Raw genomic sequence first — 57671 nt, 5'->3', positions numbered from 1 at the left:
GGGCAAATTCCAATAATATCTTTGCTATTATTGATACTGAATTTTTTTAAGCAATTGATTTTATTGTCTTCATCGATAAGAAGAGACGGCTTTGGGATATCCTTCAATTGCACTTGTTCGACCATGTCTTGATGTGTGTATGCAAGCGCAACGTAGCGTTCGACCATATACTGAAAAATGTTACGGCTAGGCCTAAGATCATTTAGGAGGCCATATCGCATCTCTCCTTTCCAGCCAGTTCTAACAGGGATATCAGCGAACAATGGTATCAGCGCAGATTTTGCTGAGTTAGGTAAAACAATAGAATGGGTGTAGCTTTCCCGTTTTAGTGATCGACCAAGTCTCCAACGTCCAGCAAGGTTAAACTCGCCATGACCTATGGGCATTTCTATCGCTCTATCCACCTCCGGCATTCGCTCGAGAATAGGTCTGCACCAAGCTGGAGCCAATACATGAATTCGCGCATTGGAGAACTTTGCTTTGATTGTTTTGTACAAGCTTTGTGACATCACCATGTCACCGACCCATGAAGGGCCTATGATTAACCATCTTGAAGCGTGTTGTGATGAATGCATAACGGCGATTAAACCCGTACCTTTAGGTCTCTTAAGAGGTTATTGTACTTATAATGAGCTGAGCTTCATAGTGACAAAATAGGGCTTGTGAGGCTTTAAAGAATTGAGATGCAATGTCGGGATCCTTATAATCGGTATAAGAGTAGGACAACCAATCCAGGTAGTGTAGATACTCCTCAGAAGGCGAATTTATGAGTGTTACCTCGAAGACCGCAGTTTTGTGTTTATCTCATTTTCGAGGAGGCATGGAGCTAGACGCACTTAAGCAAACTAATCTGTTTTTAAGCTATGGCGTAGATGCTGTACTGATCTGTAGGAAAAATACATTTCTCGAACAAATAGCAAAAGAGCAAGATATTCCGCTAATAAGCATTGACTTCAAGGCAAAGTTGAGTATTCCTTTAATCTTTGGTTTAAGAAAAGCGATTAAAGAAATAGATATTAATACGTTGATATTCTTCGGAGCTTCAGAAATAAAATCTATCTATTTTTCCGTGATGGGGACTAATTGTCGAGTTATTGTACGGCATGGTACAACTAAATCTTCATCTAAGAAAGATCCGATCCATCGTATATTCTATAGCTGTGTCTCTGACTATGTGGGAATAAGTGAGCATTTGTCGAGAAATATTCTAGATATTTTACCTGCAAGCGAAGGTCAGGTTCATACTATATATAATTCTTTGGATACTAATGATATTGGTTTTAATAGAAATTCATCACTTACTTTTCTTCATATTGGTAGAGTGGAAAATGGGAAAGGTGTGATAGATGCTATCAAGGCTTTGTCGAAAGCTAAAATACCTATTCAGAGTAAAGTTATTACATATGTCGGATCGATTGAAGAGAAATCTGTCCAGAAAGAAATTGAGAGACTAGCTTTGGAGGGCGGTGTTAATGTTGTATTTGAAGGTTTCTGCAAGAATGTATCCTCTTTCTACAGTGACAACAGTTTTTTTCTTTTCCCAAGTTATGGCGAAGGATTACCAAATGTTATGCTTGAAGCCATCTCAAAAGGCTTAAGTTGTATAACTTATGACAACACCGTATTTTCGGAGTTTATTAAGCTAGGTTTTGATGGTGTCTACTTAGCTGAAGATAGAAATATTGATGACTTGTCCAAAATGATTGAAATTGCATATCAAGAAAGAAAAGGGGTCAACTTAGAAGCTAATATGACTCGTTTTAACGATGTCTTTTCCATTAATGGTAATATTAAGAAATGGTTGGAACTGATTGATGGCTAGTTCTACTAATTTAAATAGGTTGGATTTTTTTGGTGGCAAGTCATTATTATATAGAATAGCACTAAGCTTTTTCTTTTTGTTTGTTATGTCTATCTCAACTTCAAAGGCTGGGATGAATGTCTCGGCATCGATGCTTGCCATTATTTCTGTTTTTGTTTTTCTTTTTAATATAAAGAAAATCCATAAAAGTCGTCATATTAAAAATATTTTTAATTTGTCACTTTTTATATACTTTGCATTTGCATTTTCTAGTTTTTTTCATCCTAATTCTATAGACTTAAAAGAGTACCTATATAAAAATCTCTATTTGCTCGTAATTCCCATAGCTACTTTTTTTCTTGCTTTTTCAGATATAAGGAAAAAGGCCATAATATTATTTGTCATTTCTAGCTTTGCATCTGCTTTATATAGTATATATAATTTTGTTACTGTTGCAGAGTTTAATGTTATGGTTAGGACAAGTGGTTTTCTCTCCTCGGATAGGCATTTAAATGCAGTTATTTTTTCTTCCTGTATCTGTCTGCACTATTTGTTTAAAGATAGTTTGAGCAACAGACTAAAGATTCTGGCTGTTTTTATGCTTCTTACTTTTTTAATAAGCTTGATAGTATCGAGTACAAGGGGCGGGTGGCTCGCTGGGGCAGTATCAATTTCTTTCTTAATCTTAAGGTTCCATCGAAGGTTCGTTCCTCATGTTACTATTATCTTCTTCTTCTTAACTATATTATTTAGTTTTTTCGGTGGAGGGGTTTATAAAGAGGTGTCTAACCGTTTTTCATCAATTACTAATATAAGTACAGATTACTCTAATACGTCAAGAATCAATATGTGGAAAGGCGGTATGAACTATTTGCTTTATCTTACCGAGACCCAACCAACGACTATGATTTTTGGAGGAGGAATGAATAGCTCCGCCTCAAACTATTTTCAATACTTGGAACAATTACCGGAACAACAACGGCTTTCTTACGGTGTTGATGGTGAGAGACTTGGAGGAACTGATTTCCATATGACATTTATTGATATGTCAGTCAAATCAGGAGTTTTATTTACACTAATAATTCTAAGTCTTTTTACTATTATATCGATCCGTGCAGTATTTAGTAAGGGAGGTGATGATTTTGTCATTTTTACTTCGGCTTACCTATTGGGTGTGTTCCTTTGGCTTCCATTTTACAGTATTATGCAAGGCTATTCGGCATATATTTTTACGTTTGCTATCGCAATAGTTTTGTCTGAAAGCGTAAAGATTGACTTTAATAGCGGGAGAGCAAATGAAATACAGCTGGTTTGAAAAAGGAGCCTACGCAGCTCCGGTAGCTAAAAAATTCTTAGCATCTAATTTCCAACCTGAAAAAATAACAAAAATAGCTGTTATCCGACAAGCGGCTCTTGGTGATCTAGTACTTGTACGGCCTTTTCTAATAGAGGCTAGGAAGTTTTTCCCAAATGCAGAAATAGTTTTAGTCGGTGCTACTAACTACAAATATGGCTTACCCAGCGATTTGGCCGACTGTACATATATCATGTATGGAAAAGACGTTAAAAATAATTATTCTTTCTCTGAAAAGTTAAGCAACATAAAAGGTTTAGGAGAGCAAGACATTATTTTCGACTTGTCCTGTACAAACCGTTCTCTATGGTTGACTGTGCTGAATAAAGCGAAATTAAAGTTTGGGTTCCCTTACAAAGCAGTACTGAATGGTACTGTTTATAATGTGTCTGTACCTCGCTCTGATTTCCAACATGAGCTCGATTCTATGCTCGACATGTTAAGATTCCTCGGGCATGTACCGCCACACATACCTGATTTCGGCTATCCAGACAATCGATGTTTTAGTGCTCTAGAGAATCAAAGATTTGTATACTTCAATGGAGCATCTACTGAATCAAAAATTCTACCAAAACAGCAGATGTATAGTTTAATGAGTGATACTGCAGTGGCCTTTCCAAATACTAAACACTGCTATTTAGAAGGTGTTCATGACCGTGAGAAAGGAGATTTCTTAACTCCTCTTCTGACTGAACATGACAATATAGAGATCATTGAAAACAAAAGCCTAGAGCAACTGACAGAGTACTTAGCTCGTTCTGCTATGGTTATTGCTCCTGATACCGGGATACGAAATTTGGCTATTGCCACTCATACACCGACGGTAGGTATTTTTTACTCAACAGTACCATTTAGATACACTCCGAAATATGAATCTGGACACGTAATGGTGATGAATGCAGACAGCTCAATTCCAACAAATGGTCAAATAATTGAGGCTATTCGTAACAATCTCAACTCTCTGTCTTTGTGATTAAGAGCAGTAGCATTGCTATACATGCTACTGCTCTTGTTTGTTGTTTAGGTTAGTAATTCTGACTACCATCTGGCTTTGAGCGGAGTAAATTCATAATCCACATATACTGGCCAGGGTCGTTTTCCAAAAACTGTTCAATGCGTTCGTTCATCATGCGCGCATCCGTTTCTTCGCTGCCTGATGGGAATGGAGCCAGTGGCGGCTGCACAATCACCTCAAAGTTTCCGGTTTCACGGTTATAAACAGGCATTAGCGGAACGATTTTCGCGCGGCTCAATGTCGCAAGCTTACCTAAACCAGACAGTGTTGCTTTCTGCGCAGCGAAGAAAGGCACAAACACACTGTAATCCGGGCCATGATCTTCATCCGGCAGATAGTAGCCAAGGTAGCCCTCACGCACGGACTTAATAAAAGGCTTAATGCCATCTGCACGCTCGTGAGTTCTGCCACCATATTTCAGGCGCTGCACGTTCATTAGCCAGTCTGCCACTTTGTTCTTTTGCTTTTTCACCATGGCAGCGACAGGTAAGCCTCGCGAAGCTAATTGAACTGCGGGATAATCAATCGCCCAGCTATGAGGTACTAACAGAATGACTTTTTCGCCATTCTCGACAAGCTCTGTCAGAATTTCCTCATTGCGGAATAAGGTGCGCTTTTCCAAATAGCGTTTGCTGCGCATCATGATGGTGGCGAAACCCAGCAGAACACACCCCGCATTAATATAGCTTTGCTCTAAAATGGCGGAACGTTCCTCGTCGGTTTTTTCTGGAAAACATTGCTGAAGATTGATCACCGCACGTTTTTTGGCGCGGTTATTCATTTTTACCAGGCGTTTGGCGAGAAACTCAGCGAATTTGTCGCGAAGTCTGAACGGCACAAAAGCCATAATTGCGGCGAAGAGAATACCCAGCCAGGTACCCCAGTAACGCGGGTGCAAAAAGGCCCATTCAAACGTTGGTAGATAAGAGCTATTTTTAGGGTCTTGGCTCATAGAGTCGGAACTACAAAAATCGAACTTAGGAAGAAAAACGGGTGACGTTGTTATTCCACCCGTTTTCAGTCAATTACTTATTAAGAATTGCCATGTACTCGGCAACGCCTTCCGCGACGGTTTTGAATTCGTCAGGATAACCGGCTGCGCGAACTTTGGTGAGATCTGCCTGAGTGTAAGCTTGGTATCGGCCCTTCAGGTGGTCTGGGAATGGGATTTCTTCCACTTCGCCTTGACCATGGTGCTTGATGACGGCTTCAGCGACAGCACGGAAAGGTTCTGCGCGACCGGTACCACAGTTGAAGATGCCTGATTGACTGTTTTGCCAGAACCAGATGTTCATCTTGCACACGTCACCAACATATACGAAATCACGCTTGAAGGTGTCGCTGCCTTCGAACAGTTTCGGGTTTTGGCCGTCTTTAATTTGGTTGTTCAGGTGAAAAGCCACAGACGCCATGCTGCCTTTGTGGTTCTCGCGTGGACCGTATACGTTGAAGTAACGGAAACCGGTGATTTGAGACAGTGTCTCACCGTGTGCTTCAGCGTCTGCCCAAATGCGGCGAACGTAGTTGTCAAACAGCTGCTTGGAGTAACCGTAAACGTTCAGTGCGCCTTCATATTGTGGCTCTTCGATGAAGTCGTGGTCACGGCCGCCGTAAGTTGCAGCCGATGATGCATACAGGAATGGAATTTCGCGCTCGAGACAGTAATGCAGCAACTCTTTTGAATACTCATAATTGTTGAGCATCATGTACTTGCCGTCCCACTCAGTGGTCGCTGAGCACGCACCTTCGTGGAATACCGCTTCGATAGGACCGAAATCGTCACCCGCCATGATTTGCGCGATGAAGTCTTCTTTGTCCATGTAATCAGCGATATCCAGGTCAACCAGATTCACGAACTTGGTGCCGTCTTTCAGGTTATCAACTACCAGAATATCGTTGTAACCTTGCTCGTTCAGCGCTTTAACCAAATTGCTGCCGATCATGCCGGCGCCGCCAGTCACTATAATCATATCTTTACCTAAATTCTGTTGACCTGAATTATGAGAAGACCCCACCAGTAATTCAGTGAGGCTATGGTAATATTTCCCTTTCTGGGCTTGAGGATAGCAGTTTAACCATGAAAACCCGTGATCGCATTATTCATTCAGCGCTGGCGCTCTTCAACGAGCAGGGTGAGCCAAACGTCACCACTAACCATATTGCTGCCGATCTGGGGATAAGCCCGGGAAACCTGTATTACCACTTCCGTAATAAGGAAGAGATTATACACAGTATTTTCGATCAATACGCGCTCGATCTTTCGACAGGTTTCCAGCCGGAAGTCCCAGCGGAATCTGACGAACAGCGGCTGCTTGCATACCTTGATGCCACCTTCCAACTGATGTGGAGATACCGTTTCTTCTACGCCAATCTGCCCGATATCCTAAGCCGCGATGCTGAGCTTCAGAATAAATATCTGGAGGCGCAGCAGGCATTGAAAGCCAATCTCTTTGCGATGCTGAGCCGCTTTCGTGAAACGGGATGGCTGGATATGGACGATGAAGCGCTGCAGTCACTGTGCAGCACGCTGAAACTCGTCGCGTCGAGTTGGATATTCTATCAAAGTGCGCAGTCACCACAGGCGAAAGTGACGCCAGTGGTGATTTATCAGGGCGTGCTGCAAATCCTCAACATGGTGTCACCGATGACGACCGATAAAGGCAGAGCAGTAGTATTAGGTTTGATAGGGCACTATCGCGAACAGATGGAAAGCACCAAGGCGGCTTCCGACTCAGCGTGATCGAGCACAATAAGATGTACTAATTCAATAGACGCGACCTTCCTCAGAACTCTATCATCTACACTCTTTCTAATATGTCATACTGTAAGCTGGGTGTTATTTAGACACTTTAGCTTTCAGTGATGCAATAATCATATTGATATCAACCTGTTCCTGTTTCCATCGATGGAGTAAGCGATGACTGCCGCTTTTTACCAGCAAATTCGCCAGCAGCTTGAAGAAGTAAAAGCTGAAGGCCTGTACAAAGATGAACGTGTGATCACGTCGGCCCAAAAGGCGAACATCTCAGTAACGTCAGGTGACGAAGTATTGAACTTCTGTGCCAATAACTACTTGGGGCTGGCTAACCACCCTGCGCTGATTGAAGCGGCAAAAGCAGGAATGGATGAGCATGGCTTCGGCATGGCGTCGGTGCGCTTTATCTGCGGCACCCAAGATTCGCATAAGGTATTGGAAGAAAAGCTTTCTGCCTTTCTCGGTATGGAAGACACCATCCTTTACTCTTCTTGCTTCGATGCCAACGCTGGCCTGTTTGAAACTATTTTGGGTGCAGAAGATGCGATCATTTCCGATGCGTTGAACCACGCCTCTATCATCGACGGTGTGCGTTTGTGTAAAGCGATGCGCTTCCGCTATGCCAACAACAATATGGAAGAGCTGGAGCAGCAACTGATTGCGGCGAAAGAAAAAGGTGCTCGCAACACATTGATCGTGACAGACGGTGTGTTCTCGATGGACGGTGTTGTCGCAAACCTGCCTGCTATCTGCGATCTGGCAGAAAAATACGGCGCATTGGTGATGGTGGATGACTCTCATGCCGTGGGCTTTATGGGCGCAAACGGTCGTGGTACCCACGAATACCATGACGTGATTGATCGTATCGACATCATCACCGGCACCTTGGGTAAAGCCATGGGCGGCGCGTCAGGCGGTTACACGTCAGGTAAGAAAGAAGTGATTGATTGGCTGCGTCAGCGTTCACGTCCTTACCTGTTCTCGAACTCACTGGCACCAGCGATTGTTTCAGCGTCTATCCGTGTGATTGATCTGCTGGCAGAAAGCGGCGATCTGCGTGACAAACTGTGGGACAACGCCAACCACTTCCGTGCCCGTATGAGCGAAGCGGGCTTTACGCTGGCAGGCGCGGACCACGCCATCATTCCTGTGATGCTGGGTGATGCAAAAGTAGCGGGCGAATTTGCAGAACGCATGATGAAAGAAGGTATCTACGTAGTCGGTTTCTCCTTCCCTGTAGTACCGAAAGGTCAGGCACGTATTCGCACGCAAATGTCAGCGGCACACAGCCGTGAGCAACTGGACAAGGCAATCGACGCCTTTATCAAAGTCGGCAAAGACATGGGTCTGATTGGATAAGCAACGATGACGAACAAAATGAAAGCGCTGGCAAAACTGAAAGCAGAACCGGGCATTTGGATGACCGAGGTTGAGCAGCCGGAGCTGGGCCATAACGATCTGCTGATCAAAATCCGCAAAACCGCGATTTGTGGTACCGACGTGCATATCTACAACTGGGATGAATGGTCACAAAAGACCATTCCTGTGCCTATGGTTGTTGGACATGAGTACGTGGGTGAAGTGGTTGGTATCGGCCAGGAAGTGCGTGGTTTCGCCATTGGCGACCGCGTATCAGGTGAAGGTCATATTACCTGTGGGCATTGCCGTAACTGCCGTGCTGGTCGTACGCACCTTTGCCGCAACACTATTGGTGTAGGTGTAAACCGTGAAGGTGCGTTTGCCGAGTATCTGGTGATCCCAGCATTCAACGCATTCAAAATCCCAGAAGACATTTCAGACGAGCTGGCTTCTATCTTCGACCCATTCGGTAACGCGGTTCACACTGCGCTGTCTTTTGATCTTGTCGGTGAAGATGTCCTGATCACAGGTGCTGGTCCTATCGGCATCATGGCGGCAGCAGTCGCGAAGCACGTGGGCGCGCGCCATGTGGTGATCACCGACGTGAACGAATACCGTTTGGAGCTTGCCCGCAAGATGGGTGTGACCCGCGCGGTGAATGTGGCAGAAGAAAAACTGGAAGACGTGATGTCAGAACTGGGCATGCGCGAAGGCTTCGACGTGGGCCTTGAGATGTCCGGTAATCCGTCTGCGTTCAACGGCATGCTCCAAACCATGAACCACGGTGGTCGTATTGCGCTGCTGGGTATTCCGCCGTCAGACATGGGTATCGACTGGAACCAGGTGATTTTCAAAGGTCTGGTGATTAAAGGCATCTATGGCCGCGAAATGTTTGAAACCTGGTACAAGATGGCAAGCCTGATCCAATCTGGTCTGGATTTAAGCCCAATCATCACGCACCATTACAGTGTGGATGACTTCCAGAAAGGCTTCGATGTGATGTGCTCTGGACAGTCAGGTAAAGTTATCCTCGATTGGACCAAGTAATCATCGTCTGTTGCTTGAATTTCAAAACCCGCTTCGGCGGGTTTTTTACTGCCTGAGCGCCAGTGAGATGGGCACCAGCTCCACTTCTTTTTGAAGTTCAGGAAGCTGTGCTTGTAAGGTTTCCAGCGTTACAGGAAAGGGGTGGGCGATCACCACAGCAACACCGCGGCGTTTGGCTTGTTGTACGGCAAGTTTGAGCTGGTTTTCGATGAAGGCTTCATTGGGGAAATGGTCGAGAAACACATGACGGCGATTGGTGGCTAGACCATGCTCGCGGGCAATCCGCTGGGCGACGGTTTTGGGCGTGGTGCGGCTGTCGATAAAGCCAATTTCTCGTTCTTCAAGGAGCTCCATGATCCAATGCATCGGTGCCTTGTGTTGGGTCAGCAGGCTACCCATATGGTTATTCACTGCCACTACCTGCGGGACACGATACAGCGCCTCTTTCACTGAGCCCTGCATTTCCTTTTTACTCATGGCAAGCGTCAGTGAGTTAGGCTCTTGCGGCGTGCCATCAGGGCTTTGCATCGGAAGGTGAAGCAAGACTTCGCGCTGTTGGCTCAAGGCAGTCAGCGCAACCGCCGTGTCGAATTCGGTGAAGGGGATGATGGAGACACTGATTTGCGGCGGCAAAGCGGCAATCTCTCTTGGCATCATTTCGTAGCCAAGGTCATCGATAATAAAGGCGATTTTAGGTTTGGCTGCGATGGGCGTAGCCAGAAAGAGAAGGAGTAGGGTGGTAACAGCAACAATCCTTTGCATCTGAAACCTGCAGTGCCTTTACCGTGTCAGCCAGGGGCTGGGGTTGGTGGCGTTACCCTTGCGCCGGATTTCGAAATAGAGCGCCGAGGCATCCTGACCGCCACTGTTTCCGACAAGGGCAATCGGGTCACCCGCTTTGACCGTATCGCCGACATTGCGCAGCAAAGCCTGATTGTAGCCGTAGAAGCTCATGTCTCCTTTGCCGTGGTCGACCACCACCATCAAGCCATAACCGCGTAGCCAGTTTGAAAGCACCACAGTGCCATCGTGAGCGGCTTTGACTTCACTGCCTTCTTTAGCCGCGATAACCATGCCATTCCAGCGCAGTTGTCCGGTTTGTTCAGTGCCATATCGGTGCAGGATTTTCCCTTTTACTGGCCACTGCATCTTGCCTTTGTACTTACCGAGACCATCCATTTTGACTTTAGCTTGCTCTGCGGCAATGCGGGCTTGTTCAGCAGCGCGTTCAAGTTCTACTTTCAGACGCTTTTCGTTATTTCGAAGCTCAGCAAGGTAGCCCTTGTCACTGTTGATTTCGCGTCGGATAGCGCCTGCTGTTTTCTTCTGAGCCTGCTGCTCTTTCTCCAGCTTCGCTTTATCAGCAGCAAGCGAAGCAATCAGTGTCTTTTGCTTTTCGGTTTGCTGCTGCAGGGTACGGCGTTTTAGCTGCAGCTCGGTATCGGTAGCAGCGAGTTCGTTGATGGCATCCGTTCGCGCCTTGGAAAGTTTTTCTGCATACACCGTCATACGATCCATGTCAGAGGAATCTTCACCGCTCAACAAGGCATTGAGCTGACTGTGCTGGCCTTGTCGGTACTGGCTGTTTAAGAGCTCTTTCAAAAGCTCCATCTGGCCCAGCTTGAGCTGTTCAAGACGCTGGCTTTCACGGTTTAGTGTGGCGATATCTTTTTCGATAACGCTTAAATCAGCATTGGCATTACGCATCTGTGTTGCGATAGCGGCGATGGATTGCTCTTGGGATTTGAGATTGGATTGCAGCGCGTTGAGTTTTTTCGATTTGGAATTGAGCTGCTGCTCCTGACGGGAGATTTCACTTTTCATACCAGAAAGCTGCTCGTCACTGGCGCGAGAAGCTGGGCTGGTAAGCAGACACAACAAAACGCCAGCGCTTATGGCACTGGCGCGCAACAATTTTAAATGGCGCAACGTTCTTCCCTTCATGGCAGGCAGTATATCAAGCCGATCTGGAGTTGGCATTACTCTGCCTGTCTCAGCATCGCAAGTTCGAGAATAAAATCGGTGAAGTTTACTTCCTCTATTTTAAGAGAAAATCAGGAAGTGAGTTGTCAGATCTGCATAAAAAAACGCGCTCCGAGGAGCGCGCTTTTCATCACTGAAAATGGTGGCTAATTATTTAGCAACGAACAGTGGTTTACCGGTCATGTCAGCTGGCGCTTCAACACCGGTCAGTGCCAGCATCGTTGGCGCCAGATCAGACAGCTTACCGCCGTCAACCAGGTCGATGTCTTTGCTGCCCGCGTAAATCAGTGGTACTGGCAGGTTAGTGTGCGCAGTGTGGATACCACCGGTTGTCGGGTCAACCATCATTTCCGCGTTACCGTGGTCAGCAGTGATCAGAAGCTGACCATCAACTTCTTTGATCGCTTCAACAACACGGCCAATGCAGTGGTCGATAGCTTCAACGGCTTTAACTGCTGCATCGTAAACGCCAGTGTGGCCAACCATGTCACAGTTCGGGTAGTTACAGATGATTTGGTCGAACTTGCCGCTCTTGATCGCGTCAACCAGCTTGTCAGTCAGCTCTTCAGAGCTCATTTCTGGTTGCAGGTCGTAAGTTGCGACTTTCGGGGAGGCAACCAGAGCACGCTCTTCGCCTTCGAATACGGATTCAACACCGCCGTTGAAGAAGAAAGTAACGTGCGCGTATTTTTCGGTTTCAGAAATACGCAGCTGGGTTTTGCCTTGCTTAGACAGCCACTCACCCAGGGTGTTAACCAGGTTTTCTGAAGGATAAGCACATGCGGTGTCGATGTCTGCCGCGTATTCCGTCAGCATCACGAAATCTGCAAGCGCTGCAACTTTGTTACGGGCGAAGCCATCAAAACCAGGCATGAATGCGCGGGTGATTTGACGCGCGCGGTCAGCACGGAAGTTCATGAAGATCACTGCGTCGCCGTCGTTGAAAGAGGCAACAGGCTGGCCTTCAGTGCGGATTTCAGACGCTTGAACGAATTCATCGTTTTCGTCACGTGCGTAAGCAGCTTCCAGCGCTTCTACTGCAGAGCCGTAAGTGAACGCGCCTTTTGCTTCAACCATCAGGTCATAAGCTTTTTCTACGCGATCCCAGTTGTTGTCACGGTCCATGGCGTAGTAACGACCTACGATAGATGCCGTACGGCCTTTACCCAGTTTTGCAAACAGGGCGTCGAAACGCTCCAGTGATGCTTTCGCGCTGCGAGGTGGGGTGTCACGACCGTCCAGGAAGCAGTGCAGGTACACTTCCTCAGCACCACGTTGAACTGCCATTTCAACAGCTGCTGCAATGTGGTCTTCGTGGCTGTGAACGCCGCCTGGGGACATCAGACCCATGATGTGAACCGCTTTGCCTGCTTTCGCTGCTTTGTCGATAGCACCGGTCAGTACAGGGTTATCGAAAAACTCACCATCTTGGATAGCTTTGGTGATTTTAGTCAGGTCCTGGTAAACGATGCGGCCTGCACCAATGTTGGTGTGGCCCACTTCTGAGTTACCCATTTGACCGTCTGGCAAACCAACATCCATACCTGATGCAGAGATCAGGGTGCTGGTGCCCGCCATCAAGCCATCAAGAACAGGTGTATTCGCGTTCGCAACTGCGTTGTCGCTGTTGTCTTCGCGGTAACCCCATCCGTCCAGAATAACGAGTGCCAAAGGCTTCTTAGCAGACATACGGTGTCCTCTTTATGTCGATTTCAATATTCGTGAATTAGCGTAACTTTACTACATTTTATTGGTTAAGCAGTAGGCAAACTTTTTCGCTAAATTTTCAACAAAAACTGTAATGGAGGGTGCCGAGCCTTGCATTTACTGGTCTGCGCAAGAGTCTTACCTTTTCGAAAGGGTCTCGTTATTGAAGAGCACCAAAGAAAATTTTGTAGTAAGTAAACAGATCAGTCGCTTATCTTTCGCTTCAACTGGGTGAGCTGAGCAGAATACGCCCGGAAATAACATTCCCCGTGTAGGACAGATATTGAGGCGAATGTGACCGATTTCAAGCTTTTTGATCCTGTTGTCAGTGAGCGGGGGCATGGAAATCCAAGCCCATGCTGTATTTGCACAGTTTGAAGGTTATACTCGGGTTCGATTTTTTGTGCCGACACTTAGTAGAAGCGAGCCATGCAGCAGTTTATTGAATTTGTACAAGCTAACTTGATCTTGTCCCTGGTGTGGGTGGGTCTGGTTGTTGCGCTGATCCTGTCAGTCATCAAACAGAAAACCGCACTTTATAAAATCATTACGCCAAGCGATGCGACTATCTTGGTTAACCGCGAAAAGGGTGTGTTTGTTGATATCCGTAGCCGCGATGATTACCGCGCGGGTCATATTGCGGGCGCACTTCACGTTTTGGCGAAAGACATCAAAGCGAATAACGCCGCTGAGATTGAAAAACATAAGTCTGACCCAATCATCTTGGTGTGTAAGACTGGTCAAACGGCGATTGAAAGCGCCAACGTGCTGGCAAAAGCCGGTTATGAGAACGTGAATGTTCTGAAAGATGGCCTGATCTCGTGGAATGAGGCGAACCTGCCACTGATCCGCAGCAAGAAGAAAAAGTAACCAAAGACGGTTTCACTATTCTGAAGGCAGCTCAGTGAGCTGCCTGAATCGTTTTAAAATGCGTGAAAGCATTTGTCTAAATAACAAGGATTTATCACTATGGCTGAAGCAGCAACTAACCCACAAGCGCAACAGAACTTCGCGATTCAACGTATCTTCCTGAAAGATGTTTCTTTCGAAGCGCCTAACTCTCCAGAAGTGTTTCAGCAAGAGTGGAACCCAGATGTAAACCTGGATCTGGATACCCAAAGCCGTGAACTGGGCGAAGGTGTTTATGAAGTGGTTCTGCGTCTGACTGTGACCGTGAAAAACGGCGACGAGAACGCATTCCTTTGTGAAGTTCAGCAAGGTGGTATCTTCTCTGTAGACGGTATGGAAGCGCCACAACTGGCACACTGCCTGGGTGCATTCTGCCCGAACATCCTGTTCCCATACGCGCGTGAAACGATTTCTAGCCTGGTAGTGAAAGGTACCTTCCCACAACTGAACCTGGCACCAGTTAACTTTGATGCGCTATTCATGAACTACCTGCAAAGCCAACAAGCGCAAGAAAAAGACGGCGCTGACGCGTAATCAGTAATTTTAAGGTCGACACATGACAGATATCGCCAACGCCAATGTGGCAATGACCGTTCTGGGCGCAGGCTCTTACGGTACGTCTCTCGCAATCTCACTGGCCCGGAATGGCGCCAATGTGGTGCTGTGGGGTCACGAGCCAGCGCATATGGCACAGCTCGAAATTGATCGCTCAAATGAAGCGTTTCTGCCGGGTGTCGCATTTCCCGACTCACTGATCCTGAGTGCTGATCTTGAAGCATCTATTCAAGCCAGCAGGGATATTCTGGTGGTGGTGCCAAGCCATGTGTTTGGTCTGGTGCTGGCACAGGTGAAACCTTTCCTTCGTGATGACCAGCGTATCTGCTGGGCGACCAAAGGCCTTGAGCCAGAAACCGGCCGCCTGTTGCAGGACGTCGCGCGCGAGCAACTGGGTGAGGACGTGCCAATGGCAGTATTGTCTGGCCCAACGTTTGCCAAAGAGTTGGCGGCAGGTTTGCCTACAGCTATCTCGGTTGCTTCACCAAACGCTGAGTTTCTGGCTGAGCTGCAGGAAAAAGTGCACTGTGCGCGCTCTTTCCGCGTTTATGCCAATAGCGACTTTATCGGTATGCAGCTTGGTGGCGCGGTGAAAAACGTGATTGCGATTGGCGCGGGGATGTCTGACGGCATTGGCTTTGGTGCCAATGCCCGTACCGCACTTATCACCCGTGGCCTTGCTGAGTTGACACGTCTTGGCGTGGCGCTGGGTGCAGAGCGTGAGACCTTTATGGGTATGGCGGGTTTGGGTGATTTGGTACTGACCTGTACCGACAACCAATCCCGCAACCGCCGTTTTGGTCTGGCACTGGGTCAAGGTAAAGGCGTTGATGAAGCGCAGGATGAAATTGGTCAGGTGGTCGAAGGCTACCGTAATACCAAAGAAGTTCGCGCACTGGCAAAACGCACTGGCGTTGAAATGCCTATCGTCGAGCAGATTTTCCAGGTGTTGTATGAGGGCAAAGATGCCCGTCAGGCGGCGCAGGATCTGTTGGCGCGCCAACGCACCTCTGAATAGTTTCTCCGTTCAGTCGGGTCTAACAAAACGCGGGACTAAGGTCTCGCGTTTTTTGTTTTTGCGACAAACAGCAAGGAGAAGGTCAACCAAGCTGACAGACCAATCGGTAGTGTTGGGTTGTTTGGCGTTCTATGTCACACTTAGGTCAATGCTTCGCCGAAATGCCGCGGAAAGAGCATGGAATGATCGAAGCATAAAGCAATGTACTGACAGCAGGTATGGGTAAAAAGATGCAAAGGATGTGCGGTGAAGGCCGCGATAAAAAATGCCAGCAGGAAAAAGTCTGGAAGGCCATCAAGCGTGAGGCGAAGGAGCAATCAGAGCGTGAGCCTATGCTCGCGAGTTTCTTTCATGCCACTATCATCAAACATGACTCCTTGGGTGGTGCGCTGAGCTATATTCTGGCTAACAAGCTTGCTACGCCGAGCATGCCTGCTATGGCGGTGCGTGAAGTGATTGAAGAAGCGTATGCCGGTGACAGCAGTATTGCCGAGTCGGCGGCTTGTGATATCTGCGCCACGGTGGAGCGCGATCCTGCCGTTGAGCTTTACTCCACGCCATTGCTTTATCTAAAAGGTTTTCATGCCCTGCAAGGGTTCCGTGTGGCTAACTGGCTCTGGCATCAAGGCCGCCGTGAATTGGCAGTCTATTTGCAGAATCAGATTTCCGTGGCCTGCCAGGTCGATGTTCACCCGGCGGCGCGCATTGGCCGCGGCATCATGTTTGACCATGCAACCGGCATTGTCGTGGGTGAAACCGCGGTGATTGAAGATGATGTTTCCATTCTTCAGGATGTGACTTTAGGTGGTACCGGTAAAGAGTCCGGCGACCGTCACCCAAAAATCCGCTCCGGCGTAATGATTGGTGCCGGGGCAAAAGTCCTTGGCAATATCGAAGTGGGTGAAGGGGCGAAAGTCGCGGCATGTTCAGTGGTGCTTATCCATGTGCCACCGCACACCACAGCGGCGGGTGTGCCTGCCAAGATTGTCGGTGCGCCAAGCAGTGACAAACCTTCGTTCGATATGGACCAGAAGTTTAAGTGCGGGCAGAGCTTTAGCGAAGGTGATGGTATCTGAGTGCCACCTGCCTGAAACGAGACGAACAGCAGAAACAAAAAACGGAGCCATTAGGCTCCGTTTTTTTCGACCAATGCTGAATTAGAACAGCTTGGTTGCTACGTCGTACAGATCCTTGCGGAATGGACGGCGCATGTTGTCGATAGCATCGATGATGTCGTGATGAACCAGTTGTTCGTTCTGAACGCCCACACAACGACCACCTTCACCTTGCATCAGCAGTTCAACCGCGTAAGCACCCATACGTGATGCCAGAATACGGTCAAACGCACGTGGCTGACCACCGCGCTGAATGTGACCCAGGATAGTTGCACGGGTCTCACGGCCAGTTTCCGCTTCAATGTACTTCGCCAGTTCATTGGTGTCAGTCATTAGCTCGGTGATAGCGATAATGGCGTGCTTCTTACCCTTGTAGATACCTTCTTTGATCTTTGAAATCAGGTTCTCTTTGTCCAAACCGATTTCTGGGGTAATGAAGTATTCACAGCCACCTGCGATAGATGCCATCAGAGTCAGGTCACCACAGTGGCGGCCCATGACTTCAACGATAGAAATACGCTGGTGAGAAGAAGACGTATCACGCAGACGGTCAATCGCTTCAACAACGGTGTTCAGTGCAGTCAGGTAGCCAATGGTGTAGTCAGTACCTGGAATATCGTTGTCGATAGTGCCTGGCAGACCGATACATGGGAAGCCCATTTCAGTCAGCTTCTTCGCACCCATGTAAGAACCGTCACCGCCGATCACAACCAGAGCGTCGATGCCGTGCATCTTCATGTTCTGGATGGCTTGCTCACGCACTTTCTCTTCTTTGAACTCAGGGAAGCGCGCAGAACCCAGGAAGGTGCCGCCTTTGTTGATAATGTCTGACACGCTGGTGCGGTTCAGTTTCTCGATACGATTTTGATGCAGACCCTGATAGCCGTCGTAAATACCGTAAACTTCCAGACCTTCGCTCAATGCGGCGCGAACAACGCCACGAATCGCTGCATTCATACCCGGGGCGTCACCGCCACTGGTCAAAACACCAATTTTACTAACCATGGTTACCCTCTGACTTTGGGAATTGAAATTTCAAATCCATTGACTCTATGTTGGCGCTACCATCCCACCCCTGCTTTCCGTTGAAAGTCTTAGCGGGTAACGCGGGTTTGCCTCAACATCCGAGACGTGCCAGTTTAGCCTGCTGGCACTTCGTTTGAAACTGTAACTTTCCTACTTATGAAAGACTATTACAATTTTGCTAACGTTTTTCGTTGATAAATATCAGTAACCGTTGCAAATATTCGTGCGCCAATGTGTATTAAATTTGTTCGCGCGGTGATTTTCCTACGATTGAGACCGGATCTTGGTGAATGAGGATATCTGCGCCGGGGTAGGCGACCTCTAGGCGGTCTTCTACCGCATCTGCGATCCGGTGCGCATCGACCAGCTTGAGGTTGTCGTCCAGTTCAAGGTGAAGCTGAATAAAGCGGGTTGCACCTGCCTGACGGGTACGCAGATCATGCACGCCCTCCACGCCTGGTACCGTCGATGCCAGGGTGTATATCTTCTCCTGATCTTCTACCGGAAGCTGGTGGTCAAGCAGCGACTGCACTGCCTCATTCGCCATCCTAAAGGCACTGACAAGAATAAAGACGCCGATACCGATAGCGAAAATCGCGTCCGCCATTGGGAAGCCGTACCATGCCAGTCCGAGTGCCACGATAATCGCAATGTTCATCAGAAGATCAGATTGGTAATGCAGGGAATCTGCGGCAATTGCCTGACTACCTGTTTTGCGAACCACCCATTTCTGGAACAGTACCAAACCACCGGTGATCAGCGTCGCGATACCACTGATGAGCACACCCGCCTCGGGGTGGTTCAACTCAGTCGGTTTGAACAATCGCTCGACGCCATTGAGCAGCAGGAAACAGGCAGAGCCGACAATAAATGCCGCCTGTGCGAGGGCGGCGAGAGATTCCGCTTTACCGTGTCCGAACTTGTGCTCTTCGTCGGCGGGTTGAAGCGCATATCTGACAACGACGAGGTTGGTGACCGACGCGAGAAGGTCAATCAGAGAGTCGACAAGAGATGCCAGTAGGCTGACCGAGCCTGTGTACCACCAGGTAAAAAGCTTCATTAAAAGCAAGAAGGTAGCAGTAATGGTCGCTGCCCACGCAGCGGTCTGAACGAGTCGGGCGTATCTTTCAGTCATGAGCACTATCAGCGTGATTTAAGTGTTCGCAGTATAACGTTTTTTTACGACAAATTAATGCACCGCATCAGACTGGCGTTCAGAGGCAGAAAGACAAATGCCGGCAAGGGCCGGCATTTTGGGGAACTTATTGAGGGGAAAGGGCGGTTAGCCGCGATCTTCCATGCGTTTTTGCATGCGCTCGGCCATCTTATCCATGTTTTCTTTAACCTGAACTTTTTGCTCAGGTGTCAGAATGCTCATCATTTCGTGTTGGCTTTTTACCATGGCTATACGGCGCTCGACCTGCTGGTCAACCATCTTTTCTGCCAGTGCGCGAACAGCTGCTTCATCGAAGTTATCTGCCAGCATCAGCTCTTGCATCTGTTGGCGTTCTGCCATCATCTGGGTACGGAATTCGCCTTTGTTGGCTTTCATAGCTTCGCGTTTTTGCTCGCGAAGGGTTTTCAGTTCTGCCTTTTGCTCGTCGGTCAGGTCAACGCCACGCAACAGGTGTTTACCCATCATGCCTTTACCGCCGTGCATACCTTCACCACCGTGATGTTTGCCGCCAAATGCCATGGCAGACATTGAGCCCATCATCAGAGGCAGGGCGATAACAGTTGCAGCAATACGTTTTGAAAATTTCATGGTGTTCTCTCCGGTTTTTGTTGTGTCGCTTGATGGGAGTAACTTTACCCACTGGGATGTAAACCGGTGTTCTGCCTACGTAAAGCAATGTAAAGGCGGGTAAAGCTAAGACTTACACATGGAATCAGCTCGATGAATGGCAGATACTAGCCATAACAACACAGTATTAGGCGCACCCCATGGCAAACATTCTTCTTATTGATGACGACACAGAACTGACCAGCCTACTTCATGACTTATTGGAGCTGGAAGGCTACCAGGTGGATACCGCCAATAATGGTCAGGAAGGTCTGGATAAGATCAGTGAAAGCACCGATTTGGTGCTGCTGGATGTGATGATGCCGGTACTGAATGGCATGGAAACCTTGCGCCGTCTTCGCGATAGCTGGGAAACCCCGGTATTGATGCTGACCGCTAAGGGTGAAGAGATTGACCGCGTGATGGGGTTGGAACTCGGTGCGGACGATTACCTGCCAAAACCTTTCTCTGATCGTGAGTTGCTCGCCCGTATGCGCGCTATTTTGCGCCGCACCGCGAAGGCTGGCGAAGACAAGCGATCAGACGATAACCAAGACAAGCTCGAATATCAGGATATCGTGATCTATCCCGGCAAAATGGAAGTGTATTGCCAGTCTCAGCTGATTGAGATGACCGGCACGGAAACCGCTTTGCTAGCGTATCTGGTGAAACAGCCGGGAAGCGTGGTAGCAAAGGCAGATATCAGCCTGAATGTGCTCGGAAAACGTCTTGCCCCGTTTGATCGCGCCATCGACATGCATATCTCCAACATCCGGAAAAAACTGCCTGAACGTGAAGATGGCAAGCCGCGAATTAAAACCCTGCGCGGCCGTGGCTATTTGCTGGTGGAGGCATAATGAAACTGCCGACCATCAAGAGTCTTTATGGCCGTATTTTTGCCATCTTCTGGCTGACTTTGCTATTGGTGTTGATTGCTGTATTAGCGGCGCAACACAGTGACCCTCGTCAGCAACATACTGTGCCCACTGGGATGCAAACTGAGTTTAAAGAGCTGGCTCAGAGAATTTCGGAAGAAGTGTCAGAGATGAGAGGGTCGCTCAAACAAAAACTGCTGCGTTTACAAAGACAACAACCTGAACGTAAACCGATGAAAATCTATTTCACGACGCTTGATGGTGAACTGCTGGATAGAGGTCATCATGGTGGCAGCAGAATGCTGAAAAACTTCACCACGCTTGCTGATGACCCAGAAGACCCGATGCAGCGCCTTTATGGAAAATGGATGCTGGCTGGACCGTTTTTGATTGATGATGGCAGCGCTCAGGCATTGATGTACGTCGGCAAGCTGTGGCGCGATAAACCGCCGTTTTACGTACAAATTCTTGATAGACCTTTTCAACTGCTGTTGGTCACCATGGTGGTCAGCACGCCGCTATTGCTTTGGCTCGCGTGGGTAGTCACCCGCCCTGCACGCCGCCTTCAGGCGGCAGCTGAACGCGTCGGCGAAGGGCGCTTTGAAACTGACCCTTCTTTGGAAAAAGGGCCGCGAGAGTTTGCACAAGCGGGGGCCAGCTTCAACCAGATGGTGACGGCATTAAATCAGATGATCAGTGGGCAGCAACGTTTGCTGTCCGATATCTCCCATGAGCTTCGCTCTCCACTGACCCGGCTTCGTATGGCGAATGCACTGGCGATTCGCAAACAGGGTGAAAGCACAGATTTGGCGCGCATTGATACCGAAGCTGAGCGCATGGAACAGATGATTGCTGATTTGCTTTCTCTTTCCCGTATGCAGCTTAACAGCCATGCCGAACGTGACGTGCTGACACTGGCAGAACTTTGGGAAACCTTATTGGAAGATGCAGAGTTCGAAGCGGGGGAGTGCGGAAAAACGCTGGTGTACAACACGATTCCCGACGCCAGCGTTGAAGGAAATGGCAACCTGCTTTGCAGTGCGTTGGAAAACGTTGTGCGCAATGCCATTAAGTATGCGGACACTAAAGTCGAAGTGTCTTTCACACAGCGTGATAGAGAGTTAACGGTCAGCGTCAGTGACGATGGGGGAGGCGTACCTAAAGAAATGCTGGATGATATTTTCCGGCCTTTTTACCGCGTGTCGACAGCACGTGACAGGCAAAGCGGTGGCACAGGATTGGGGCTCGCGATTACTGATAGTGCCATGCGCCAACATAATGGCAGCGCCAAAGCGAGCCTGAACAGCCTAGGCGGTTTGACCGTTCACCTGACACTGAAAACGTTGAGCTGATAATAGCGTCAGCAAAATTTACGATAAACCTCTCATTTTAGAAACGCTTTGCTAACCTTATTGATAAGTTTGATGGAGAGAGGCTGCCTCTCTCCCTACCTATGCAGTTGAAGGCTTAGCGGAGAGGCTACTCATGTCAGCAAACAAAATGACGATTAAACAGCGTCTGACCATGTTCGTCGCTTTAGTATGTGGAATACAAATTCTTGTCGGAGCGTTTGTCTTCTATAAGTTGGCTTACATTGAAAGCCATGTTCAAGGTGTCGCTCACCGTGATATTCCTGTTCTTGAATCCATCAGTAAAGCAACCGAGCATCAAGTCGAGCAACGTGTTCACTACAACAAAGCCTTCCGCTATGCGCTTGAGATCGGCAAGGAACCCAATGCGCAGGAAAACTACGACAAAGAAAAAGCCTATTTTTATGATTTAGGAACGAAAGTCGGAGAGGATTGGATAAAAATCAAAACGCTATTGGCCGATGGTGCCACCAACGGTACTGCTGAAGAGCAAGTTGCATTCGCGGCTGCTAGCGTCAAACTCGCCGATTTAGAAGCTTTACATGCCAAGTGGATGATTCACGTCGAAGACGTATTTAAAGAGCTTGACGGGCGCCATTACCACGAAGCGGAAGTCCTTGATGTGGTGGTGGGTAAGGAAGCAGAGACAACCACAAAAATGGTCGACAGCTTGTTGACTGACGTGGGGAAGTTCACTGAAGCAGCGGTTATCGATATTGAAGAAAAGGCTGTCGTCTTAGAGCTCGTCGTCATCGCTTCTGTGATTGTTGCGCTAATTGTCGCCATTATCATGTCTAAGATGATTCTCAACCGGATCTATGAAGGCTTGAATAAGGTATCTGCGGCGCTTTCAGTGCAAGCTGATGGTGATTTCAGCAAACCCACCGTGGTGGATGAGCCCGGCATTATCGGTGAGTTACAGAAAAACCTCGAAGGCACCCGTCAAAGCACCAACGGCATGATTGCCAAAGTCGCGCAGGAAGTTTCTGATGCAGTAAATCTGCTGGATGAGGCGGCGCAGGCTGTGAAGCGAAATTCGGATGCGCAAAGCGGAGAGATCTTGCAAGTCGCCACAGCAGTCAACGAGATGTCAGCGACGGCGCAGGAAATTGCTAACAATGCCACTCAAACTCAGCAAGCGACCGAAGAAGCCTCGGGTAAATCATCTGAATGTATGCGCATCAATGATGAGGCGGTTAGCCAAACCCAGCAACTGATTGAAAGTCTGACCCAAAGCAGTGCGGCGCTGACAGAGCTGGAGAAAAACAGTGCCAATATCACCTCTGTTTTGGACGTGATTAAAGGAATTGCCGAGCAAACCAACCTATTGGCGCTGAACGCAGCCATTGAGGCGGCGCGCGCAGGCGAACAGGGGCGTGGTTTTGCTGTTGTGGCAGACGAAGTACGAAGCCTTGCGCAGCGCACTCATGATTCGACTTCAGAGATTGAAACCATGATTGCCCAGCTCACCAGCGTGACGAAAGAAGCCGTCGACACCATGCAGCAAAGCTGTGAAATGGGTGATAAGACCATCGAGCTTTCTCATCAATCAGCTGATCTTCTAAACCAGTCGAGCGAGGCGACGTCCCGCGTTACTGACATGAATCTTCAGGTCGCGAGTGCCGCGGATGAACAAAATGGCGTGGTGGAAGAAGTGAACGTGAACGTCAGCAAGATAAGTGATATGGCCAATGAAAGTGCTCATCAAGTGGCCGGATTGGTGAATGCGACAGATAAGCTGAATGTGATTGCGAAAAACCTTCGTGTCTCGGTAGGGATGGCTTCCTGATAACCACGTAGATGAAACCAAAAAAGCAGGCGAAGGCCTGCTTTTCTTTTTTAGAGTCCACCTTCAAAGCCAAGCTGTCGCCAGGCTTCATAGCAAATGACTGCCACCGAGTTTGCCAGATTCAGACTTCGGCTGTCCGGCACCATAGGAACGCGGATGCGGTGATCCGGTGTGAAGGCGTTGCGAACCTCATCTGGCAGGCCGCTGGTTTCCGAGCCGAACAGAAACACATCGCCCGCTTGATAGCTGACATCAGAATGCGGGCGGCTGCCTTTCGTCGTGCAGGCAAAAATACGGCGCTCACCCATGGCTTCGAGAAACGTCGCATAGTCAGGATAAAGGGTGACATTGGTCAGGTCGTGATAATCGAGCCCAGCACGGCGCAGTTTCTTCTCTTCGAAGTCAAAACCCAGTGGTTCAATCAAATGGAGTTTGCAGCCTGTATTAGCCGCGAGACGAATGATATTGCCGGTGTTCGGGGCAATCTGGGGTTCATGAAGCGCAATGTGAAACATGGAAGCAGGCTCGCCGTAAAAAGAAAAACGCAGTATAGCGGGCGAGAAAGGTCGGATAAAGAAACAAAAAAGGAGAAGCCTTGGCTTCTCCTTTCGGTTCAGAACGGGTCTGAATTACGCTTTTGCTGCCGCCGCTGCTTTTGCGATAGCTGCAAAGCTTTCTGCGTTCAGTGCTGCGCCACCAACCAGTGCACCGTCGATGTCTGGTTGTGCGAAGTACGCTTCTGCGTTTTCTGGCTTAACAGAACCGCCGTATTGGATAACAACGTTCTTCGCCACTTCTTCGCTCTTCGCTGCGATGTGTGCACGGATTTCAGCGTGGATGCGTTGTGCATCTTCAGCAGTCGCTGCTTTACCGGTACCGATTGCCCAGATTGGCTCGTACGCGATAACAGCGCCGTTCAGTGCTTCAACACCTTGAGTGTTGATCACAGCGTCAAGTTGACGTGCACACACTGCTACGGTTTCGCCCGCTTCGTTTTGTGCTTCAGATTCACCGATACACAGAACAGGAACCAGACCGTGCTCTTTCAGGAATGCAAATTTCTTCGCTACGTACTCGTCAGATTCTGCGTGGTAATCACGACGCTCTGAGTGACCGATGATGATGTGAGTCGCACCGAAGTCTTTCAGCATTTCCGGAGAAATGTCACCAGTGAACGCGCCGCTAGCGTTAACGTCAACGTTCTGAGAGCCCAACAGGATTTTGCTTTCTGCTTTGCCCAGCAGCTGCTCTGCCAGATCCAGGTACATCACTGGTGGTGCAATCGCTACGTCTACACCTTCAACGCCAGCAAGTTGTGCGTCCAGACCTTTGATCAGATCTGCTACCATGGCTTTACTGCCGTTCAGTTTCCAGTTACCCATTACCAATGGACGGCGCATAGGGAATTCCTCCGTAATCCAATTATCGAAATTCAGTTTCGGCAACGATAACAGCAGCGCTGTCAGCGTTTCCTGTCCAAAATCATAAATGCCATCGTTTGTACTCGTTTTGCGCGCAAATGTGAACCTTTGAGTAACAAAATTTCGTTATAAATTTTCGGATTAGCACTTGCGAGTGAAAGATGGCGTGGTGTGATCTGAGGAGAATATTCTTCTCTTTAGTAACAATCGTCCGAAATGCTGCGGTAAAGTGGCTCATTATCGTAACAAGGAGTGAGTTATGCCTCATATTGTCATGGAGTACAGTGACCCGGTTTCAGAGCGGGTCAGCATTGGACAACTCTTGGAAGATTTGCATCAGACCGCCATTGGCAGCGGCATCTTTGATGTCAGTGACGTTAAATCACGCGCCTATGCCTGCCATGATTGGCTGGTTGCGGATAAGGATGATGAGGAAAACTTCATCCACGTCACTTTGTGGCTGTTGGACGGGCGCGATGAAGAGCAAAAGCGAAACCTCAGCCATGCCTTTTTGGATGTGATGCAGCAGCATGCGCCGGAGGTGGCGAGCTTAACGGTGGATGTCAGGGATATGGACAGACGCTGGTACGCGAAAGTAAAACGCGAGGTTTAATACCAATCGTAGTAAATATCTGCTCATCCTAGCTTGTTAAAATGTTCGATAACTGCGTTGGAAAATTTGATTGTAGAATAACTACTTATCGAAATTTTCTGCCTTGTTCTCGAGCATTTTTCCTGCGCTATTTCTGATCACCTACTTACTGTGATTGGTATAATGCGCGATAAGGCAAAAAAAGGTGGCGGTGGCGGACCACCGCTCAAAAACTGAGTTAGCCTTCAATCGCAACGGTTGCTTCGTTACGTTTCGGGTGCAATGTAGTGACGGTTGCGCTTCGCTCAGTTAAAGCTGTTGGGTTATTGATGGCGGTTGAGAAGCGATCAAACTGACGCATCAACTCTTTCATCAACAACGCATTCACGTGGTTTGGGTTTTTCCCCGACGCGATTACACGGTTAATGTGACTCATCTGTGCGCGCAGTTTTGGCTGCATGCTTTCGCTCGCGCTCTCAATGAGCTCTTCGCTCATTTCAATCCTCAGCGCTTCCAGTGCTTGTGGATCGTTTTCTGCTAACGCTTTTAATTCGTCAAATGAAGGCAACGTTTTCATGGCATTACTCCTCTGGCTGCGCATGACTTGCCTTTGACTATACGGTTAAAAAATGAGCGATCAATCACACTAATGACTCACAAGTGAGACATTAACTGTTAATGGGTTGGGTGTGTTTTGAGAGTGATACAGGTAATTGGTTGATTGTGACCCAAAACACGACATACGGTAATTTGGAGTCTCACGGTTGAGAATTTGCGTAAAAGTGGGTGATTTTTTCTTGGGGAGGGAAAAACGGACGTTTTTCCCAGAGAATTAGACAAGTGGTTGTGTGCTTGCCTTACCAATATTGTTCTGTCGTGATGTTGCCGGGCTTACGGCGCAGATTTTTCTCTAACCCTTTTTCAATCAGGATGGCACGCACGTCTTTGACCATTTGCGGGTTACCGCAAAGCATCACCTGACTTTTTTCCTGCGTCATCGTAAGACCAACCATTCTTTCTAGCAGGCCATCTTCAAGGGCATGTGTGATCCTGCCTGACAACGCGCCGGCTTTTGGTTCGCGGCTGACGAACGGCTGGACGATGATTTGATCGCTGCGTTTTTGCTTCAGCTCGTTTATTTCTGCTTGGTAGCTGAGGTCTGCCGAGAAACGCACCGCATGCACCAGTACGACCTTACGAAAACGCTGCCATACCTCATCTTCTTGCAGGATTGACAGGAAAGGCCCAATGGCTGTCCCGGTGGAAAGCATCCAGAGGTCTTCGCCCTCGGGGATTTCTTCCAGCGTAAAAAAGCCGCTGGCTTCTTTGGTGATGAGAACCGTGTCCCCCGTTTCCAGTGCATGAAGCCTTGGAGATAAGAGGCCATCGGCTACGCGGGTGGCATAGATTTCAAGGTGTTTGCTGTTGGGTGGATTGACGAAGGAGTAGGCGCGCTGAATGATTTTGCCGTCGATTTCCAGCCCAAGCTTGGTAAATTGCCCGGCAGTAAAGGCGTCGACTTCTGCGTCGAGGACGAGGCTGAACAGATCTTTATTCCAGCGACGATTTTCTATAACTTCCGCTTTGATCCAGGTAGCCATACATCCTCCTCAAAAGTCAGTTTTTTATGCGCATTACTCTCGTGCTTGAACCCTGTAAGTACAACGACGTTGCCCTTCAATAATGTGCTCTTCACGCGTGACCAGATACTCATCACCCAGTACAGTGCGGAAAATATTTTTCTCTGATTTACACAATGCCGGACAGCGTTTTGCAGCCTGACAGATAGGGCAGTGGTTTTCGATCAACAGGAAACCTTCCTCTATTTCCTGAAGCTCGGCCATGTAACCTTCGCTCTCTCTAAGATACGCCAAGGTTTCAAGTTTAGCCTTTAAATTGTGGCAATCTTTGAGCGCGTCGCGGTAATGCTGCAACGTTTTTTCTTCACGTTGCTGAATGACTTTCTTTAGCCCGGCTTCGCCAAACAGGGACTCCACGGAGTCGATGACGGAAATCGCGAGATCGCCATGACTGTCTGCAAAACGGCGATGTCCTTCTGCGGTCAGCGACCAATGGCGCGTCGGGCGGCCAACTTTGACGCGAATATCACTAAAATCCAACAGGCCTTCGTCTTCCATGGCCTGAAGGTGCTGGCGAATGCCCATGGTGGTTAAGCCCATTTCATCTGCCAACACTCGCGCACTTACTGCGCCTTCACGTTTTATCTTGTGCAGGATTTTATCGACTGTTTTCATCGCATCTTCGTCACTGATTTGGATACTTCATTATGCGGGGATGTGGGTAAATAAAGCAATGTCTTTACTTATTTAATGCTAATTCAGTGGAGCGAGGCGCTCTATTTCAGTAACGAAAAATTCAGCGGCGTAGTCCGTGTCGTCAAAGTGAGAAGCACTGTCACATCCTTAAAAATCACACCTGAAAGTCAACTGATCGCATAAGGTCGTGGTACGAAGGTGTATTTCCCTGTCTAGACTCTCCCGATGTTTTGAGAATTCAGGTTATCTGTTCTCAGTTTTTGGCGGTCGCAGGAGGTCGCATGACGGAGCAAAAAAGTTTCCCTGTTAAAAATCTTGTCATTCTGGCTGGGATTGCCGTGATAATGGCGATTGCCGCCTATTTCTATATTCGTCATCAAGAGCAGTATCCCAGCACTGACGATGCCTATGTGCATGGCCACATTCTTTACATCGCGCCCCAGATAAGCGGTCAACTTACGGAAGTGAATGTGGTTGATTTTGACCATGTCGACAAAGGACAGGTGATTGCCCGGATTAATCCTTCGCCTTATCAAGCCAGAGTCGAGCAGGCTAAGGCTGCATACGAAAACGCAGTGGCTGCCAACAAAGCAACCAGCGATGCGATTGTGGGGGCGAGTGCGCAAATCCAGTCTGCCTCCGCACAGTTGAATGACACCGAAGAGAAGTACCGACGCAATATGGCGTTAGTGGAGCGTGGTGTGCTACCAAAACAGTCCGGTGATGATTTAAAAGCAGAACTGGCCGCCGCGAAAAACAACCTCGACGCCGCACGGGCAAGGATGTCTCAACTTATTAATGAGCAGGGTGCATCCGGTACTGAAGCCCCCGCGGTGCGCCAGGCGGCAGCTGCACTTTCAGAAGCGTCTTTAAATCTTTCCTACACCACGATTATTGCGCCGACTTCCGGAACGCTGGGGGATGTCAAAGTGCGTCCGGGCAGTGTGGTTGCGCCGGGACAGTCCTTAATGCCGATGATTGAGGATAATTCCTTCTGGGTGGAGGCCAATTACAAAGAAGATGCGCTGGGTTATATCCAACCTGATATGACGGCCACGATCGTGTTGGATATGTACTCTGATGTGACCTTCAAAGGCGTGGTGCAGGCGATTTCGCCGGCAAGTGGTACCTCTTTTTCTCTGTTGCCGCCGGAAAATGCCACCGGGAACTGGGTGAAAGTACCGCAACGATTTCCAGTGAGGCTAACGATAACGAGAGAGACTGGCGAGCCGCCACTGCGGGTTGGGGCGAGTGCGACCGTAATCATTGATACCCTTGCGAAGGCGAAAGCCAATGACAGCCAACAGTGATGTTTCTCCGCAGCCGATGGAGGCTGGCAGTGCGAGGTTGATGGTCACTTTGGCGGTGATGCTCTCCGCCATCATGGTGTTGCTGGACATGACCATCGCCAATGTGTCGTTGCCGCATATGATGGGCGCGCTGGGTGTGACCTCTGAGCAGGTGACCTGGGTATTGACCTCTTATTCAATGGCAGAGGCGATATGCATTCCTCTGGCGAGCTACCTCAGCCTGAAATTCGGTGTGCGTAAGCTGCTTTTGGTGTCCGTCGCGGGATTTATTACGACTTCTGCACTTTGTGGGCAGGCGGACACCCTGACTGAAATGATCATTTTCCGCATCATGCAGGGTGCGTTTGGGGCGGCGGTTATCCCTCTATCGCAATCCATCATGGTACAGATTTATCCCAAAGAAGAGCGCGGTAAAGCGATGGCGCTCTTTTCTGTCGGCGTTTTACTGGGGCCCATTCTTGGCCCCACGGTGGGCGGACTGATCACTGAGAACATGGACTGGCGATGGATTTTCTACGTTAACGTGCCAATTGGGGCGCTATGTCTATCACTCCTCTATTTCTTTGTGCACCTAGATGGCCGGGGTAAAACTACTGTCGACTGGCCCTTGGTATTTGGCATGGCCATCGGTATTGGGCTTTTGCAGATGGTGCTTGAGCGCGGTAATGAGGATGGCTGGTTTAGTTCAAACACGATCTTGTTCTCTTTGGTCATTGCTGTACTGGCCTGGGCGTTTTTCCTGATACGCTCGTTCCGCACCAAAGGCGAAATCGCGCCAATGTGGCTACTCAAAGACAGGAACCTATTGCTGTCTTGTATTGTGATGACGGGTTTTTCGATGGGCATGTTCGGTATCACCCAACTGCAGCCGATGATGCTTGAGCAACTGTTGAATTACCCAGTGGATACCACGGGCTTTGTGATGGCGCCGCGGGGGCTTGCATCAGCAATTGTGCTGCTCTCTATCTCCCGGATTATCGACCGTTTGGATCCGCGAATGCTGATAGTGATTGGACTGGTTCTGAATGGTATCGGTAGCTTTATGATGATGCGCTATTCGCTCGATATCGATATCTACTGGGTGCTGCTGCCAAGCATCATTCAGGGGGCTGGAATGGGCTTGGTATTTGCACCACTGAGCCAACTGGCATACGCGACACTCGCGCCAAATCATGCGGTGGGCGGGGCGGTGGTGTTTAATCTTTGCCGTACTTTGGGCGGCTCTTTCGGTATCTCTATCGTGAACACCTACTTCAGCCGTATCCAGCAAAAAGAGTGGAACTCTCTGGGTGGTGGGATCACGCCCGAAAACCCGGTGGTTCAGCAATTTGCGGCCGCGCAGGGACAGTCGGTCACGGATCCGGGGTTTATTGCGACGGTGACCAATATGCTTCACCAGCAATCGACGTTGCTTGCGTTCGTCTACACCTTCGGATTTATTATGGTGTCATACTTCTTTTTGGTGCCTTTATTGGCGCTGTTCAAAAAAGGCGATAAACGGGAAGGTGGTTTGCCAGGTGGCCATTGAGTGTTCTGGCCGACAACAAAAAAGCACGCCTAGACGTGCTTTTTTTTCGGTTTATCGCTGCAATTACAGGATGTTTGCTTTCACTGCGTCGTCTTTACGATCCAGATAGTGGATAGACTTGATACGGCGGATAGTGCGGCACTTACCGCGGATCAGCAGGGTCTCTGTGGTCGCGATGTTGCCTTTGCGGGTGATGCCTTCCAGCAGATCGCCTTTGGTGATGCCTGTCGCTGAGAAAATCACGTTGTCGCTGCTCGCCATGTCTTCCATCTTCAGGCGGACATTGGTTTCGATGCCCATCTCTTTGCAGCGCTCGATTTCCAGTTCACCCATGCGGCGGCTTTCTTCGTTGTCTTCTTTCACTTCATGGCGAGGAAGAAGGCGGCCATTCATGTCACCGCCCAGTGCGCGGATAACCGCTGCAGACACTACACCTTCCGGTGCGCCGCCGATGCCGTACATCACATCTACTTCACTGTCTGGCATACAGGTCAGGATAGAAGCCGCCACATCGCCGTCAGGAATCGCGAAGACCTTGATGCCCATTTGCTGCATTTCGCGGATGGTGTCGTCGTGGCGTGGCTTTGCCAGCGTCGTGACAACCAGCTCGTCCAGTGATTTACCCAGCGCCTTGGCAATGTTGATGAGGTTGTCGCGAAGCGGCAGTTCAATGTTGATCACGCCTTTGGCTTCTGGGCCAACCACCAGTTTTTCCATGTACATGTCTGGGGCTTTCAGGAAGGTGCCTTTCTCGCCTGCTGCCAATACCGCCAGCGCGTTGGACTGACCCATTGCCGTCATACGGGTACCTTCGATTGGGTCAACCGCGATATCTACCGCGTCGCCACCCAGTCCCACTTTCTCACCGATGTAGAGCATTGGCGCTTCGTCGATTTCGCCTTCACCGATAACAATTTCACCTTCAATGTCGGTTTTGTTCAGCAAAACGCGCATCACTTCTACGGCAGCGCCATCAGCGGCATTTTTGTCACCGCGGCCAAGCCACTTGTAACCCGCCAGTGCTGCGCCTTCTGTGACGCGTGAAAAAGCCATCGCTAAATCGCGTTTCATCTTAACTCCAGAGAATTTAATACATGAAAGTGGGGCGTTGCCGACATCTTTGAGCGGCAACGAAAAATCTCGGCGCGGATTCTACCATAAGGGAAAAGGAAACGTTTGCGTTTTTGAGACGAAGGCGCGCCCCTCCGATGGAAAGGCGCGTCAACAAAAGGTTATGGCTGCTCCCAGCCTTTGGCGCACTCGACTGCCCGCTGCCAGCCGCGATGGCGGCGCTCGCGTTTGCCGTCGTCTGCGCAAGGCGTAAACACGCGGTCAATCTGGGCTTTGTCTTTCAGCTCATCAATCGAACCCCAGAAACCCACGGCAAGGCCAGCAAGGTAGGCCGAACCCAGTGCGGTCACTTCGGTGACTTTCGGGCGCTGCACTTCGGTGTTCAGCACGTCGGACTGGAACTGCATCAGGAAGTTATTTGCCACCGCGCCGCCGTCGACTTTCAGAAAATCGAGTTTGATGCCGGAGTCTGCTTCCATCGCAGTCAGTACATCGAGAGACTGGTAGGCGACACTTTCCAGTGTGGCGCGGATGATGTGGTTGGAGTTCACGCCCCGGGTAAGACCAACGATGGCACCGCGCGCGTACGGGTCCCAATGTGGTGCACCCAAACCGGTAAAGGCGGGTACCACATAAACGCCATTGCTGGTGTCGACCTTGGTGGCGAAGTATTCAGAGTCGCTGGCGTCTGTAATGAGCTTCATTTCATCACGTAGCCATTGGATGGATGCGCCGCCCATAAACACGGCACCTTCCAGCGCATACGCCACTTCGCCTTTCGGGCCACAGGCTAATGTCGTCAGCAAACCATTGTGAGAGGTGACTTTCTCCTTGCCGGTGTTCATCAGAAGGAAACAGCCAGTACCGTAGGTATTTTTCGCCTGACCGGCTTCCACACACATCTGACCGAACAGTGCTGCTTGCTGATCCCCTGCGATCCCGGCGATCGGGACGCGGGTGCCGCCTTTACCGCCGAGGTTAGCCTGACCATAGACTTCAGAAGAGGACTTTACTTCCGGCATCATGGAAAGCGGAATATCCAGCGCTTTGAGCAGGGTTTCGTCCCACTCGAGCGAGTTAATATTAAACAGCATGGTGCGGCTGGCGTTGGTGTAGTCAGTGACGTGGACGCGTCCTTGAGTCATCTTCCAAATCAGCCAGGTATCGACGGTGCCAAACATCAGATCGCCGTTTTTCGCGAGCTCGTGCGCCCCATCAACATGGTCAAGAATCCATTTAATTTTGGTGCCAGAGAAATACGGGTCGACAACCAAGCCAGTATTGTCGCGAATGTACTCTTCATAACCGTCGGATTTAAGCTGCTCACAAATCGGTGCAGTGCGGCGGCACTGCCAGACAATGGCGTTATAAATCGGCTTGCCGGTGTGGCGATTCCAGACAATGGTGGTTTCACGCTGGTTGGTAATACCAATGGCGGCGATTTCATCGGAGCGTATTCCCACTTTGCCCATGGCTTCGACCAGTGTTGAGGTCTGAGTGGCGAAGATTTCCAACGGGTCATGCTCAACCCAGCCGGACTCAGGGTAGATTTGGGTGAATTCGCGTTGGGCGACCGTCACGATATTGGCATCGTGGTCAAGGATAACGGCTCTTGAGCTGGTGGTTCCCTGATCGAGGGCGACAATATATTTCGGTTCGGTGCTCATGAAATCTCCTCGCTGTTTTCTTAAAGCATAGCGTTTTAATGTTCATTACTTTATCGGCGAAACAGTTTTCGGAAAGTGGCGGGCAAGCAAAATGTGCGTTCGCTCATTATTTGTTCGTTTGGTGAGCGTTTTCGCGCATTGGATGCTTAGAAATGAGAAAGCAGACGGTGAGATTCCCAGAAAAGAAAAAGGCTGACAGCAAAGTGTCAGCCCGGCCGAGTTCGGCAAGTCTTGGAGTAATCCAAGAGAGATACGATCGCCATTACCCTAACACGGGTTGAGTGAATAGAAATTGCTTGTGATCGCATTTTTAGTCATTTTTGTGAGTGGCAAAGCATAATCATAAAGAATCAATGGGTTAGGAATTCGCATAAATGGTGATTTTTTGTCCGCTTGTGACCGAAATAGGAAATCCGAAGGTGCGACTCATGTCATGGGCAGTTAGAATAGCTCTTTGGGACGCACAAGGCGTGAAACCAGAGATGGCGAGCCTTGGCGAGAGAATTGATAAGTTGGAACACATAGGTGGCCTTGATGTCATTGGAAATTTTAGAGCAGCTTGAAGCCAAGGTTCAGATGGCAGTAGACACAATTTCTCTGCTGCAGATGGAAATCGAAGAACTGAAAGAGAAGAACGAAACACTGAGCAGTGAATCAAACACGATCCGTGAAAGCCGTGAAGCGCTGGAGCAGGAAAATGCTCGCCTGAAGGCGGATCAAGAAGCATGGCAACAACGCATTCGCAGCCTGCTTGGCAAAATTGAAGAAGTCGAATAAGCCAAAACAAAAACAGAGCCTTAAGGCTCTGTTTTTCTCTCTGCGTGAAGCCGCGAATTACTCGATATCAATCGCTTCCTGAGAAAGGATAACGCCTGTGGTATCTGCATACAGGTGGTCTTCCGGCAAGAAAGTCACGCCACCGAAATTCACGGGCACATCCACTTCACCAATACTTTGGCTGTCAGCTCCCACCGGAATGGATGCCAGCGCCTGAATACCGATATCCAGTTCGTCAATGGTATCGACATCGCGTACACAACCATACACCACAATGCCTTCCCAGTTGTTGTCCGCAGCCATGGCAGCAATGTCTGCATCAACCAATGCACGGCGCAGTGAGCCGCCACCGTCAACGAGCATCACACGGCCTTCGCCGTCCTGCTCGGCCACTTCACGAATCAGTCCATTGTCTTCAAAGCATTTGATGGTAGTTACCTGACCACCGAAGGAGCTACGGCCACCGTATGAACTCATCATCGGTTCAAGAACATCAACCTGATCCAGGTACATGTCACACAGTTCAGAGGTATTGTATTCCATAGTCAGACTTCTCTTAGGCTATTGGGGCTGAATCGTTGTGGCGCCAAGATTGGGCTTCGCGTCACCCTCAGCAAAAAAGTATACGACAAGCTAAGGCTTTGCAATGACTCACGGCACAATTCATCAGGCAGCTTGTCATCACCTTTGTCACTGTATCAACTAATTAAGATGCCTGCCGCAAACAAGACGTTAGTTAGCAGTGCGAGTTTTACAATATCACCCATCATTGGACGAAGGGTTTCACCATCCGGCGATTGCCAAACGGCAAGGCCGTGTTTTGCTGCCAAAGGCAGTGCTAACAGGAACAGCCAACCTGACCAACCCACAGGTTGAAGCAGTGAAAAGAGGGCAAAGCTTGCGAAGGCAGTGGCGAGCAAGACCTGATGATAAGCTCGGCCCCATTTTGGTCCCATTCGGACTACCAAGGTGTGTTTGCCGCAGGCGCGATCATTATCAATGTCGCGCAGATTGTTGATGTTCAGTACGCCGACGGCCAATAAACCACACGCCGTGGCAGGCAGCAGAACGACGGAATTTAATGTGCCTGCTTGCAAATAATAGGTACCAGCCACGCCGAGCCAGCCAAAGAAAATCAATACCGACAGGTCGCCCAACCCTTTGTAACCATAAGGCTTGTTCCCCACGGTGTAGCAAATGGCCGCGACAATCGCGAGCGCGCCAAGGCCGATAAAACTGAGGATGTCAGCGGTTTTGTCGAATGCCGTCAGCACCAGTGCTGCGCCCACGACGATAGTCAGGACCACGTTGAGAATCATGGCCTTTTTCATCGTGGCTGGCGTAACAAGGCCTTGCTGAATCGCACGTTTAGGACCAAGACGGTCATCATTATCTGTGCCTTTGATGGCATCACCGTAATCGTTGGCAAGGTTCGACAGGATCTGCAGAAGCAGCGCGGTCACCAGTGCCAACACCGTGAGGGTGATGGAAAACTGCGAGGTCTGCGCTGCTACAGCACTGCCACACAGAATGCAGGCTATCGCCAGTGGCAAGGTTTTCGGACGGGCGGCGTCGAGCCAGGTTTTGAAAGTAGATGCGGACATATCGCCTTGGCATTGAATGATTTAAAGCAGGTCACATTATTGGTGTTTTTGTAGCAGGGGGCAATGCTAATACCAATCGTAGTAAATATCTGCTCATCCTAGCTTGTTAAAATGCTCCATAACTGCGTTGAAAAATTTGATTGTAGAATAACTACTTATCGAAATTTTCCGCCTTGTTCTCGAGCATTTTTCCTGCGCTATTTCTGATCAGCTACCTACTGTGATTGGTATAATCCCGGATGTGGTGTCTCCAGATACGAGAAAGGGCAGCGATATGCTGCCCTTTGATTCACTTTACCGGAACAATTACAGGATGAAGCGGCTCAGATCTTCGTCGTCGACCAGCTCTTCAAGGTGACTGCGCACGTATTCGGAGTTGATTTCGAAAGACTCACCGCCACGCTCGCTTGCGTCGAAGGAGATTTCATCCACCAGACGCTCCATCACAGTGTGAAGACGACGGGCACCGATGTTCTCGGTTTTCTCGTTCACACGCCAAGCCGCATTGGCGATCTCTTCGATGCCATCTTCGGTGAAGGTCAGGTTCACTTCTTCGGTACCCATCAGTGCTGAATATTGCGCCGTCAGGGAAGCATTAGGTTCAGTCAGGATGCGTTTGAAGTCAGATGCAGTCAGCGCTTCCAGCTCAACGCGGATTGGCAGACGACCCTGAAGCTCCGGGATCAGATCTGACGGAGAGGCTACCTGGAATGCACCCGATGCGATGAACAGGATGTGGTCAGTTTTCACCATGCCGTGCTTGGTAGAGACGGTGCTGCCTTCTACCAGTGGCAGCAGGTCACGTTGCACACCTTCACGGGAAACGTCTGGACCTGAGCTTTCACCGCGTTTACAAATTTTGTCGATTTCGTCGATGAATACGATACCGTTGTTTTCCACTGACGCGATGGCCTGATCTTTCAGCTCTTCCTGATTGACCAGCTTCGCTGCTTCCTCTTCGGTTGCAGCCTTCAGCGCGTCTTTCAACTTCATCTTGCGCTTTTTCGCTGTGGTGCCGCCACCCAGATTTTGGAACATGCTCTGCAGCTGGTTGGTCATTTCTTCCATACCAGGAGGTGCCATGATTTCCATGCTCATCTGTGGAGCCGCCAGATCGATCTCGATTTCTTTATCGTCCAGTTGGCCTTCACGGATTTTCTTACGGAAGCTTTGGCGGGTTGAAGAGTCTGCTTTTGGCTCTTCATTCTGGCCCCAAGCGTCACGTGGCGGTGGAAGAAGTACATCGAGAATGCGCTCTTCTGCCAGCTCTTCCGCGCGGAATTTCACTTTTTCCATCGCCTGCTGGTGGGTCATTTTGATGGCCACATCCGTCAGATCGCGGATGATGGTTTCAACTTCTTTACCCACATAGCCCACTTCGGTGAACTTGGTGGCTTCGACTTTGATGAACGGCGCATTTGCCAGTTTGGCCAGACGGCGGGCAATTTCGGTTTTACCAACACCGGTTGGGCCAATCATCAGAATGTTTTTCGGGGTCACTTCTACGCGCAGATCTTCATTGAGCTGCATGCGACGCCAGCGGTTACGCAGTGCGATAGCAACGGCGCGCTTGGCTTTGTCCTGACCGATAATGTGTCGGTCAAGCTCGGAAACGATTTCACGTGGGGTCATTTCAGACATGCTTTGGATCCTGTCTTAATAATCGAGTTCTTCAACGGTGTGGTGCTGGTTGGTGAACACACAGATGTCCCCCGCGATGGTCAGCGACTTTTCAGCGATTTCGCGTGCATCCAGCTCAGTATTTTCAAGCAGTGCAGTGGCTGCTGCCTGTGCGAAGTTGCCGCCTGAACCAATCGCAATCAGATCGTGTTCTGGCTGAACCACATCACCGTTACCTGTGATGATCAGCGACGCGGTTTCGTCTGCGACTGCCAGCAAAGCTTCAAGGCGACGCAGTGCACGGTCAGTACGCCAGTCTTTAGCCAGCTCTACTGCCGCTTTGGTCAGGTGACCCTGATGCATTTCCAGTTTGCGCTCGAAGCGTTCGAACAAGGTGAATGCGTCAGCCGTACCACCGGCAAAACCTGCCAGTACCTTGTTGTTGTACAAACGGCGAACTTTACGGGCATTGCCCTTCATGACCGTATTACCCAGTGACACCTGGCCATCACCGGCGATCACTACTTTGCCGTTGCGGCGAACAGAAACGATAGTTGTCACGGAAGAACCTCTACTTTTCTCTCTGGTTATTACCAGTATGGGTTGTTACTGCAGAGGTGGGGACGGGGATAAATAAATTCAAGGGTAAAGCCATCGAGATTATGGCTTTACCCTTCAAGTGTTCAGAATCAGTTCAGGCTTGGGGAAATCAGTTCCAATACCAGATAGCACAAGGCTCGATACCTGCGCGGCGAAGCAGGTTACGATCGCGCTCTGCTTCACGCTTCATCGGATAAGGACCAAGTACCACACGGTACCAGAGGCCTTTTTCACCCTGACTGGTTTTGATATGGCTTTCGAGGCCCTGGAACGCAATCATGGCTTTGCGCTCGTCAGCCTGACTGGCACTGCGGTAAGCACCGCACTGCATCAAATAAGGTCGGCTGGAAAGTTCTGGCTCGCTCGCCTCAACTTTCACTTCTTTGTTTTCCAGCTCTTCAATGTAGCTCCACTTCTCCTCAGGTTTTGGCGGGATCACTTTCTCGTCTTTATTCTGAGGTTTAACGGCTGGCTTCACCGGTTTGGTTTCAACAACAGGTTCTGCGGGTGGTTCACTGGTGGAAAGGTAATAGAGACCATAGCCAAAGCCTGCCACCAAGATCAGAGCGAGAAAAGCCCATTTGAAAGGGAAAGCAGGTTTAGGAGGCTGCTTCTTGGTGTTTCGGGTTGGTTTACGTGGTGCTTTGCCACGTTTGACATAATCTCTGGTTGCCACTGATTTTCGTGTCTTTTCTGCTCAATAAAGGCTATATGGTACTGGCTCGCGAACTCGCGCGCCAGTACCAGTCTGACCAGATTAGCGTGATGGTGGTGCCACACTCTCGCGGATAACGAGCTGAGCATCAAGAAGGCGTGAACCTGCTTGCACATCATTGCCTTTGAGGATTTTCAGCAGCATTAACATCGCCTGACGGCCAATGTCGTAGCGTGGCTGGGAAACCGTGGTCAGGGCCGGGTCGCAGTATTCTGCGAACTGGATGTCATCGAAGCCGACAATCGAAATGTCATGCGGCACGCGGAAACCCAGTCGTTTTGCTTGCTGCATAGCACCAATCGCCATCACATCAGAGTGACAGAATACCGCGGTCGGTGGGGTTGGCAGCGAAAGCAAGGTGGTCATTGCACGTGCGCCTGCAGCAAAGGTGAAATCACCGGTCACTGTGTATGCAGGATTGATGGTCACGCCACCACGGCGCAGCGCCTGTTGATAGCCCTGCACGCGGAACTGGGTGAGCGCAGCATCAGGATCGCCGGTGATCTGCGCGATCTGCTTGTGGCCTACCTGAGTCAGGTAGTTCACGGCTTCAAACGCTGCAGTCAGGTTATCGATGTGAACGGTAGGCAGTTCCAGTTCAGGTGCGTATTCACAGGCCATGACAAGTGGAGGCAGGTTTTTCTGCTCCGGTTTGCTGACGTCAAAAGGAAGATCAGTACCTAAAAGTAGCATGCCGTCAGCTTGCTTGGTGAAGACCAGATTAACGAACGAGCTTTCACGGCTTTCCTGTTGGCCACTGTCACCCAGCAGCACGAGATAGCCGTGCTCCATCGCCGCTTCTTCGATACCGCGGATGATCTCTGTAAAGTAGGGATCACAGATGTCAGGCACGATAGCCACGATGGTTTTTGATTCATTGCGACGTAAGTTTCTTGCCAGCGAGTTGGGGCTGTAGCCCGCTTCCATTACCGCTTGCTCAACTTTTTTTCGGGTAGACGCCGAGACTTTTTCCGGGTTCATCAGCGCGCGAGAAACCGTCGCCGTAGAGACGCCGGCCAGATGGGCAACATCCTTCATTGTCGCCATAGTGTAATTCCTCTTTCTCGTTATGATTGGCGATGCTTCCCAGATGACCGGGACCTTCAGCAACGGGACAATTTTTATCCACACGCCCTATCTTAATCCTATGGAGATGTATTAAACATGGTCATGTTAACAGTAATTGCAAGAATACCGTGATCTCGGTCGGTTTAAGTGAATGAAATTGCATTCAGCTCATATCTTGCGGTTCGATATCGAGTGACCAGCGGACTTTTTTAGACAGCGGCAACTGGCGTATCGCCGGGAGCGCCATGGTTAATCTTTGCTGCAAAATCCTGCGGTTAGGCGCTTGGAAAACCAGCTGCCAGCGAAAACGTCCCGCCCGGCGGTGCAATGGCGCTGGCGCTGGCCCCATGACTGCGCATTCATCTTCTGGGATTGGTGATGCATCAAGCACGGTTCTCGCCTGATGCAGAAACTGCTCTACTTCCCCACTGTGGTGGGATTCAGCACGGAGTAAGGCGAAGTAGCTGTAAGGTGGCAGATGCGCCATTTTACGTTCGTTTAACGCTTCAGCGGCAAAGCTGTCGTAGCCTTTGTGGATGAGTGACTGTAGCAGAGCATGGTCCGGGTGATGGGTTTGAAGTAATACATACCCAGGTTTGCTAGCGCGCCCTGCACGTCCTGCTACCTGAACAAACAGCTGTGCCAGACGTTCCGGTGCGCGGAAATCATTACTGAACAGGGCGCTGTCTACATCCACCAGAGCCACCAAAGTGACATCAGGAAAGTGATGGCCTTTCGCCAGCATCTGGGTACCAATGAGGATTTGGTACTCCTTGTTGTGAATGGCATTGAGGTAGGCTTCAAGCGCGCCTTTGCGACGTGTGTTATCACGGTCGATTCGGATGGTTTTGTATTCCGGAAACAGGGTTTCCAACTGGGCTTCCAACTGCTCAGTGCCCACGCCAACGCTGATTAATTGTGTTGAGCCACAACTTCCACATTGGTGCGGAATAGGGCGTTGCGATCCGCAATGGTGACAGCGAAGTTCATTGCTGCTCTGGTGTAGGGTGTAATAGGCGTCGCAGCGTTTACATTCAGCCAGCCAGCCACATTCATGGCACATCAATGCGGGGGCATAACCACGGCGGTTCAGGAACAGCATCACCTGATTGCCTTGAGAAAGGTGCTTTCTCATCTCGGCAATCAAAGGCGCTGAAAGTCCTGCTTCTAAATAAAGGCCGCGAATATCCAATACCCCGTTTTGGGTTTTCAGTGCATTTCCCGCGCGCACGGATAAAGTCAGATGGTGGTATTTACCGGTTTTGGCGTTGTGCAGGCTTTCAAGGCAAGGTGTGGCGGAGCCGAGCACAACAGGCACATTCTCTTCATGCCCACGCATGACTGCCAGATCGCGGGCGTGATAACGGAAAGAGTCCTGCTGTTTATAAGAGGCATCATGCTCTTCATCGACAACAATAATGCCGAGTGACTTACACGGCGAAAACAGGGCAGAACGGGTACCGATAATAATGGCTGCTTCATTATCTCGGGCTGCCAGCCAGGCGTTGAGGCGCTCGGTATCATTGAGCCCGGAGTGCATCACCACTACAGGTACATTGAAACGGCGTTTGAAACGGTTGATGGTTTGCGGCGTTAAGCCAATTTCGGGTACCAGAATGAGTGCTTGCTGACCGCGTTTTAGCACGGGCTCCAAAAGGTTCAGGTAGACCTCTGTTTTCCCTGACCCTGTGACGCCCTCTATTAAATAGCAGGCAAATTCCGGATTGGCATTGATAGTGGCAACTGCCATTGCCTGCTCGCTGTTGAGCCTTGGCTTGTCTTCCACGACTTCATAGCTTTGTTGCCAAGGCTTTGCTCGCTGCTCTTTCACCGCTTCAATCCAGCCTTTTTCTTCCACCGCTTTGAGAATGGTGGCGCTTAAGTCTTCTTCAAGCAGGTCGCTGTGCGTCATCGCGCCTTGGCGTAATAAGGTTAAAACACGTGCCTGTTTAGGTGCGCGGGTGAGGGCTGACAAAGGCTGCTCTTTCCCGGCTTCTGTCAGTTGCCAGCACTTTTCACAGTCTTTGACTGCAGGTTTGCCTTTTCGCAGTGCACCCGGCATCACAGTCGCCAGTGCATCACCTAATGGATACTGGTAGTAGCGGCTTGCCCAGTTCAATACCTTATATAAAGAAGGCGTCCAAAGCGGGGCGCTATCCAAAACCGCATTGATGGGTTTGATTTGCTCAAGCGGAAATTCAGAGGTGTCGGTCAATGCGACGACAATGCCCACTTTATATTGCTTACCAAACGGGACACGTACGCGACCACCCACAACTGGCATTTCATTATCAATGCGATAGTCGAAGGTTTTATGAAGCGGAACGGGCAGCGCCACCTGAGCAATCGTCGGGGTCATTGTGCGATAAGATCTTGGAATTCAAATAAGGTTGGCGACAGTGTACCCATGCTGCTGGCGGGCGAAAAGCACAGGGTGAAGATTCTTTGGCACTGCCCATTGAAAGTACATGGGAATGAATTGAACAAAAAAGTTGCGATCGCAGGTCACCTTGATTAGAATCCGCGCCTTACAAACAGTTTGTTAACGACGTGTGGTGCCCGATAGGCTCGGGAGAGCGACACGGCCTTAGATAAGAGGTAATCCCTATGAAAGCTGGTATCCATCCAGAATACGCTGCAGTAACTGCAAAATGTTCATGTGGCAACACTTTTGAATTCAAAACGACTCTGGGTAAAGACATCAACCTGGACGTATGTGACAAGTGTCACCCATTCTACACCGGTACTCAGCGTGTAGTTGACACTGGTGGTCGTGTTGACCGCTTCAAGAAACGTTTCGGCGTTCTTAGCAGCAAGTAATTGCGAATTTAATAAAAAAGGGTGCGTAAGCACCCTTTTTTTGTTGCCTGATACAGCTTGTAAGACCTTTTACACCCTTCAGTATAGGTAGACTATTACAGTTTATCCAAGCGAGTTTTGCCAACTTGGTTCAATCCTTACTAGCTCTGGCTTTCGCGCTGCGTTAACATTTTAAATTCCTTTATCTTCCGCCCAATGACCTGAAAGTGTCATAAGAAATGACGACACTTGTCTTTTATTTGAGTCCGCTAAACTCAATAGAGGAATAAGTCGTTGCCTGTGTGGAGATACAGGCAATGAGCGGGAAGATGCAACCCGGATAAACATGGGAATGCGCAAATTCCGCCACTTGTTGATTGTAATGCCCAGCTTGCGGGAAGGCAGTCAGCAAGATAATGGGGCAGGCAGAGGGCCCCTTATTATATTTAGCCAATAACAATTACAGTCAGGAACAATACATGTCTGAAGACAAACGCCAACAGGCGCTGGATTATCATGAATTTCCAGTGCCGGGCAAAATCTCCGTAGAACTCTCCAAACCCGCTGATACGGTAGAAGATCTGGCGCTGGCGTACAGCCCAGGTGTTGCTGAACCCGTCCGCGAAATCGCACAAGATGCCGACAACGTTTATAAATACACTGCAAAGGGCAACATGGTTGCAGTGATCTCAAACGGCACCGCGATCCTCGGCCTGGGCAACCTTGGCCCGCTGGCTTCCAAGCCGGTGATGGAAGGTAAGGCACTGCTGTTCAAACGTTTCGCTGGTCTCGATTCTATCGACATCGAAGTGAAACACCGCACTATCGAAGAGTTCGTCGATACGGTCGCGAACATCTCCGACACCTTTGGTGGTATCAACCTGGAAGACATCAAAGCACCAGACTGCTTTGAGATTGAAAAGCAGCTCATCGAGCGTTGTCATGTACCGGTATTCCACGATGACCAACACGGTACCGCGATCGTGACTGCCGCAGGTATGCTGAATGCGCTTGAGCTTCAGGGCAAAGACATCAAAGAGTCAGTCATCATCTGTCTGGGGGCAGGTGCTGCTGCAGTGGCGTGTATGGAGCTGCTCATCAAGTGCGGCGCGCAGCGTGAGAAAATCTACATGCTGGACCGCAAAGGCGTGATTCACACCCGTCGCGATGACATCAATGAATACAAGCAGCTGTTCGCCAACAACACGGACAAGCGTACGCTGGAAGACGTGATTGAAGGCGCGGACATTTTCCTTGGTGTATCCGGCCCGGATCTGTTGCCACCAGAAGCGCTGAAGCTGATGGCGGACAAGCCAATCGTGTTTGCGTGTTCAAACCCTGACCCGGAAATCAAGCCGGAGCTGGCACACGAAGTGCGTGATGACCTGATTATGGGTACTGGCCGTTCAGACTACCCGAACCAGGTGAACAACGTGCTTTGTTTCCCATTCATTTTCCGTGGCGCACTGGACGTTCGTGCCAGCCGTATCAACGATGAAATGAAACTGGCTGCGGTAGAAGCTATTCGTGCATTGGCGAAAGAGCCGGTACCGGAAGGCGTATTGAAAGCAGCACGTGTCGACAAACTGGAGTTTGGTAAGGAATACATCATTCCAAAACCAATGGATCCGCGCCTGCTGCCACGCGTGGCGAAAGCTGTTGCTCAAGCCGCGGTAGATTCAGGTGTCTCGCGTATTGAAATGCCGGAAAACTACATGGCAGATAAAGAAGCGTAATGGCGGCTTTATACTAAAAAAAACCAGCCAATCGGCTGGTTTTTTTGTTTGAATCTTTTCGAGAAGTTAACGAAATCAATACTCTTCTTCGTTAAACTCGATGCCCAATTCCTTCATAATGCGCTTAACTTCAGCTGGCACACTATCGCTTTTATCCTTGCGAATATCGTCGTCCGTTGGCAGTGGCTGTCCGGTGTAGGCATGCAGAAATGCTTCACAAAGCAATTCACTGTTGGTGGCATGGCGTAGATTGTTGACCTGGCGACGGGTACGTTCGTCGGTCAGGATTTTAAGCACTTTCAGAGGGATAGAAACGGTGATTTTCTTGACCTGCTCTTTCTTTTTACCGTGCTCGGCGTAAGGGTTAATATATTCGCCATTCCAGTCTGCCATTGTTCACCTTCTGTAGCAGTTTAGGGTCTAAAATCGCTGCCAACACGGGAAACAAGGTGCCCAAGTTGGATGAAACATAAATTCTAGCGATATTAACTGCTATATGTAAAGACATATAGACGTCTAGAAGTGTTGACGTCTCACGTTTGAAAAGGGTAAGGTTGACGAAATACCAATCAGGTCACGTTTTGATCTAAGATTGCGCCGAATACGATCTATCTTTTGACAGGGAAGCACGCCATGAGCGACAAGAAGTCCGCAACCATCGCCGTTCGCACCGGTATCACAACAGATTCACAACACCACGCCGTTGTGCCTCCACTGTATCTTTCGACCAATTACGAATTTCCTGAGTTTGGCGAAGTGCCGACTTATGACTATGCCCGTGGTGGCAACCCAACCCGATCTTTGCTGGAAAAAGCATTGGCCGATCTGGAAAACGGCTCAGGCGCTGTGGTCACTAACTGCGGCATGGCAGCCATTAACCTGCTGCTGTCACTGGTTTCGCCGGATGACCTGATTATCGCCCCGCACGATTGCTACGGCGGTACCTACCGTTTGTTCGATTCGCGTGCAAAGAAAGGCGCTTTCAAGGTGGAATTTGTAGACCAAACCGACGCAGCTGCACTGGACGCTGCGTTGGCGAAGAGCCCCAAGTTGGTGTGGTTGGAAACGCCGTCCAACCCACTGCTGCGCGTGGTGGATATTGCAGCCATCTGCGAGAAAGCCAAAGCTGTGGGTGCTTGGGTAGGGGTTGATAACACCTTCCTGTCCCCCGCTTTGCAGCAGCCACTAAACTTAGGCGCAGATTTTGTTGTTCACTCGACCACCAAATTTATCAACGGTCACTCAGACACCGTCGGTGGTGTTGTCGTGGCGAAAGAAGCCGAGCTTTATGAAGAGCTCAAATGGTGGGGTAACTGCATTGGGGCTACCGGTAACGCATTTGATAGCTACATGACACTACGTGGTCTTCGCACTCTGAACGCAAGAATGCGCCAGCATGAGGAAAACAGTGCAGAAGTACTGGAATACCTCAAGCAGGAATCTCTGGTGAGCACTATCTACCATCCGGCGCTGCCAACGCACCCGGGTCATGAGATTGCGAAGAAACAACAATCAGGTTTTGGCGGAATGTTGAGCTTTGAGCTTAAAGGCGATGAAAGTGAGCTGAAACTTTTCCTATCCTCCCTTAAGCTGTTCACTTTGGCGGAATCATTGGGTGGTGTGGAAAGTCTGGTGACCCATCCAGGCTCAATGACGCACCGCGCCATGTCGGACGAAGCGCAGGCAGAAGCGGGCCTGGCAGCCACACTGCTTCGCTTGTCTGTCGGTCTGGAAGATAAAGCCGACTTGGTTGCCGACCTGAAACAAGCATTCGATAGAGTAAGAGAGAGCCAGTAATGAGCGCGGTTGAAGTTGTATCACCCCAGCAGTCGCAAGCCCGACAGTTACATAAGTTCGGTGGCAGCAGCCTTGCCGATCCTGATTGTTTCCGCCGTGTCACACGCATTCTGGCACAATACAGCAGTGAAACAGACATTATTGTCGTTTCTGCAGCCGGCAAGACTACGAACCGCCTGATTGAATGGCTTGATTTGCTAACGAAAGATGGCCGTCTGGCGCACGAAGCGTTGCAGGGCCTGCGCAAATACCAGCAGGATTTGATTGAGAACCTGATTGAAGGTGAACAGAAACAACTGCTGGTGGACGAACTCTACGAAGATTTCAGCACGCTGGCACAAGCTGGTGAGCAGCCATTGACCCAAGCGCAACGAGCATGGGCACAAGGCTTTGGCGAGGTGTGGTCAGCGCGTTTACTGTCTGCATTGCTGACCCAACTTGAGCTGCCAGCCGTGAAGCTTGACTCCCGCTCTTTCCTGCGTGCGGAACGTGGCGCACAGCCAGAGGTGGATCGCGCAAGCTCGTGGCCGCTTCTAAAAGAACAACTGGTTCAGCACACCAAACGTCGCATTGTGATCACTGGATTCATGGCACGTAACACTGAAGGTGAAACCGTGCTGCTGGGGCGTAATGGTTCCGATTACTCAGCAACCATTATCGGTGCACTGGCAGATGTTAGCCGCGTGACCATCTGGAGTGATGTGGCGGGTGTGTACAGTGCGGACCCACGTATTGTCGGTGATGCCTGCCTGCTACCACTGCTGCGTCTTGATGAAGCAGCTGAACTCGCGCGCCTAGCAGCACCTGTGCTTCATACCCGCACGCTTCAGCCAGTAGCACAAAGCTGTATCGACCTGAATCTGCGTTGCAGCTATGACCCAGAGTCAGGTTCAACACGCATTGAACGCGTTCTGGCGTCTGGGCGCGGTGCGAAAATCATTACCTCATTGAGTGATGTCTGCTTGCTTGAACTGGATGTACCGCGTTCGCACGACTTTGATACCGCGCGACGTGATATCGAACGACTGCTGACCCGAAATCAAATTCAGCCGCTGGCGTCATCATTCAGTGCCGACCAACACCGTATCCAACTCGCTTACACTGGCGAAGTGGTGAACAGCGTGTTGGAGCAACTGCAAAACGCCGGCATTCCTGCCGATATCCGTCTCCGTGAAGGCTACAGCATGGTCGCAGCGGTGGGCGCAGGTGTCACGGCGAACCCTGTGCATTGCCACGGCTTCTATCAACAGCTTCGCAGCCAACCGATTGAGTTTATCTGCGAATCTGGTAGTGGCCTCAGTATCGCGGCAATCTTGCGTAAAGCGAACACTTCGGCGTTGGTGTCAGATATTCACCGCGCACTTTTCCAGGCGCAGCGTCGTATTGGTTTGGTGTTGCTGGGTAAAGGCAATATCGGTAGCCGTTGGCTGAACCTGTTTGCGGAGCAAAAAGCGGCACTCGAAAAACGCCATGGCATGAGCTTTGAGCTGATTTCGGTGCAAGACAGTGATAACCAGTGGGTCGACTTCGATGGTATTGATGCAGATAGCGTCATGACTCGTTTTGATGAAGTCGCCAAACCCTATGAAGGGAGCGATTGGCTGACGGCACTGCTCAATCATCCTTACGATGATATTGTCGTGCTGGACGTGACCGCCAGTGCACCGCTTTCGATGCAATATCCTGATCTGGCCGAGCATGGCTATCACCTGATCTCTGCCAATAAGGTGGCAGGCTCTGCGAGTGGCGAGCTGTATCATCAGGTTCAGGATGCGTTCGCAAAAACCGGTCGTTTCTGGCTTTACAACGCGACAGTCGGTGCAGGCCTTCCCGTGAACCATGCCGTGCGTGATTTGCGCGAAAGCGGCGACCAAATTATTGCGATTTCAGGCATCTTCTCTGGAACCTTGTCTTGGCTGTTCCAGCAATTCAACGGTGACATCAAGTTCAGCGAGCTTTTGGAACAGGCGTGGCAACAAGGTCTGACCGAACCTGACCCACGTGAAGATCTCAGTGGCTCAGACGTGATGCGTAAGCTGGTGATTCTGGCGCGCGAGTCCGGTCTGGATATTGAACCGGAGCAGGTGCAGGTGCAATCTTTGGTACCTGAGGCACTTTCTGCGCTGTCGCTCGATGCATTTCTGGATAACAGCAGTCAGCTTGATGAAGCGCTTGAAGATTGGCTTGAGCAGGCGAAAAAAGAGCAGGGCGTTCTTCGCTATGTAGCAAGACTTTCACGAGATGGAAAAGCGCGTGTTGGTATTGAAGTGTTGTCTGAAGAGCATCCACTCGCCAACCTGCTGCCTTGCGACAACATCTTCGCGATTGAAAGTCAGTGGTACCGCGAGAACCCTTTGGTTATCCGCGGCCCAGGTGCAGGACGTGATGTGACAGCAGGCGCTTTGCTGTCTGACTTGAATCGCATCGCATCTTTACTGAAATAGCCATAAATCGGCTGGAAAAAGCGGAGCTTAGCCTCCGCTTTTTTGTACCCTAAGCATTCGGGCAAAGTACACGCGCCAGTTAAGAGTGCTGTGCTTGAGAGACTTACATGATCATCATGAATAAAATTCAAGTTAAGTAAGTTGACTTTAAATTGCCCGCAATTCAATATCTAGACATATAGACGTCTATATGGATGTCGGCTTTAAAGGATTTTTTCGGTCGGATGTTGCCGAAGTAGGGAGACGCTATGGGATACTCACATGCCAGTCATCTGGATGCACTTAATCAAAACCTTTCTGATTTGAACGGCGACATTAACGTTTCGTTTGAGTTCTTCCCACCCAGCTCTGAAGCCATGGAGCAAACGCTTTGGACTTCGGTACAACGCCTGAAAACCCTGAAACCTAAATTTGTTTCCGTGACTTACGGTGCAAACTCCGGTGAGCGTGACCGTACCCACGGTATCGTAAAGAGCATCAAGCAGGAGACAGGTATTGAAGCTGCGCCTCACCTGACCTGTATCGATGCGAGCCGCGATGAGCTACGTGAGATTGCACGCGACTACTGGAACAGCGGTATCCGCCATATTGTTGCCCTGCGTGGTGACCTGCCAGAGAAAAGCCAGAAACCGGATATGTACGCAGCGGACCTGGTTGAGCTTTTGAAAGGTGAAGCTGATTTCGATATCTCCGTTGCGGCTTACCCGGAAGTTCACCCAGAAGCGAAAAGTGCGCAAGCTGACCTGATCAACCTTAAGCGTAAAGTCGATGCTGGCGCAAACCGCGCTATCACACAGTTCTTCTTTGATGTTGAAAGCTACCTGCGTTTTCGTGACCGCTGCGCTGCGGCAGGTATTGATGTTGAAATCATCCCGGGGATCTTGCCTGTATCAAACTTCAAGCAGGCTTCGAAGTTTGCCAACATGACCAATGTGCGCATTCCAGCTTGGATGTACAAGCAGTATGAAGGTCTGGAAGATGATGCGGTAACCCGTCAGATGGTTGGTGCGAGTAACGCTATTGATATGGTGCGCGTGTTAAGTCGTGAAGGCGTGAAAGACTTCCACTTCTATACGCTGAACCGTGCTGAGTTGACCTATGCGCTTTGCCACACATTGGGTGTGCGTCCTACTGCGTAGAATGAAAAGTCCACAAGCCAAAAACAAAAAACCGTCGCAAAGCGACGGTTTTGTCTTTTCTGGAAAGTCCTTACTGGGCAACGACTTTCTTACTCATTGACATGGTTTCCATGGCATTGAGTTCGAACAGGACTTCTTCTGCCCACGTTAACCATGCTTCCTTGCGAAGAATGTTGCGGCGCAGTGTCAGTCGCTCCAAACGGCCTTCTCGGGTCAGCAGTGCAGAGTCAGCGTACTGGCTTCGCTCTATGTCCCTGTATTGGCTTAGCTGTAAGCGGCTCTCGTCCATCAATGCATGCATATGTTCGATCATTGGTGCTGGGTCGAAAATGCTGCAGGTTAGTAGTTTTGCAGAGACTTCATCGCGGTCGGTTGGGTGTTTTGCAGGCATTAAGAACCACTCATAAAGGCTCTGTCTACCAATGTCCGTGATGGAGTAGACCTTTCTGTCAGGTTTGCCATCCTGTGGTTCTAAACGACAACTCACTGCGCCCATATCGGCCAGTTTATTGAGTTCGCGATAGACTTGTTGGTGGCTGGCTTTCCAGAAGTGCCCGATAGCGTTAGAAAACTCTTTGGTTATATCATAACCAGTTGCATCGCGGTGGCTAAGCACCGTGAGAATTACGTGCGGTAGTGACATCTCTTCTATCCAAAATCTTAAAAGGCGATCCTTAGCCCTGGGATGTCGCTCTTTGGCGAATTTATTTTTTCCACAACACTGGGCGGATCGACACGTTTTTCGTTGCCGTCCATACATAGCTTCTTGCCAACAATGCACCAAAAAATCGTGGTGCGAAAAGCGCTGTACAGTGACACTTAAACGGTTATTTATACTTCGGTGTTTTGCCTATACCTTTGTCACGATAACGTCACGAACAGGCAAGAAAACATATTAATAACATTATCAACGCAACAACAATCGAAAAAGGCTCCCCAAAAATAAAAAAGGCTGCAACATGGCAGCCTTTCTTAATTTTGAATCAATTTCTCATTTATCCGGTGTTGCGCATACCTGCGGCTATGCCGGCGATGGTCACCATCAGTGCTTCATCAAGCTCAGTGTTCTCTTCTTCTGTTGCACGCGTACGGCACAGAAGCTCTGCCTGAAGCATGTTCAGTGGCTCAACATAGATATTACGCAGACGGATAGATTCCGCGCCCCAAGGGTTTTGCTCCATCAGGTGATCGCTGTTTTCTACCATCAGCACGGCTTTGATGTCCTGCGCCAAGCGGTCTCGCAGTTCATCACCCAGTCGCCATAGTGACTCATCCACCAGTTTCTCGTCATAGTATTGAGAAATCGAAGGACTGGTCTTGGTGAAGACCATTTCCAGCATACCCAGGCGGGTAGAGAAGAATGGCCATTCGCGACACATCTCTTCAAGGTTCTTCAGGTGGCCATTGTCGATGGAGAATTGAATCGCTTGACCTGCGCCCAACCATGCTGGCAGCAGCAGACGGTTCTGACTCCATGCGAAAATCCATGGGATAGCGCGAAGGCTTTCTACGCCACCATTCGGGTTACGCTTCGACGGACGCGAGCCCAATGGCAGTTTGCCCAGTTCCAACTCTGGTGTTGTCGCTCGGAAATAAGGAACAAAGTCTTCATGACCACGAACGACGCCACGGTAAGCCTCACAGGAAACTTCACTCAGCGTTTCCATCAGGTCGCGCCATTCCTGCTTAGGTGCTGGTGGTGGCAACAGGTTCGCTTCCAAAATGGCGCTGGCGTAAAGATTCAGGCTCTGAATCGCTACATCTGGTAGACCCAGTTTGAAGCGGATCATCTCGCCCTGCTCGGTCACTCGCAGACCGCCTTTCAGACTACGAGGAGGCTGGGACAGCAGTGCAGCGTGCGCAGGTGCACCACCGCGACCAATAGAACCACCACGGCCGTGGAACAGCACCAGATCGACACCAGCGTCTTCACACAGCTCAACCAGTTGTTCCATGGCTTTATACTGAGCCCAGCCCGCTGCCATCACACCCGCATCTTTGGCGGAGTCTGAGTAGCCAATCATGACCATCTGGAAGTTTTGAATAAAGCCGCGGTACCAGTCGATGCTCAGCAGTTGGCTGATCACAGACTTGGCATTGTTGAGGTCTTCCAGGGTTTCAAACAGCGGACACACGTCCATGCGGAACGGGCAGCCTGCCTCTTTTAGAAGAAGGTGAACCGCCAGCACGTCAGACGCTGTGCGCGCCATTGAAATCACATAGGCGCCCAGTGCTTCACGAGGCTGCTGCGCAACGATACGGCAGGTATCCAACACTTCCTGCACTTCATCAGAAGGCTCCCAATCAAGTGGCAGCAAAGGACGCTTAGAGCTCAGCTCACGGATAAGGAAAGCTTGCTTGTCCTGCTCGCTCCACTGGCTGTAGTCGCCCATGCCCAATGTGCGGGTCACTTCAGACAGCACATTCGCGTGGCGGGTGCTTTCCTGACGGATATCCAGCTTAATGAGGTTAACACCGAAGGTGCGGATACGACGCAGCGTATCAAGCAGCAGACCATCAGCGATGATGCCCATGCCACATTCATGCAGCGACTGGTAGCACGCGTGAAGCGGTGTCCACAGTTGGTCAACGTTGGTCAGAATGTCTTTTTCATCGCTACGGCGGCCATGGATTTGGGCATCCAGGTGATCCAGGGTATTGGTCAGTGTTTGACGCAGTGATTTCAGGATCGCACGGTACGGTTCGTGCTCATCACCTGCCATGGCGCGAACCATGTCATTACAGCGGGTCATCGACAGCTCGCTGATGAGCTCCTGAATGTCGCCGAGATAAAGGTCAGCCGCTTTCCAGCGGGACAATAGCAGCACTTCACGGGTGACTTCTGATGTCACGAATGGGTTACCGTCGCGGTCACCACCCATCCAGCTCGAGATCTGGATTGGCGATGCTTCAACTGTCAGGCCGCGGCCAAGGTGGCGCTTCATCTTCTGGTCAAACTGACGCAGGAATTCCGGTACCGCTTGCCACAGGCTGTTTTCAATCACGGCATAACCCCATTTGGCTTCATCAAGCGGGGTTGGGCGTTGCTTACGGATAACGTCAGAGTGCCACGCCTGAGCAATCAGTTGCTCAAGGCGAAGTTCTGCTTTATCACGCTCGCTGGAAGAGAGGTCGCCAAGTTCAAGTTTGGACAAACATTTGTTGATTTGAACCAGCTTATGAATGGTAGTACGACGCGCGATTTCCGTCGGGTGTGCTGTCAGCACCAGTTCGATCCTCAGGTCATCAACGGCTTTATCACGCTCACCGTCAGACACATCTGCGTTTTGCAGTCGCATAAACAGATCGTCCAGTGAGTCAGGATTACATACCTGCTCTTCACAGTGGCGGGAAACAGAATGGTACTGTTCAGCGATGTTAGTGAGGTTAAGGAACTGGCTGAATGCGCGTGCTACAGGTAGCAGTTGGTCATTCGGCAGGCTTTGCAGCACATCGATCAGCTTGGCGTGATCGTCTTTATTACCCGCAGAAGCGGATTTAGAGAGCTGACGGATCTCTTCTACTTTGGCCAGCAACTCTTCACCGTGGGCACCTTTAATGGTGTTACCCAGAAGGTGACCGAGCATGCTGACATTGCTCTTTAGAGCGTCATACTTGTCATTCATAGTGCGTCCGTTTCGTAACTTTGTTACATCCAAATTGCAATCGTAATGGCTCAATCTAGCCAATGAGTGGCATAAAGGTCAATCACCCACCGTATTATTTCACTGCATTTTTTTGTCTATCCCTTGAGCAATAAGGCATTGCGGAAGTTGTAACAAAATTACATTTAAAGCACAGGGTTTAGGCAAAAACGCTAGCCTGTCGCAGGTGGGTGACTTTATTTTAAACAGACTGTTGACATTAGTCATTTATCACGCTAAAAAGCACATATAAATTCATTTAAAATGAATAAACAATTATAATTCGCCAAAAAAAGCTCATGGAAGCAGCGAAAAGGTACGATACGAATATGGATAAGTTCTCAAACTCCCTTCTCCAGCGACGACGCCGACGTTAAAAACGTTGGGCGTATCTGCCCCTCCTGCAGCTGAGCGAGCTGAATGTTTCATCATTCTACCCAAAGAAATAAACGGACTTTTCATGTTAAAGACAGTGATTGTCGGTGCAAGTGGATACACAGGTGCCGAGCTGACCAAAATGGTATTTCTCCATCCTGAGCTTGAGCTTTCAGGATTGTATGTCTCTGAAAACAGTGTGGATGCGAACAAATCTATCGGTGATTTGCACGGTGCACTGAAAGGTCTGGTCGACCTTCCACTTCAGCCTCTTAAAGATGTCAGTGCTGTCGCAAAATCTGCGGATGTGGTGTTGCTGGCAACGGCTCATGAAGTCAGTCACAACATTGCACCAACCTTCCTATCTGAAGGCTGTAAAGTGTTTGATTTGTCTGGCGCATTCCGCGTTCAATCTGACAGCTTCTATACCGACTACTACGGCTTCGAGCACCAATACGGCGAGTGGCTGGAAAAAGCGGTTTATGGTCTGGCAGAGTGGAACGAGGCAGATATTGCAAAAGCCGATTTGGTTGCGGTGCCTGGTTGTTACCCAACTGCTTCACAGCTGGCATTGAAACCGTTGCTGGATGCTGGACTTATCGACACCCAACAATGGCCGGTGATCAATGCGGTAAGCGGTGTGTCCGGTGCGGGTCGCAAAGCTTCTATGACTAACAGTTTCTGCGAAGTTAGCCTTCATGCTTACGGTGTATTCACGCACCGTCACCAACCGGAAATTTCTACTCACTTGGGATGTGATGTGATTTTCACGCCGCACCTTGGCAACTTTAAGCGTGGGATTCTCGCGACCATCACGGTCAAATTGGCAGAAGGCGTCAGTGAAGCGCAGGTAACAGAGGCGCTTGAAAAAGCATACGAAAACAAAACGTTGGTTCGTCCTTTAGGCGCGGGTCAAAGTGCCAAACTGCAATCTGTTCAAAACACCGGATTTTGCGATATTGGCTGGTCTGTGAAAGGTCAACACGTGATTCTGACGTCAGCAATCGATAACTTGCTGAAAGGTGCCGCCAGTCAGGCGATGCAGTGCATAAACATTCGCTTTGGATTCTCGCCGCTCACGGCGATTGTGTAGGAGAGTGGCAATGAGTTTACGTCCTTTGGTAGTCAAACTGGGTGGTGCAGCGCTGTCTTGCACAGAGACTCTGGATAAATTATTCGCGTCAATCAGCCAGTATCAGGCTTCTGCGCATCGCCAATTGGTGATTGTTCATGGCGGGGGCTACCTGGTTGATGACTTGATGAAAGCGCTGAACCTGAAAGTGGAGAAAAAGCAGGGTTTGCGAGTCACTCCAAAAGATCAGATCAATGTGGTCGCGGGTGCACTGGCGGGTACGGCCAACAAACTGCTGCAGGGCGAGGCAATCAAATGTGGCATTAATGCAGTCGGTCTGAGTCTGGCAGACGGCGGTTTATGTAAAGTGACCCAACTTGACCCTGAACTTGGCAATGTGGGCAAGGCAACACCGGGCGATTCTTCCGTCGTACAAGCGATTTTGTCAGCAGGCGCAGTGCCCATCATCAGCTCTATCGGTATTGATGCCGAAGGTGAACTGATGAACGTGAATGCGGACCAGGCGGCAGTAGCAGTAGCCGCTGCATTGGATGCTGAACTGGTTCTGCTGTCAGACGTGAGTGGCGTACTCAATGGCAAAGGCAAACTCATGCCAACGCTTGATGAGAAATTAGCAGATGAATTAATTGAAAGCGGCGTGATCACTGACGGCATGATCGTCAAAGTGAAAGCGGCGTTTGAAGCGGCAAACGCGTTGGGGCGTCCTATTCAGGTCGCGAGCTGGCGTTATCCCGAGAAGCTCGCTGAGATGTTCGGCGGCAGCAACATCGGTACCCGTTTCACGGTTTAAACAATACAGAATTTATTAGTCGTTACCGCCTGTACTGACCGTCAGAGCGGTGAACATGGAGAAGTTAAAATGAGCGATATCAAAAAGGTAGTACTTGCATACTCTGGCGGTCTGGATACGTCTGCGATCATTCCATGGTTGAAAGAGAATTATGACTGTGAAGTGGTGGCATTCGTTGCCGATGTGGGCCAAGGCGAAGAAGAGCTGGTCGGTATTGAAGAGAAAGCGATCGCTTCCGGTGCGTCAGCGTGTTACATCGCTGATCTGAAAGAAGAGATGGTCGCAGACTACATCTACCCAAGCCTGAAAACCGGTGCTGTTTACGAAGGTAAATACCTGCTGGGGACGTCAATGGCACGTCCAATCATCGCAAAAGCACAAGTGGAATGTGCGCTGGAAGTCGGCGCAGATGCACTGTGTCATGGCTGTACCGGTAAAGGTAATGACCAGGTGCGTTTCGAAAGCGCGTTTGCAGCGCTGGCACCGCAACTGAAAGTGATTGCACCTTGGCGTGAGTGGGACCTTCGTTCACGTGAGGCCCTGCTGGATTACCTGGCAGAACGTAACATCCCTTGTACTGCAAGCCTTGAGAAAATCTACAGCCGTGATGCAAACGCATGGCACATCTCGACCGAAGGTGGCGTACTGGAAGATACCTGGAACCAGCCAAACGAGCTGTGCTGGGTATGGACGGTGGATCCTGAGCAGGCACCTGACCAGTCTGAAACCGTTTCTCTGTTGATTGAGAAAGGCGAAGTAGTAGCGGTTGACGGTGAGCGTATGAGTCCATACCAAGTGCTGACCACGCTGAACGAGAAAGGCGCGCGTCACGGTGTAGGCCGTATTGATATCGTTGAAAACCGTTTGGTGGGCATGAAGTCCCGTGGCTGTTATGAAACTCCGGGTGGCACCATCATGATGGAAGCCCTGCGTGGTGTTGAGCAGCTGGTACTGGACAAAGATTGCTACGAATACCGTGAAGAGATTGGCCTGAAAGCGTCTCACCTTATCTACGACGGCCGTTGGTTCACGCCGCTGTGTAAGTCACTTCTGGCGGCAGCAGAATCACTGGCTGAGCCAGTAAGTGGTGAAGTAGTAGTGAAACTGTACAAAGGACAGGCTACAGTAGTGCAGAAGCGCTCGCTCAATAGCCTGTACTCCGAAGAATTCGCGACTTTCGGTGAAGATGACGTTTACGATCACAGCCATGCTGGTGGCTTTATCCGTCTCTACTCGCTGTCGAGCCGTATTCGTGCGCTGAACGAGAAAAAACAAAAATAAACAGCAGCTGGAAGCAATAGAGTTTTAAGGAGAAGTAAGTATGGCGTTATGGGGCGGAAGGTTTAGTCAGGCAGCAGACACGCGGTTCAAGCAGTTTAATGATTCGTTGCGTTTTGACTATCGCCTCGCGGAGCAGGACATCGTAGGTTCAATTGCCTGGTCAAAGGCACTGCGCTCAGTGGGCGTATTGTCTGAGATTGAGCAGCAACGCCTCGAGCTTGCACTGAATGAAATCAAGCTGGCTGTGATGGAAGATCCAGAGCAGATCCTGCGCTCTGACGCTGAAGACATTCACAGTTGGGTGGAGCAGCAACTGATCGCCAAAGTGGGCGATTTGGGCAAAAAGCTGCACACCGGTCGTTCACGTAACGATCAGGTCGCCACTGACCTTAAGCTTTGGTGCCGTCAGCAGGGTCAACAGCTTCTCCTTGCACTCGATAAACTGCAAAACCAGATGGTAAAGGTCGCGGCAGAAAACCAGAACACGGTGCTGCCGGGCTATACCCACCTTCAACGTGCCCAGCCAGTGACATTTGCACACTGGTGTCTGGCTTACGTTGAAATGTTCGAGCGCGATTATTCGCGCTTGAGTGATGCACTGAACCGTTTGGACACCTGCCCGCTGGGTTCTGGTGCTCTGGCAGGTACGGCGTATCCGATTGACCGTGAAGCTTTGGCTCACAGCCTGGGTTTCCGCCGTGCCACCCGCAACAGTCTGGACTCTGTTTCTGACCGTGACCATGTAATGGAACTGATGTCTGTGGCATCGGTGTCTATGCTCCACCTGTCGCGCATGGCCGAAGATCTGATTTTCTACAACTCTGGCGAGTCCAACTTTGTTGAGCTTGCAGACGCTGTGACCT

The 57671-nt window shown here is 49.9% G+C and carries 52 protein-coding genes (2 of these 52 cut by a window edge); 26 read left to right on the top strand and 26 right to left on the bottom strand.

The window, feature by feature from the left end:
* A protein-coding gene (gene waaF, locus QL223_RS14115; RefSeq protein WP_002535308.1) for a lipopolysaccharide heptosyltransferase II crosses the window boundary here: on the bottom strand, positions 1–575 show its 5' portion. The gene continues 478 nt to the left of window position 1, outside the view; only the first 575 of its 1053 coding nucleotides appear in the window; it begins with the start codon at positions 573–575; the stop codon falls past the left edge of the window.
* 245 nt (positions 576–820) lie between these two features.
* Between waaF and QL223_RS14110 the strand changes: the two genes are divergently transcribed.
* The 3 genes from QL223_RS14110 to QL223_RS14100 are packed head-to-tail and all read left to right on the top strand — an operon-like array spanning position 821 to position 4128.
* On the top strand, positions 821–1822 hold the full coding sequence (locus QL223_RS14110; protein ID WP_039849436.1) for a glycosyltransferase family 4 protein: 1002 nt from the start codon (positions 821–823) through the stop codon (positions 1820–1822).
* On the top strand, positions 1815–3116 hold the full coding sequence (locus QL223_RS14105; RefSeq protein WP_281545093.1) for an O-antigen ligase family protein: 1302 nt from the start codon (positions 1815–1817) through the stop codon (positions 3114–3116). The genes QL223_RS14110 and QL223_RS14105 overlap by 8 nt, the downstream gene beginning before the upstream one ends.
* Positions 3097–4128 carry a glycosyltransferase family 9 protein gene (locus QL223_RS14100; protein WP_002535304.1) on the top strand — a complete coding sequence of 344 codons (1032 nt, stop codon included), beginning with the start codon at positions 3097–3099 and terminating at the stop codon, positions 4126–4128. The genes QL223_RS14105 and QL223_RS14100 overlap by 20 nt, the downstream gene beginning before the upstream one ends.
* 52 nt (positions 4129–4180) lie before the next feature.
* Here QL223_RS14100 and lpxM read toward each other — a convergent pair whose 3' ends face one another.
* The gene (lpxM, locus tag QL223_RS14095) at positions 4181–5122 is read right to left on the bottom strand and encodes a lauroyl-Kdo(2)-lipid IV(A) myristoyltransferase (protein WP_002535302.1); all 942 of its coding nucleotides are present in this window, start codon (positions 5120–5122) and stop codon (positions 4181–4183) included.
* 73 nt (positions 5123–5195) lie between these two features.
* Positions 5196–6140 (bottom strand): ADP-glyceromanno-heptose 6-epimerase, encoded by a 945-nt coding sequence (gene rfaD, locus QL223_RS14090; RefSeq protein WP_002535301.1) that lies wholly within the window; start codon positions 6138–6140, stop codon positions 5196–5198.
* 107 nt (positions 6141–6247) lie between these two features.
* Here rfaD and QL223_RS14085 point away from each other — a divergent pair, with 107 nt between their 5' ends.
* From QL223_RS14085 to tdh, 3 genes are all read left to right on the top strand, one after another.
* Positions 6248–6910 carry a TetR/AcrR family transcriptional regulator gene (locus tag QL223_RS14085; protein WP_002535300.1) on the top strand — a complete coding sequence of 221 codons (663 nt, stop codon included), beginning with the start codon at positions 6248–6250 and terminating at the stop codon, positions 6908–6910.
* 177 nt (positions 6911–7087) lie between these two features.
* Positions 7088–8284 (top strand): glycine C-acetyltransferase, encoded by a 1197-nt coding sequence (locus tag QL223_RS14080; protein WP_002535299.1) that lies wholly within the window; start codon positions 7088–7090, stop codon positions 8282–8284.
* 6 nt (positions 8285–8290) lie between these two features.
* Positions 8291–9331 (top strand): L-threonine 3-dehydrogenase, encoded by a 1041-nt coding sequence (gene tdh / locus QL223_RS14075; RefSeq protein WP_046303443.1) that lies wholly within the window; start codon positions 8291–8293, stop codon positions 9329–9331.
* A 45-nt stretch (positions 9332–9376) separates the two neighbouring features.
* Here tdh and QL223_RS14070 read toward each other — a convergent pair whose 3' ends face one another.
* From QL223_RS14070 to gpmM, 3 genes are all read right to left on the bottom strand, one after another.
* Positions 9377–10093 (bottom strand): divergent polysaccharide deacetylase family protein, encoded by a 717-nt coding sequence (locus tag QL223_RS14070; RefSeq protein WP_281545092.1) that lies wholly within the window; start codon positions 10091–10093, stop codon positions 9377–9379.
* 18 nt (positions 10094–10111) lie between these two features.
* Entirely contained in the window at positions 10112–11275 is a 1164-nt protein-coding gene (locus QL223_RS14065; RefSeq protein WP_281545142.1) for a peptidoglycan DD-metalloendopeptidase family protein, read from the bottom strand.
* Positions 11276–11464: 189 nt separating this feature from the next.
* On the bottom strand, positions 11465–13003 hold the full coding sequence (gene gpmM, locus QL223_RS14060) for a 2,3-bisphosphoglycerate-independent phosphoglycerate mutase (protein ID WP_281545091.1): 1539 nt from the start codon (positions 13001–13003) through the stop codon (positions 11465–11467).
* A 447-nt stretch (positions 13004–13450) separates the two neighbouring features.
* Here gpmM and QL223_RS14055 point away from each other — a divergent pair, with 447 nt between their 5' ends.
* The 4 genes from QL223_RS14055 (at position 13451) to cysE (ending at position 16579) form a co-directional block, all read left to right on the top strand.
* A complete protein-coding gene (locus QL223_RS14055; RefSeq protein ID WP_165016024.1) occupies positions 13451–13891 on the top strand; it encodes a rhodanese-like domain-containing protein in 441 nt (146 codons plus the stop codon).
* 99 nt (positions 13892–13990) lie between these two features.
* Positions 13991–14464, top strand: a complete 474-nt coding sequence (gene secB / locus QL223_RS14050; protein ID WP_002535289.1) for a protein-export chaperone SecB — start codon at positions 13991–13993, stop codon at positions 14462–14464.
* A 22-nt stretch (positions 14465–14486) separates the two neighbouring features.
* Positions 14487–15503, top strand: coding sequence for an NAD(P)H-dependent glycerol-3-phosphate dehydrogenase (gpsA, locus tag QL223_RS14045; RefSeq protein ID WP_281545090.1), 1017 nt, complete (start codon positions 14487–14489; stop codon positions 15501–15503).
* A gap of 230 nt (positions 15504–15733) precedes the next feature.
* The gene (gene cysE / locus QL223_RS14040; protein ID WP_039849462.1) at positions 15734–16579 is read left to right on the top strand and encodes a serine O-acetyltransferase; all 846 of its coding nucleotides are present in this window, start codon (positions 15734–15736) and stop codon (positions 16577–16579) included.
* Positions 16580–16660: 81 nt separating this feature from the next.
* On the opposite strand, the gene pfkA is transcribed toward cysE, so the two are convergent.
* The 3 genes from pfkA to QL223_RS14025 form a co-directional block, all read right to left on the bottom strand.
* Positions 16661–17623 carry a 6-phosphofructokinase gene (gene pfkA, locus QL223_RS14035; protein ID WP_002535284.1) on the bottom strand — a complete coding sequence of 321 codons (963 nt, stop codon included), beginning with the start codon at positions 17621–17623 and terminating at the stop codon, positions 16661–16663.
* Between the two features lie 259 nt (positions 17624–17882).
* The gene (fieF, locus tag QL223_RS14030; protein ID WP_281545089.1) at positions 17883–18779 is read right to left on the bottom strand and encodes a CDF family cation-efflux transporter FieF; all 897 of its coding nucleotides are present in this window, start codon (positions 18777–18779) and stop codon (positions 17883–17885) included.
* Between the two features lie 147 nt (positions 18780–18926).
* Positions 18927–19409: a CpxP family protein gene (locus QL223_RS14025; RefSeq protein WP_002535282.1), complete on the bottom strand. Its 483-nt coding sequence runs from the start codon at positions 19407–19409 to the stop codon at positions 18927–18929.
* A gap of 179 nt (positions 19410–19588) precedes the next feature.
* Here QL223_RS14025 and QL223_RS14020 point away from each other — a divergent pair, with 179 nt between their 5' ends.
* From QL223_RS14020 to QL223_RS14010, 3 genes are all read left to right on the top strand, one after another.
* Positions 19589–20284: a response regulator gene (locus QL223_RS14020; RefSeq protein ID WP_002535281.1), complete on the top strand. Its 696-nt coding sequence runs from the start codon at positions 19589–19591 to the stop codon at positions 20282–20284.
* Positions 20284–21654 carry an envelope stress sensor histidine kinase CpxA gene (gene cpxA, locus QL223_RS14015; protein WP_002535280.1) on the top strand — a complete coding sequence of 457 codons (1371 nt, stop codon included), beginning with the start codon at positions 20284–20286 and terminating at the stop codon, positions 21652–21654. The genes QL223_RS14020 and cpxA overlap by 1 nt, the downstream gene beginning before the upstream one ends.
* Before the next feature lie 133 nt (positions 21655–21787).
* A complete protein-coding gene (locus QL223_RS14010; RefSeq protein ID WP_281545088.1) occupies positions 21788–23461 on the top strand; it encodes a methyl-accepting chemotaxis protein in 1674 nt (557 codons plus the stop codon).
* Positions 23462–23511: 50 nt separating this feature from the next.
* Here QL223_RS14010 and QL223_RS14005 read toward each other — a convergent pair whose 3' ends face one another.
* Positions 23512–23976 (bottom strand): tRNA (cytidine(34)-2'-O)-methyltransferase, encoded by a 465-nt coding sequence (locus QL223_RS14005; RefSeq protein WP_281545087.1) that lies wholly within the window; start codon positions 23974–23976, stop codon positions 23512–23514.
* A 114-nt stretch (positions 23977–24090) separates the two neighbouring features.
* Positions 24091–24861, bottom strand: a complete 771-nt coding sequence (tpiA, locus tag QL223_RS14000) for a triose-phosphate isomerase (protein ID WP_002535276.1) — start codon at positions 24859–24861, stop codon at positions 24091–24093.
* Between the two features lie 280 nt (positions 24862–25141).
* Here tpiA and QL223_RS13995 point away from each other — a divergent pair, with 280 nt between their 5' ends.
* The gene (locus tag QL223_RS13995; protein ID WP_281545086.1) at positions 25142–25495 is read left to right on the top strand and encodes a 5-carboxymethyl-2-hydroxymuconate Delta-isomerase; all 354 of its coding nucleotides are present in this window, start codon (positions 25142–25144) and stop codon (positions 25493–25495) included.
* 217 nt (positions 25496–25712) lie between these two features.
* Here the strand turns inward: QL223_RS13995 and QL223_RS13990 are convergent, their stop codons facing one another.
* The 3 genes from QL223_RS13990 to QL223_RS13980 form a co-directional block, all read right to left on the bottom strand.
* Entirely contained in the window at positions 25713–26051 is a 339-nt protein-coding gene (locus tag QL223_RS13990) for a DUF3135 domain-containing protein (protein ID WP_281545085.1), read from the bottom strand.
* Positions 26052–26331: 280 nt separating this feature from the next.
* A complete protein-coding gene (locus QL223_RS13985; protein WP_002535273.1) occupies positions 26332–27075 on the bottom strand; it encodes a ferredoxin--NADP reductase in 744 nt (247 codons plus the stop codon).
* Between the two features lie 33 nt (positions 27076–27108).
* A complete protein-coding gene (locus QL223_RS13980) occupies positions 27109–27729 on the bottom strand; it encodes a metalloregulator ArsR/SmtB family transcription factor (protein ID WP_002535271.1) in 621 nt (206 codons plus the stop codon).
* Between the two features lie 302 nt (positions 27730–28031).
* Between QL223_RS13980 and QL223_RS13975 the strand changes: the two genes are divergently transcribed.
* The gene (locus QL223_RS13975; protein ID WP_281545084.1) at positions 28032–29060 is read left to right on the top strand and encodes an HlyD family secretion protein; all 1029 of its coding nucleotides are present in this window, start codon (positions 28032–28034) and stop codon (positions 29058–29060) included.
* Positions 29044–30588, top strand: coding sequence for a DHA2 family efflux MFS transporter permease subunit (locus QL223_RS13970; protein ID WP_281545083.1), 1545 nt, complete (start codon positions 29044–29046; stop codon positions 30586–30588). Before QL223_RS13975 ends, QL223_RS13970 begins: the two co-directional genes overlap by 17 nt.
* Positions 30589–30651: 63 nt before the next feature.
* Here the strand turns inward: QL223_RS13970 and glpX are convergent, their stop codons facing one another.
* Together glpX and glpK are read right to left on the bottom strand one after the other, a co-directional pair.
* A complete protein-coding gene (glpX, locus tag QL223_RS13965) occupies positions 30652–31659 on the bottom strand; it encodes a class II fructose-bisphosphatase (protein ID WP_281545082.1) in 1008 nt (335 codons plus the stop codon).
* A 161-nt stretch (positions 31660–31820) separates the two neighbouring features.
* Positions 31821–33326 (bottom strand): glycerol kinase GlpK, encoded by a 1506-nt coding sequence (glpK, locus tag QL223_RS13960; protein WP_281545081.1) that lies wholly within the window; start codon positions 33324–33326, stop codon positions 31821–31823.
* A 534-nt stretch (positions 33327–33860) separates the two neighbouring features.
* Here glpK and zapB point away from each other — a divergent pair.
* Complete coding sequence (gene zapB / locus QL223_RS13955) at positions 33861–34103, top strand: cell division protein ZapB (protein ID WP_165016058.1); 243 nt, start codon at positions 33861–33863, stop codon at positions 34101–34103.
* Positions 34104–34160: 57 nt separating this feature from the next.
* Here the strand turns inward: zapB and rraA are convergent, their stop codons facing one another.
* From rraA to priA, 7 genes are all read right to left on the bottom strand, one after another.
* On the bottom strand, positions 34161–34646 hold the full coding sequence (gene rraA / locus QL223_RS13950; protein ID WP_002535263.1) for a ribonuclease E activity regulator RraA: 486 nt from the start codon (positions 34644–34646) through the stop codon (positions 34161–34163).
* A gap of 155 nt (positions 34647–34801) precedes the next feature.
* Positions 34802–35707 carry a 1,4-dihydroxy-2-naphthoate polyprenyltransferase gene (locus tag QL223_RS13945; RefSeq protein ID WP_281545080.1) on the bottom strand — a complete coding sequence of 302 codons (906 nt, stop codon included), beginning with the start codon at positions 35705–35707 and terminating at the stop codon, positions 34802–34804.
* A gap of 306 nt (positions 35708–36013) precedes the next feature.
* Complete coding sequence (gene hslU, locus QL223_RS13940; protein WP_281545079.1) at positions 36014–37348, bottom strand: HslU--HslV peptidase ATPase subunit; 1335 nt, start codon at positions 37346–37348, stop codon at positions 36014–36016.
* Between the two features lie 15 nt (positions 37349–37363).
* Positions 37364–37888: an ATP-dependent protease subunit HslV gene (hslV, locus tag QL223_RS13935; RefSeq protein WP_002535260.1), complete on the bottom strand. Its 525-nt coding sequence runs from the start codon at positions 37886–37888 to the stop codon at positions 37364–37366.
* Between the two features lie 148 nt (positions 37889–38036).
* A complete protein-coding gene (locus QL223_RS13930; RefSeq protein ID WP_281545078.1) occupies positions 38037–38603 on the bottom strand; it encodes an SPOR domain-containing protein in 567 nt (188 codons plus the stop codon).
* An 81-nt stretch (positions 38604–38684) separates the two neighbouring features.
* A complete protein-coding gene (gene cytR, locus QL223_RS13925) occupies positions 38685–39713 on the bottom strand; it encodes a DNA-binding transcriptional regulator CytR (RefSeq protein WP_255350073.1) in 1029 nt (342 codons plus the stop codon).
* A gap of 160 nt (positions 39714–39873) precedes the next feature.
* On the bottom strand, positions 39874–42069 hold the full coding sequence (gene priA / locus QL223_RS13920) for a primosomal protein N' (protein WP_281545077.1): 2196 nt from the start codon (positions 42067–42069) through the stop codon (positions 39874–39876).
* A 248-nt stretch (positions 42070–42317) separates the two neighbouring features.
* On the opposite strand from priA, the gene rpmE reads away from it, so the two are divergent.
* Both rpmE and QL223_RS13910 read left to right on the top strand, forming a co-directional pair.
* Entirely contained in the window at positions 42318–42530 is a 213-nt protein-coding gene (rpmE, locus tag QL223_RS13915) for a 50S ribosomal protein L31 (protein WP_002535255.1), read from the top strand.
* A 458-nt stretch (positions 42531–42988) separates the two neighbouring features.
* Entirely contained in the window at positions 42989–44245 is a 1257-nt protein-coding gene (locus tag QL223_RS13910) for a malic enzyme-like NAD(P)-binding protein (protein WP_046307656.1), read from the top strand.
* Positions 44246–44320: 75 nt separating this feature from the next.
* Here QL223_RS13910 and metJ read toward each other — a convergent pair whose 3' ends face one another.
* The gene (metJ, locus tag QL223_RS13905) at positions 44321–44638 is read right to left on the bottom strand and encodes a met regulon transcriptional regulator MetJ (RefSeq protein ID WP_002535253.1); all 318 of its coding nucleotides are present in this window, start codon (positions 44636–44638) and stop codon (positions 44321–44323) included.
* 240 nt (positions 44639–44878) lie between these two features.
* Between metJ and QL223_RS13900 the strand changes: the two genes are divergently transcribed.
* From QL223_RS13900 to metF, 3 genes are all read left to right on the top strand, one after another.
* A complete protein-coding gene (locus tag QL223_RS13900) occupies positions 44879–46042 on the top strand; it encodes an O-succinylhomoserine (thiol)-lyase (RefSeq protein WP_046307658.1) in 1164 nt (387 codons plus the stop codon).
* Entirely contained in the window at positions 46042–48486 is a 2445-nt protein-coding gene (locus tag QL223_RS13895; RefSeq protein ID WP_002535251.1) for a bifunctional aspartate kinase/homoserine dehydrogenase II, read from the top strand. Before QL223_RS13900 ends, QL223_RS13895 begins: the two co-directional genes overlap by 1 nt.
* Before the next feature lie 248 nt (positions 48487–48734).
* The gene (metF, locus tag QL223_RS13890; RefSeq protein ID WP_281545076.1) at positions 48735–49625 is read left to right on the top strand and encodes a methylenetetrahydrofolate reductase; all 891 of its coding nucleotides are present in this window, start codon (positions 48735–48737) and stop codon (positions 49623–49625) included.
* A 70-nt stretch (positions 49626–49695) separates the two neighbouring features.
* On the opposite strand, the gene QL223_RS13885 is transcribed toward metF, so the two are convergent.
* Positions 49696–50268 carry a PadR family transcriptional regulator gene (locus tag QL223_RS13885; RefSeq protein ID WP_002535249.1) on the bottom strand — a complete coding sequence of 191 codons (573 nt, stop codon included), beginning with the start codon at positions 50266–50268 and terminating at the stop codon, positions 49696–49698.
* 352 nt (positions 50269–50620) lie between these two features.
* Positions 50621–53251 carry a phosphoenolpyruvate carboxylase gene (gene ppc / locus QL223_RS13880; RefSeq protein ID WP_281545075.1) on the bottom strand — a complete coding sequence of 877 codons (2631 nt, stop codon included), beginning with the start codon at positions 53249–53251 and terminating at the stop codon, positions 50621–50623.
* Between the two features lie 478 nt (positions 53252–53729).
* Here ppc and argC point away from each other — a divergent pair, with 478 nt between their 5' ends.
* From argC to argH, 4 genes are all read left to right on the top strand, one after another.
* Entirely contained in the window at positions 53730–54737 is a 1008-nt protein-coding gene (gene argC / locus QL223_RS13875; RefSeq protein WP_281545074.1) for an N-acetyl-gamma-glutamyl-phosphate reductase, read from the top strand.
* A 10-nt stretch (positions 54738–54747) separates the two neighbouring features.
* Positions 54748–55527, top strand: a complete 780-nt coding sequence (argB, locus tag QL223_RS13870; RefSeq protein ID WP_046307669.1) for an acetylglutamate kinase — start codon at positions 54748–54750, stop codon at positions 55525–55527.
* A 69-nt stretch (positions 55528–55596) separates the two neighbouring features.
* Entirely contained in the window at positions 55597–56808 is a 1212-nt protein-coding gene (locus QL223_RS13865; RefSeq protein WP_046307671.1) for an argininosuccinate synthase, read from the top strand.
* Between the two features lie 40 nt (positions 56809–56848).
* Positions 56849–57671: the beginning of an argininosuccinate lyase gene (gene argH, locus QL223_RS13860; protein ID WP_046307673.1), read on the top strand. 1055 nt of this gene lie beyond the right edge of the window; only the first 823 of its 1878 coding nucleotides appear in the window; the start codon lies at positions 56849–56851; its stop codon lies off the right edge, out of view.

It is taken from the genome of Grimontia sp. SpTr1 (assembly GCF_947387585.1).
Lineage (GTDB): Bacteria > Pseudomonadota > Gammaproteobacteria > Enterobacterales > Vibrionaceae > Enterovibrio > Enterovibrio indicus.
The sequence above is the reverse complement of the archived record's forward strand: the minus strand, read 5'-3'. Positions and strand labels throughout refer to the sequence as shown.

Bases quoted from the DNA above. Each gene is read 5' to 3' on its own strand.
- QL223_RS14110 (WP_039849436.1), top strand. From the start codon at position 821: ATGGAGCTAGACGCACTTAAGCAAACTAATCTGTTTTTAAGCTATGGC.
- QL223_RS14105 (WP_281545093.1), top strand. From the start codon at position 1,815: ATGGCTAGTTCTACTAATTTAAATAGGTTGGATTTTTTTGGTGGCAAG.
- QL223_RS14100 (WP_002535304.1), top strand. From the start codon at position 3,097: ATGAAATACAGCTGGTTTGAAAAAGGAGCCTACGCAGCTCCGGTAGCT.
- lpxM (WP_002535302.1), bottom strand. From the start codon at position 5,122: ATGAGCCAAGACCCTAAAAATAGCTCTTATCTACCAACGTTTGAATGG.
- rfaD (WP_002535301.1), bottom strand. From the start codon at position 6,140: ATGATTATAGTGACTGGCGGCGCCGGCATGATCGGCAGCAATTTGGTT.
- QL223_RS14085 (WP_002535300.1), top strand. From the start codon at position 6,248: ATGAAAACCCGTGATCGCATTATTCATTCAGCGCTGGCGCTCTTCAAC.
- QL223_RS14080 (WP_002535299.1), top strand. From the start codon at position 7,088: ATGACTGCCGCTTTTTACCAGCAAATTCGCCAGCAGCTTGAAGAAGTA.
- tdh (WP_046303443.1), top strand. From the start codon at position 8,291: ATGACGAACAAAATGAAAGCGCTGGCAAAACTGAAAGCAGAACCGGGC.
- QL223_RS14070 (WP_281545092.1), bottom strand. From the start codon at position 10,093: ATGCAAAGGATTGTTGCTGTTACCACCCTACTCCTTCTCTTTCTGGCT.
- QL223_RS14065 (WP_281545142.1), bottom strand. From the start codon at position 11,275: ATGAAGGGAAGAACGTTGCGCCATTTAAAATTGTTGCGCGCCAGTGCC.
- gpmM (WP_281545091.1), bottom strand. From the start codon at position 13,003: ATGTCTGCTAAGAAGCCTTTGGCACTCGTTATTCTGGACGGATGGGGT.
- QL223_RS14055 (WP_165016024.1), top strand. From the start codon at position 13,451: ATGCAGCAGTTTATTGAATTTGTACAAGCTAACTTGATCTTGTCCCTG.
- secB (WP_002535289.1), top strand. From the start codon at position 13,991: ATGGCTGAAGCAGCAACTAACCCACAAGCGCAACAGAACTTCGCGATT.
- gpsA (WP_281545090.1), top strand. From the start codon at position 14,487: ATGACAGATATCGCCAACGCCAATGTGGCAATGACCGTTCTGGGCGCA.
- cysE (WP_039849462.1), top strand. From the start codon at position 15,734: ATGCAAAGGATGTGCGGTGAAGGCCGCGATAAAAAATGCCAGCAGGAA.
- pfkA (WP_002535284.1), bottom strand. From the start codon at position 17,623: ATGGTTAGTAAAATTGGTGTTTTGACCAGTGGCGGTGACGCCCCGGGT.
- fieF (WP_281545089.1), bottom strand. From the start codon at position 18,779: ATGACTGAAAGATACGCCCGACTCGTTCAGACCGCTGCGTGGGCAGCG.
- QL223_RS14025 (WP_002535282.1), bottom strand. From the start codon at position 19,409: ATGAAATTTTCAAAACGTATTGCTGCAACTGTTATCGCCCTGCCTCTG.
- QL223_RS14020 (WP_002535281.1), top strand. From the start codon at position 19,589: ATGGCAAACATTCTTCTTATTGATGACGACACAGAACTGACCAGCCTA.
- cpxA (WP_002535280.1), top strand. From the start codon at position 20,284: ATGAAACTGCCGACCATCAAGAGTCTTTATGGCCGTATTTTTGCCATC.
- QL223_RS14010 (WP_281545088.1), top strand. From the start codon at position 21,788: ATGTCAGCAAACAAAATGACGATTAAACAGCGTCTGACCATGTTCGTC.
- QL223_RS14005 (WP_281545087.1), bottom strand. From the start codon at position 23,976: ATGTTTCACATTGCGCTTCATGAACCCCAGATTGCCCCGAACACCGGC.
- tpiA (WP_002535276.1), bottom strand. From the start codon at position 24,861: ATGCGCCGTCCATTGGTAATGGGTAACTGGAAACTGAACGGCAGTAAA.
- QL223_RS13995 (WP_281545086.1), top strand. From the start codon at position 25,142: ATGCCTCATATTGTCATGGAGTACAGTGACCCGGTTTCAGAGCGGGTC.
- QL223_RS13990 (WP_281545085.1), bottom strand. From the start codon at position 26,051: ATGAAAACGTTGCCTTCATTTGACGAATTAAAAGCGTTAGCAGAAAAC.
- QL223_RS13985 (WP_002535273.1), bottom strand. From the start codon at position 27,075: ATGGCTACCTGGATCAAAGCGGAAGTTATAGAAAATCGTCGCTGGAAT.
- QL223_RS13980 (WP_002535271.1), bottom strand. From the start codon at position 27,729: ATGAAAACAGTCGATAAAATCCTGCACAAGATAAAACGTGAAGGCGCA.
- QL223_RS13975 (WP_281545084.1), top strand. From the start codon at position 28,032: ATGACGGAGCAAAAAAGTTTCCCTGTTAAAAATCTTGTCATTCTGGCT.
- QL223_RS13970 (WP_281545083.1), top strand. From the start codon at position 29,044: ATGACAGCCAACAGTGATGTTTCTCCGCAGCCGATGGAGGCTGGCAGT.
- glpX (WP_281545082.1), bottom strand. From the start codon at position 31,659: ATGAAACGCGATTTAGCGATGGCTTTTTCACGCGTCACAGAAGGCGCA.
- glpK (WP_281545081.1), bottom strand. From the start codon at position 33,326: ATGAGCACCGAACCGAAATATATTGTCGCCCTCGATCAGGGAACCACC.
- zapB (WP_165016058.1), top strand. From the start codon at position 33,861: ATGTCATTGGAAATTTTAGAGCAGCTTGAAGCCAAGGTTCAGATGGCA.
- rraA (WP_002535263.1), bottom strand. From the start codon at position 34,646: ATGGAATACAATACCTCTGAACTGTGTGACATGTACCTGGATCAGGTT.
- QL223_RS13945 (WP_281545080.1), bottom strand. From the start codon at position 35,707: ATGTCCGCATCTACTTTCAAAACCTGGCTCGACGCCGCCCGTCCGAAA.
- hslU (WP_281545079.1), bottom strand. From the start codon at position 37,348: ATGTCTGAAATGACCCCACGTGAAATCGTTTCCGAGCTTGACCGACAC.
- priA (WP_281545077.1), bottom strand. From the start codon at position 42,069: ATGACCCCGACGATTGCTCAGGTGGCGCTGCCCGTTCCGCTTCATAAA.
- rpmE (WP_002535255.1), top strand. From the start codon at position 42,318: ATGAAAGCTGGTATCCATCCAGAATACGCTGCAGTAACTGCAAAATGT.
- QL223_RS13910 (WP_046307656.1), top strand. From the start codon at position 42,989: ATGTCTGAAGACAAACGCCAACAGGCGCTGGATTATCATGAATTTCCA.
- metJ (WP_002535253.1), bottom strand. From the start codon at position 44,638: ATGGCAGACTGGAATGGCGAATATATTAACCCTTACGCCGAGCACGGT.
- QL223_RS13900 (WP_046307658.1), top strand. From the start codon at position 44,879: ATGAGCGACAAGAAGTCCGCAACCATCGCCGTTCGCACCGGTATCACA.
- QL223_RS13895 (WP_002535251.1), top strand. From the start codon at position 46,042: ATGAGCGCGGTTGAAGTTGTATCACCCCAGCAGTCGCAAGCCCGACAG.
- metF (WP_281545076.1), top strand. From the start codon at position 48,735: ATGGGATACTCACATGCCAGTCATCTGGATGCACTTAATCAAAACCTT.
- QL223_RS13885 (WP_002535249.1), bottom strand. From the start codon at position 50,268: ATGTCACTACCGCACGTAATTCTCACGGTGCTTAGCCACCGCGATGCA.
- ppc (WP_281545075.1), bottom strand. From the start codon at position 53,251: ATGAATGACAAGTATGACGCTCTAAAGAGCAATGTCAGCATGCTCGGT.
- argC (WP_281545074.1), top strand. From the start codon at position 53,730: ATGTTAAAGACAGTGATTGTCGGTGCAAGTGGATACACAGGTGCCGAG.
- argB (WP_046307669.1), top strand. From the start codon at position 54,748: ATGAGTTTACGTCCTTTGGTAGTCAAACTGGGTGGTGCAGCGCTGTCT.
- QL223_RS13865 (WP_046307671.1), top strand. From the start codon at position 55,597: ATGAGCGATATCAAAAAGGTAGTACTTGCATACTCTGGCGGTCTGGAT.